This window comes from Bacillus sp. FSL L8-0099, from assembly GCF_038006385.1.
Classification (GTDB): Bacteria; Bacillota; Bacilli; order Bacillales; family Bacillaceae_G; genus Bacillus_A; species Bacillus_A toyonensis.
The window spans coordinates 32,501-82,500 of sequence record NZ_JBBOVC010000001.1 but is presented as its reverse complement, the minus strand read 5'-3'; the positions used below and the strand labels follow the sequence as shown (position 1 = coordinate 82,500).

Below are 50,000 nucleotides of genomic sequence, written 5' to 3'. Positions count from 1 at the left end.
TCTCAGTCCCAGTGTGGCCGATCACCCTCTCAGGTCGGCTACGCATCGTTGCCTTGGTGAGCCGTTACCTCACCAACTAGCTAATGCGACGCGGGTCCATCCATAAGTGACAGCCGAAGCCGCCTTTCAATTTCGAACCATGCAGTTCAAAATGTTATCCGGTATTAGCCCCGGTTTCCCGGAGTTATCCCAGTCTTATGGGCAGGTTACCCACGTGTTACTCACCCGTCCGCCGCTAACTTCTTGAGAGCAAGCTCTCAATCCATTCGCTCGACTTGCATGTATTAGGCACGCCGCCAGCGTTCATCCTGAGCCAGGATCAAACTCTCCAATAAAGTTAGTTTGTCTAGCATCTAAAAATAAAAATTGACGTTTCACGTTGTTTGTTTCGTTCAGTTTTCAAAGAACTACTTCGTCGCTCAGAAGCGACTTTATTAATATAACATTTTGTTATATTTTCGTCAACAACTTTTTTAAATAAGTTGTTTTTCGTTTGTTTCTTTTGTTACCTCTCGTGGCAACGAATATAAATATACCAGTTCGCTTATTAAAATGCAATAGTTTTTCTAATAAAATTTTTAACTTAGTAAAAAAGCATAAAAATAGCATGTTTCTTCTATATAAATATAATTTCTAAATGATCCCTATCAAAACCCACTTCCTTCAAATCACTCATAGTAAAATAAAAAAAAGCTTTGGAGAAATCTCCAAAGCTTAGTCTTGCTTATGACGCATAGCAGGGAATAATAGTACATCGCGAATAGATGGTGCATTTGTTAATAACATAACTAAACGATCAATACCGATTCCTAATCCGCCCGTAGGAGGCATACCGTACTCAAGAGCTTCGATATAATCATCATCCATCATGTGAGCTTCATCATTACCTTGCTCGCGCTCTTTTAATTGAGCTTCAAAACGTTCTTTTTGATCGATTGGATCGTTTAACTCAGTGAATGCATTCGCATGTTCACGTGCAACGATAAATAACTCGAAACGATCTGTGAATCGTGGATCTTCGTCATTCTTTTTCGCAAGTGGCGAAATTTCTACCGGATGACCATAAATAAATGTCGGTTGGATTAATTTATCTTCTACTTTTTGTTCGAAGAACTCATTAATAATATGACCAACTTCCATTGTATCCTTAATTTCTACATTATGTTCTTTTGCAAGTTCACGCGCTTCTTCTACACTCATTGGATTCCAGAAATCTGCTCCAGAGTGTTGCTTAATTGCATCTACCATATGAAGACGTGTCCATTCTGGTTCTAGATTAATTTCATAATCACCATATTGGATTGTTGTTGTACCCAATACTTTTTTCGCAATATGAGCAACCATATTTTCTGTTAGTTTCATAATATCATTATAATCAGCATATGCTTCATATAATTCAATCATCGTAAACTCAGGGTTATGACGAGTTGATACACCCTCATTACGGAATACACGGCCGATCTCATAAACTTTTTCTAATCCACCCACAATAAGACGTTTTAAATGAAGTTCAATTGCGATACGCATATATAATTCCATATCTAACGCATTATGGTGCGTTGTGAAAGGACGAGCAGATGCTCCACCTGCAATCGCGTGCATCATAGGCGTTTCTACTTCAAGATAACCGTTGTCATCTAAATATCTTCTCATCTCACGAATGATTTTACTACGAGTAACAAATGTTTCACGACTTTCCATACTTGTAATTAAGTCTAAGTAACGTTGACGGTAACGTTGTTCAACATCTTTTAATCCATGGTATTTATCCGGTAATGGACGAAGGGATTTCGTTAAAAGTGTAAATCCTGTTGCTTTTACTGAAAGTTCTCCAACGTTCGTTTTGAACACTTTACCTTCAATACCTACTAAGTCACCTAAATCTGCTGTCGTAAATAATTCGTACTCTTCATCTCCAACAGTATCTTTACGAACGTAAATTTGAACTTGTCCGTGTAAATCTTGAATGTGCGCGAATCCAGCTTTTCCTTTACCGCGTTTTGTCATAATACGACCAGCGATAGAAACAGTGATTTCTTTCTCTTCTAATTCTTCTTTAGAGAATTCTCCATATAGACTTACTAAGTCCGTTGTTGAATTTGTGCGTTCAAATCGTTTACCAAACGGATCGATTCCTTGCTCACGTAAATTATGTAGCTTTTCACGACGAACAAGCAATTGGTCGTTTAATTCTTCGTGGTTCATGTTATCCATGATATTGATATCACTCCAGCTCTATTAATTTTTACAATATATACAGTATAGCATTTTCTACTCAACTAGAAAAACTGCCAGCAACTAACTGGCAGTTCTTCTTTCTTTCACGTAATTATAGGAAGTGTGTAGAAGAATGTCAATCTTCTACATTCCCTTATTAACCAACATAAATTGTTTGTTGTTTCGCTTCTACTTCTTCTACAAATGCACCTAATACATTCGCAAGGTCTTGACGTGTGTTGCAAGTATTGATGCCATTACGCACACTCGCATTACCACGAACACCTTTTAAATACCAAGCCGCATGCTTTCTCATCTCTCTTACAGCAACATTTTCATTCTTTAAATCGATAAGACGATCTAGATGCAACATACATACATCAATTTTCTCGCGCACTGTTGGTTCCGGCATTAATTCACCCGTCTCTAAATACTTTACCGTACGATAAATCATCCACGGATCCCCAAGAGCAGCACGGCCAATCATAACACCATCTACACCAATTTCATCAAGCATACGCTTCGCATCTTGCGGTGTTTCAACATCACCATTTCCAATAACCGGGATATTCACAGCTTGCTTTACTTGTTTAATAATATCCCAATCTGCTTTTCCTTCATACATTTGCACTCGTGTACGTCCATGAACTGCCACTGCCTGTCCACCAGCACGCTCAACAGCTCTAGCATTTTCTATTGCGAAAATATGTTCTTCATCCCAACCAATACGCATTTTAACTGTAACTGGCTTTTCAACAGCATCTACAACTGCCGCTACCATTTCATATATTTTATTTGGATCTAAAAGCCATTTTGCTCCTGCATCACACTTAGTGATTTTTGGTACTGGACAACCCATATTAATATCAATAATGTCTGCTGTCGTATATTTATCTACATATTTCGCAGCATCTACAAGCGTTTCTTTCTCTCCACCAAAAATTTGTAAACTTAATGGCTTTTCTCTCTCGTCGATATATAACATATCTAACGTTCTCTTATTATTAAGTAATATCGCCTTATCACTTACCATTTCAGCACAAACTAAGCCTGCACCAAATTCTTTTACTGTTAAACGGAATGCAGAGTTACACACTCCCGCCATCGGTGCTAGTACAACCGGATTTTTCATCTCAATATTTGCAATCTTTAACACTGGATTTACTCCTTCCTTCATAATTACTTTGGCATTAGTTCATCTATCGAGACCTTTAATGCTTTAGCAACTTCTACTACAAAATCTTGGGAAGGCGATCGATTCCCTCTCTCAACTTCACCTAAAACAGATACAGATACCCCTAATTCTTTAGCAAAACCTTCCTGTGTATAGCCTTTCAGCTTTCGAAAAGCACGAATGCGTCTTCCCCATTTTTCTGCTTCCATACCGTTACTCCCTCTCGCCTTTTCATTTCTTCTACTTGTGAACGTGAAATGTCTTGTTTTATATCTTGATTAATTTCTAACAACGGAACGATAACAAAAGCTCTTTCGAACATCCGCGGATGCGGAACAATAAGATTCTCTGCTTCAATATTTTCTTGATTATAGAGTAAGATGTCAAGGTCGATGGTTCTCGGACCCCATCTAATTTCCCTTTTTCTTCCTAGGTCATTCTCTACTTTTTGCGTTACTTTCAATAATTCTTGTGGTGATAAATTGGTAGAAATTTTTATAACTAAATTTAAAAAGCAACTTTGGTCAGTATAGCCAACTGGATCAGTTTCATACACTGATGAAACATCATCAACTTGGATATACGGACTTTTATTTAAAAACTGAATCGCTTCAGTTAAATACGTATAACGCTCTCCAATATTCGAACCTAATGCAATGTACGCTATATTATTCATGAACGTTCTCTCGTAATTTCTACCGCTACAGCGCGATAATGCCCCGGTATCGGCGGATCTGGTTTAATTACCTTAATTGTACATCGTGAAATACTCTCATATTGTTTCAATATATTTGTAGCGATATTTTCAGCGATGCTCTCTACAAGCTTATACGTTCTATCTTCGACAACTTTCCTACACAATTCAAAAAGCTCTCCATAATTGACAGAATGCTCTAAGTCATCACTTTCTCCTGCACGTTTCAAATCCAATTCTACCGTTAAATCAACTTTAAACCTCTGACCTAATTTATTTTCCTCTGGGAATACACCATGATAACCGTAAAACTCCATATCATGGATATAAATTTTATCCAATTACTTTACCCCCTTACCAATCATCGCATCCATCATTTTAGCCATACGCGCCATTTCTTTCACATCATGAACACGAACAAATTCACAGCCCTTTTCAATACCGAGACAAACGGTAGCTCCAGTTCCCTCAAGACGTTCCTCTACCGGTAAATCTAGTACATGTCCAATAAAGGACTTTCTTGAAGTGCCTAAAAGAACTGGATAACCTAGTACATTTAACTGTTCTAAATTACGCATCGCTTCCAAATTTTGTTCAGGCGTCTTAGCAAAACCAATACCTGGGTCTAAAATAATATTCTCATCTCGTACACCAGCAGCTTTAGCAATTTTAATACTGTCATACAAATCAGCAATCATATCCGCCATTAAATTACGATAACTCATATTGTCACGGTTATGCATTAAGATGATAGGTACATCATAATGAGCTGCAACTTCAGCAATTTTCGGTTCCGCCTTCGCCCCCCAAATATCATTAATAATGTGAGCACCAGCTTCAATTGCTTGTTTCGCAACTTCTGCTTTATACGTATCGATAGAAATAGGCAATTCCACTTCCTTCGAAACCGTCTGGATCATCGGAACAACTCGTTTAATTTCTTCTTCCACCGAAACTTTAGCGAAACCCGGGCGAGTAGATTCACCACCAATATCAATAATATGAGCACCTTCATCTTTCATTTCTTTCGCATGGCGCACCGCAGCATCCACTTCGTTGTAACTCCCACCATCAGAAAATGAATCTGGCGTTACATTTAAAATCCCCATAATTAATGTCTTTTCATTTAAATTCAATGTATATTCGCCGCAGCGCAAATCATAATCCCACTTCAAATTACACATCTCCTCTTCGCAATTCATTTCTACTCCACAATTTCTCTCTCTGCATTTCATAAAGATGCATAAACCTTTTTGTAATCAGTCCGACTTTACCCGGGAAATCTCGTCCCTCTATATGATAAAGCGGAACAATTTCTTGAATGGAATTCGTTACAAAAGCTTCATCTGCTGAAAGCAATTCATCTTTCGTAAAGAAACCTTCCTTTATTTCCATACGAAGCTCCTCTGCAACCTTTATAATAAATGCACGAGTGATACCATTTAAAATCCCTGTTTTTAGCGAAGGCGTATACAAAACATTGTCTTTCACAAAAAAGAGATTCGAAACAATACCCTCTGCAACATAACCTGCTTCAGTAAGAAAAATACCTTCCTTATCCACAACATTTCCAATTTCGCGTTTCCCTAAAATGTTATTTAAATAATGATGGGACTTCAAGCGAAACGCACCCTCTGGTGTATTTCGCACTTGTTTTAAAACAACCCCTTCTTTTTCCACTATATCCCCTGGGGCTGGTAAAGGTTTTATAAAAACAATAACCGACGGCTCTTCATACATTTCGGTTTGCAATCCTATTTCATCTACACCCGCCGATACATTGAAACGAACATATGCATGCTCCAATTCATTCTTAACGAGGAGATTTTTCAAAATAAGCATTACATCATCTTTTGTCATTGTCCATTTGATTTGCAATGTATCTAGCGCATCTATTAAACGTTTATAATGATCATCCAACAAGAAAGAATGACCATTATAAATACGAAACGTCTCAAAAACTCCAAGTCCGTATAAATAACCATGGTCATAAGGAGAAATTTTCGCTTCATTCGCTTCTACATATTCACCATTTACGTAAATTAACATGATGCCACGCTTGGACTATATTTGCGAATGAAATTCTGTAATAATTCTTTCCCATGAGAAGTCATAATAGATTCCGGATGGAACTGCACACCTTCAATCGGTAATGTTGTATGACGAAGCGCCATAATTTCCCCTTCCTCTGTCCAAGATGTTACCTCTAAGCAATCAGGTAACGTCTCTTTCTTAACAATAAGGGAATGATAACGCGTTGCAGTAAATGGATTAGGAATGTCCGAGAAAATCGTCTTTCCATCATGATGCATAGGCGACGTTTTCCCATGCATTAATCGCTCTGCTCGAACAACTTCTCCACCAAAGACTTGCGCAATAGATTGATGCCCAAGACAAACTCCAAAAATCGGAAGCTTTCCTGCAAAGTATTTAATAGCTTCCATACTAATTCCCGCTTCATTCGGACTACATGGACCTGGTGAAATCATTAAGAAATCTGGTTTCATATTCTCAATATCTGCAATAGTCACTTCATCATTACGCTTAATAACAAGCTCTTGTCCAAGTTCTCCAAGAAATTGCACTAAATTAAATGTAAAAGAATCATAATTATCAATCATTAATATCATTTCTCTCACCTAACCGTTTCTTCGCTACTTTCTTTTGCACGCCATAAAGCAATTGCCTTTTTTAACGACTCTTTATATTCATTTTTCGGATTTGAATCAATTACAATTCCCGCTCCTGCTTGCACATGCGCTTGCCCATCTTTAGCAAGAAGCGTTCTAATTACAATATTCAATTCCGTATCTCCAGAATAACCAATCCAACCAATTGAACCTGTATAAATCCCTCGTCGAACAGGTTCTAATTCTTCAATAATTTCCATCGTACGTATTTTCGGGGCACCGGTAATTGTTCCACCAGGGAATACAGCTTTCACTAAATCGAAAGCATCCTTATCTTCTTCCACCTCACCACGCACATTAGAAACGATATGCATAACATGTGAGTACTTTTCAATTACCATAAATTCATCTACTTCTACAGTGCCATATTTACAAACGCGCCCTAAATCATTTCGTTCTAAATCTACAAGCATTACATGCTCCGCTCGTTCCTTTTCGTTCTCAATTAATTCCCTCGCTAATTCTTCATCCTCTTGTTCATTCGCACCGCGGGATCTTGTACCAGCAATTGGTCTTGTACTTACTTCTTGCCCTTGTTTTTTAATTAGCAATTCAGGCGAAGCACTAACAATTTGAAAATCCCCAAGCTCCAAGTATCCCATATATGGAGATGGATTAATTTTACGAAGACTTGTATAAATTTCTAGCGGATGCGTTTGTAAAGTTCTTTCTTGCCTTGTCGACAAGTTCACTTGAAACACATCACCATTTCCAATATATTCTTGAATACGTTCAACAGCCTTCATAAAGCCTTCTTCTGTAAAAGCAACCGCTTCATTTTTCTTTTCAGGACGTTCAAACGGCATAGTCACTTCAGGCACTTCTGCCGCCCAAAGATTCTTCCATTCATGTAATCGTTCTTCCGCCTCTGCATGCTTATCTACATAATGTGTAATAATCCACAATACTTTTTCTTCTTGATCATAGACAAACACATCGTCAAATAATAAAAAGAATATATCGGGTATATTCAGATCATCCTCTGCAAGAGAAGGGAGTTTTTCGATATAACGGATACAATCATAACTAAAGTAGCCAATCGCACCACCTTGAAACGGCGGGTACTCTGGATTGTAGTCTGTTTTCCATTTTTCCATATATTCTTGCATTAAATCTAATGGATTCCCTCGCTTTATTGTTTCCTTACCACTTTCGCTAATATGTAACGTTTCACCCTTCCCTTGGATTACCGCTACTGGGTTTAACCCCACTATGTTATAACGACCGCCACGTCCGCTTTCTAGCAAAATATGTTGCGGCTTATCCTGAGAAAGAAATTTATATTGCTTAAAGAAATCTAACTGATATGGAATAGAAAGCGCTAAAGATTTTCTTCGTTGCATATCAACACCCCGTCTTCTTTTATCCCACCCTCTTAGATTAACCACCTCAAACTACATAAGCTCTTTATATAGAAAATGATTATACTCGAAGGTTAGTGAAAATAAATTAATTATACTACCTCTTATTTTACATGAAGTTTTCTAGTCAATCACTCTTTTCCTATTTCCAATCCAAAAAGAAAAAAGCATCCTTTTTCAAGGATGCTTTTCAATCACATTCAATTATGATTCAAATTGATAAAGTGGTGTACTTAAATAACGTTCACCGTTACTTGGAATAATAACAAGTACTTTTTTCCCTTTACCTAATTTTTTCGCAACTTCTGTCGCTGCATAAATAACTGCTCCTGAAGAGATACCAACTAAAATACCTTCCTCTTTAGCCACTCTTCTCGCATATTCAAACGCTTGCTCTGTTTTTACTTGAATAATTTCATCATATACCTTTACATCCAATGTCTCTGGGATGAATCCCGCCCCAATTCCTTGGATTTTATGTGGACCCGGCTTCCCACCAGATAATACTGGTGAGTCCGCAGGTTCTACTGCATAAATTTTAATATCTTTATACGCTTCCTTCAGCACTTCACCAGCACCAGTAATTGTTCCACCTGTACCAATACCTGCAATAAACGCATCTAATTGATCACCCATTTGTTCAACAATTTCTGGACCTGTTGTTAAACGATGAATTTCTGGATTTGATTGATTTTGGAACTGTTGCGGTATAAAGTAGCCATGCTCTTTCGCTAATTCAGTCGCTTTACGAATTGCCCCACCCATTCCTTCAGGACCTGGAGTCAATACTAATTCAGCACCGTAAGCACGTAATAAATTACGACGCTCAATACTCATTGTTTCTGGCATTACTAAAATCGCCTTATATCCTTTAGCGGCCGCTACCATCGCTAAACCAATTCCTGTGTTACCACTTGTTGGCTCAATGATTGTATCGCCTTCTTTTAATAATCCTTTCTTTTCAGCATCTTCAATCATAGCTAATGCAATACGATCTTTAACGCTGCTCCCAGGATTCATAAATTCTAATTTTAAGTATACATCTGCGCTGTCTGATTCTACGATGCGGTTCAACTTAACGATCGGCGTTTTCCCGATTAATTCTGAAACTGATTGTGCCACTCGCATTCCTGTCACTCCTAACACCGAGTATTTTTATTGGTTTTATCTATATTTAGATTTTGTCAGAAAATTCCCTGTTTGTCAATCTATCCGAGCGAACAATTCTCCACCCAAACTTCCTTATTACAAGTTCACAATTATGCTTGTAATATCTTCTTTAGAGAATTTATATCGTTCATTACAGAAATGACAGTGCACTTCCGTCTCTTCTTCTTCTTCACGAATTTGCTCTAATTCTGTTTTACCTAAACTAATTAACACACTCTCAATACGTTCACGTGAGCAAGTGCAATTAAATTGAACATCCATAGTTTCTAATACTTTTACTTTATCTTCCCCAAGAACTGCATATAGTAGCTCTTCTGGAGAAAGACCTTGTTCAATCAATGTTGATACAGGAGGGATTTTTTGCAAACGATCTTCAATGAATGCAATTGTTTCTTCCTGTGCGCCCGGCATAATTTGAAGGATAAATCCACCCGCCGCTAATACGCTGTCATCTCCATTTACAAGAACACCAACACCAACAGAAGAAGGCGTCTGTTCAGAAACTGCAAAATAGTACGTGAAGTCTTCCCCTAATTCACCTGAAACAATTGGAGATTGACCAATAAACGGCTCGCGCATACCAATATCTTTAATTACAGTTACAAATCCTTCTGTTCCCACCGCTTGATATACACGTAGTTTTCCTTGTTCTGTTCCTTCAAAATCAACATGCGGATTCGTTACATAACCACGTACATCCCCATTTGCATGAGCATCCACTAAGATTGGACCAATCGGACCGTTACCCTCTACCTTAATTGTTAACTTTTGATTACCTTTTAACATCGCACCCATCATTGTACCCGCAGTTAAAGAACGGCCAAGCGCTGCTGAAGCAGTTCTCCACGTGTCGTGACGTCTTTGCGCTTCACTTACTGTATTTGTTGTACGCACACTATACGCACGTACTTCTCCATCAAATGCTAAAGCTTTTACTAAATAATCTTTCATACTTATTTATTCACCTTTCTCATACTGTAAATTTGCATTACGTTCATATAACATATACAAACCTTTTAACGTTAAAAACGGATCTACGATATCAATTACATTTGATTCTTCTGAAATTAATTTCGCTAATCCACCTGTTGCAATAACTTTTGGTTCCTGTTTAGCTTCCTCTTTCATACGCTTAACAATACCTTCCACTTGTCCAACATATCCGTAAAGAATACCAGATTGCATCGCACTTACTGTATTCTTCCCAATAACACTACTTGGTTTTGTAATTTCAATACGAGGAAGTTTTGCCGCTCTACTATATAAGGCTTCCGCTGAAATCATAATTCCCGGTGTAATAACTCCACCCATGTAATGCTTCTCTTCGTTAATATAACAATATGTGGTAGCCGTACCGAAATCGACAATAATAAGCGGATTTCCATATAAATGGATTCCCGCTACTGCATTTACAATTCGGTCTGCGCCTACTTCACGCGGATTTTCATATTTAATATTTAGCCCTGTTTTTATCCCGGGCCCCACTACAAGCGGTTTAATTTTAAAATACTTTTCACACATGCGCTCTAAAGCAAACATAATTGGTGGTACAACTGAAGACACAATAATACCTTTCACATCTTCAAATGAAAGACCCTCATGCTCAAGTAACTGCTTTACAAGCATTCCATATTCATCTTCCGTCTTGTGACGATCTGTTTCCATACGCCAATGCTGACGAAGTTCCCCATCTTGAAATACGCCTAGTACAGCATTTGTGTTCCCTACATCCAATACAAAAATCATATTCTCACCACTTATCTTATTTAATCTATATTTATGTAGTATGTATAAAACTTATAAAAACATCATATCACACATACTTATATAATCAGCTTTTCTATCCTCATCATTTTACAAAAAGATTACTCTCTATTTCAATTTTTAATACTAATTTTATTAAAAATTTTTCCGACTTAGTATTTTTCTACAAATAAAAAAGGAGTGACAATTGTCACTCCTTTATCTCTTACTTATCTTCTACGTCTTCATCGTCCTTCTTCATATTGATGTTTACTTTTACATCATCTGAAGATGTTGGGCGCTCTGGCAATCTGCCGTAATCATATAAATGATTAATTTGCTCTGCATCTAACGTTTCTACTTCAAGTAACGTTTTCGCAATAATATCTAGCTTATCACGTTTTTCAGTAAGAATTTGTTTCGCGCGGGCATAACATTCTTTTATAATCGTTTGCATTTCCACATCGATTTCATGTGCAATTGCATCACTGTAGTTTTGTTCTGAATGGAAGTCTCTTCCTAAGAACACTTGACCACCTTGCGAGCTACCGAATTGCATCGGTCCAAGCTTATCACTCATACCGAACTCCGTAACCATACGTCTTGCAATACCAGTCGCACGTTGGAAGTCGTTGTGAGCACCTGTGCTTGCTTCACCAAACACAATCTCTTCAGCTACTCGACCACCAAGTAAACCAGTGATTTTATCAAGTAACTCTGGTTTTGTCATGAAGTAACGATCTTCTTTCGGAAGCATTACTGCATATCCACCAGCTTGACCACGAGGGACAATTGTTACTTTATGAACGATATCTGCTTCATCAAGGACAACACCAATTACAGTATGGCCAGCTTCATGGAATGCAACGATATTACGTTCTTTTTCAGAGATAACACGACTTTTCTTAGCTGGACCTGCAATAACACGATCCGTCGCTTCATCAATGTCACTCATATCAATTTTCTTCTTATCTTGACGCGCAGCTACTAAAGCAGCTTCGTTTAATAAGTTTTCAAGATCGGCACCAGAGAACCCTGGTGTACGAGTTGCAATTGCTCTTAAGTTGATATGATCATCAAGCGGTTTATTACGAGCATGTACTTTAAGTACAGCTTCACGACCATTTACATCTGGACGATCTACTGTAATTTGACGGTCAAAACGACCTGGACGTAATAATGCTGGATCAAGAATATCGGGACGGTTTGTTGCAGCGATGATAATAATACCTTCGTTTGCACCGAATCCATCCATTTCAACAAGTAATTGGTTCAGCGTTTGCTCACGCTCATCATGGCCACCACCAAGACCTGCGCCACGTTGACGTCCTACTGCATCAATTTCATCAATGAAAATGATACAAGGAGCATTTTTCTTTGCATTTTCGAATAAATCACGTACACGGGATGCACCGACACCGACAAACATCTCTACGAAGTCAGAACCACTGATAGAGAAGAACGGAACGCCAGCTTCACCTGCAACAGCACGTGCTAATAAAGTTTTACCTGTACCTGGAGGTCCCACTAACAGAACACCCTTAGGAATACGGGCACCAACTTCAGCAAACTTACGAGGATCTTTCAAGAATTCAACTACCTCAACAAGCTCTTGTTTCTCTTCATCCGCTCCAGCAACATCTCTGAAACGAACTTTTTTCTTTTCGTCATTATATAACTTCGCCTTACTTTTCCCGAAGTTCATAACACGGCTACCGCCGCCTTGAGCTTGGTTTAATAAGAAGAAGAATAAAATGAAGATAATGACAAACGGAATGATAGAAGTAAAGAAGGTTACCCAAGCACTTGTTTCTTCTGCTGGTTGATACTTAACTTCAGCACCTTGCGCTTTATCATTAATTTTCTTTTGTAATTCCTCAGTATTTGGTGCATAAGTAACAAATTGTTCTCCTTGGCTAGAAGTATTAAATTGTCCTTTTACCTCAAACACACCATTTTTCGGTTGAAGTTGCACATTGCGCACTTCACCTTTTTCTAGTTTAGTAATGAATTTATCGTAGCTAACTGATGTCGTTTTTTGCGTTGAACCATTAAAATAGCTCACGATTCCAATTACTACTAGGAATATCAGTAAATAAAAGATGGTATTACGGAAGATACGATTCATTCCTAACCTCCTCTCACGGCATAAACACTATTGTAAATCGTAACATAGAAAAACTTTCCTATACAATTGTAACGCCTGTATTTAATTAATTTGAGTAAACGCTTGGTTTTAATACTCCTACATAAGGAAGATTACGGTACTGCTCTTTATAATCTAATCCATATCCTACAACAAACTCATGTGGGACAGTAAATCCAACATAATCCGCTTTCAAATCTACCTTGCGGCCTGTTGGTTTGTCTAATAACGTAACAATTTTTACAGACTTCGCTTTACGATATTTAAATAGGTCCACTAAGTAACTTAGCGTAAGACCGCTATCAATAATATCCTCAACGATTAAAATATCGCGACCTTCTACAGAAGTATCAAGATCTTTTAAAATTTTCACTTCGCCTGTTGAAACAGTAGAGTGACCGTAACTAGATACAGCCATAAAATCCATTTCAAGATATGTATCTGTTCTCTTTAATAAATCTGCCATGAATGGCATTGCGCCTTTTAATACACCAATTGCAAGAGGTACTGTGTTTTTATAATCCTCTGCAATAATTGCACCTAATTCGCGCACCTTTTCTTGTATTTGTTCTTCAGAAATTAATACTTTTTCGATATCTTGATTCATCATTTCATTATCCTCCCGGAAGACTCCTTGCTTTTGTAGTGAATAATCATATATTTATCCTTCTTTGCCAGCTCTTTCGAAACAGCAAATGCAGATCGCTTCAACAAGGGTATCCAAATAATATTCCCACTTGCATCACAAACGACCGGCCATGCTTCTCTTTTTTCTCTTGGTACTTTTGCTTCGATAAAAATAGTTTTTATCTTTTTTGTGCCATTCATACCTTGTATTGACATGCGATCTCCATTTTCCCTAGAACGAATACGAAGTGGATATGATATATCATTATACTTAGCAACAAATACTGTTTCATTCATGTTACTTGGTATATCTTCGCTCACCTCTATTACAAGTTCATCCCCGTTCGATAGCGTAATTGTCCCGGGTACTGATAAATCTTGCGAAAAAGGAGAAACAATTTCTTGTTTAAATCCAAAGCTACACTCCTCGTATGTGCGAACAATTTTTAAATCACCTGGGAAATCAAGTGAACCCGAAGGTTGTGTCCGCTTAAAAAACTCAATCACTTTGTCAATATGTATAGAGGAAAGAGAAGATGGAATCTTATATTCATAAAGATAGTTTAATATTAGTTGAATCCCTCTTCTTTGTAAAGGCATAGACATGGATTCAAAGGCAGGAATTGATAAGCTAATTTGTTTATCACTTTTTTTTGTAATTACTTTATTCATTTTCTCAAAAGCTAATTCCTGCAAATAAGCCTCATCCTCTTGCATCTGCACGCTAAATTTTTGAAATTTCTCATGCACTTGTGGATTTTCTTCTTTCAAATGAGGAAGGACATATTTACGTAATCGATTCCTTGTATATACTTCCTTTTTATTACTCGGATCTATACGGGGAATTAAATTTAGCTCATTACAGTAATTAACAATTTCTTCCTTCGTCACTCCAAGTAAAGGCCTAATTAAATATCCATTATGAAAAGGACGCTTCACTGCAATTCCTGCATACCCTTTCGGAGTACTCCCTCGTACAAGGCGCATTAAAATCGTTTCTACTTGATCATCTCCATGATGCCCAAGAGCTACATATCTCGCATCATATTTCTTCATTATTCTTTCCAAAAATGCATATCTGCATTCTCTAGCAGCAACCTGCGCATTCATTCCGTATTGCTGTTGATATTGCGACACGTTAACCCTTATCGTTTCGCAAGTAACTCCCAGTCCTTTGCAAAGATCCTGCACAAACTGTAGATCCTCATGAGATTCATCGCCTCTAAACATATGATCCACATGCGCTACTACAATTTCCAACTGTTTTTCTGCCCTTTTTTCTAACAAATAATATAGAAGAGCTAAAGAGTCAGGGCCACCCGAAACTCCTACAACAATTGTTGAACATTCCTTTAATACATCATGCTGCTTTACAAAGTCATCTACCTTTTCAACAAATGTATCTTTCAACTTCGTAATCACCTTTCATTAAACAAGAACAGCAACGTTAGTTACCTTGTCTATAATGGTACAACTTTTACAAACATTGTGCAAAAAAAAGATATACAAAAATTACATTTTTATCTTACATCCTCCGCACATATTCAAAAAAATAATAACATTACCTTTTAAAGCAAAAAAACCTAGGAATTCGCCTAGGTTTTTCAGAATAGACTATATGAATCAATAGCAGATAAAAAGCCCGATTGGTACGGGCTTTTTATCTGCGGGGATGGAGAACCCCCCACTGATTAAAGTTTTACTTTATTGCGCCTGCATTCCTACAATTGGAATCGTAGCCCACTTCGGCATATTCTTCTTTACTTTCGCCACAACAATTGTCATATCGTCATTTATATAACCATCACAAGAACGAATCACTTCTTCCATAATGATATCAGCAATTTCTTGCGGGTCCTCGGTTTGCAGTTCCTTAATTTTTCGTTTCATCCATAATTCATGGTTCTCCACATGCTGCGCTCCTTCAAAAATACCATCGCTCATCATAATAAGAATATCGCCCGTTTTTAATTGCTCACCCACTACATCAACCTCAACATCTTCAATGATCCCCATTGGCAAATTACTTGCTTCAATTTTCAAAATATTATTTGCGCGTTTAACAAAACTCGGCGTCGATCCGATCTTTAAAAATTTCGCATTCGCATCCCGTAAATCTACCATCGCCAAATCCAGTGTTGTAAACATCTCTTCTGTCGTTCTTAAAGAAAGAATTGAATTGATCGATTTAATTGCTATTTCCTCATCAATACCTGATTGAAGTATCTTTTGTAATAATTTTACCGTTTCCTTACTCTCCATATGAGCTCGTTGCCCATTTCCCATACCGTCACTAATCGCAAGTGCATATTTACCCACACTCAAATCCATCATCGCATAAGAATCCCCCGAAACAAACCCACCGCCTTTTGCAGCTGTAGCCAATCCCGTATCAAGAGAATACGTCTTTGCTGAACCAAATGATATTAAACTGTGACCATTTGGATAAGAAGACTTTTCTTCATGTTTAACGACAATATTTTCTTTTAGAATATCCGAAAGCATCGGCGCAACTAATTTTTCGCACTCACCATGCTCATTAGATGCAGCCGGAATTAACATCTCAATATCAATGCTCCCTCTATCTAAACAATAAATATCAACATGCTCCACTTCGACGCCAAAATCACGAAACGCTTGCAAAATTTGTTCTTCCTGTACTTGATGATTTTCTCGCTCTCTTTGTATTTCCTGTGCGAAATCCTCCATAACTTTTGATACGCCTAATAATTGCTCCGCTACTATTCTGCGATTTTCTTTCATTTGTTTTCGTAATTTTTGTCCCTCATAAAAGTGATCTAATTCACCGGCTACTAAATCTGTTACTTTCTTACCTCTCACACAATGCTTGTCCCATTCACGAACTAACTTCCGATTATGCTGCAGTGTTCCTTCTTCCGTTTCACTCATTATTTGTTTCATATAATCATACGTTTTGTCAAAATTAACCACCCAGCATTGATCCTTTTTAAAGCACGTTTGACATGTTTTCGCAGTAATTGTACTTAAAAATAAATCTGCCTCTGTTTCTTTATCTTCCTCCTCCACATAACCATATACAGAAAAGCTATTAGATAAAGCCGCAAACACATTTGCAAATTGATTAATTTTGTTCGCTGTAACATCGCGCATTCTTCTTAAATATTGTTGTTGATCTTGTGAATGCTCTTGTGTTCCCGGCATAAATTTAGCAATGCGATCCAGAACAAGTTTCGGTGTTAATAAAAAGAAAACAATTGCCACACCTGATTCAATTAAAGTTGTTACAATGTTCGTTTGCTTATCTACATATAATGTAATTAAGCTTGTCCCAATTAACAAACCTAAACTAACGCCTAGACGCTTCCCTTCTTTCAATAACCCTCCAAGCAATCCAGAAAAAGCAAGAAGGCTAAGCTGAGACAAACTGGACACATTCGCTAAACTTAATATTAAGCCGGTGACAACCCCAACTGTGGATCCTGTAGCAGCGCCGGCGATGAAGGCAAATACTAACACTAAATATCTAGTGAAAATATGTTGAATAGAAGCGTCATATACAAACCAATCCGTCGTACCTGTTAAAACAGATGCTAGTAATATAATTAAACAAACAATTTCTTCTGTCTCTAATGCTTGTTGTTTCCCTTTCCTTTCTACTAAGAGCGGAACACTTTGTAAAAATATCATCGTTAATACGAAACTAAGCCCCGCTTCAATCGTGCTAACGAGCAAATCGTACATGGTGATAGTTTGCTGTGCAAAATATACAACAACTAAATGTGCGGTTAATGCGGAGATAAATACTTGGAATGGTACAAGTCCAACAGTTTTACGTGTAAACCGACTAAAGAAGATATTATAAATGAAGAAAGTAAAGATAGACGCGAAAGTAAAAAATAAATTATCTATCGAAACTGAAAGTGCTCCTCCCATTAAAGCTAGGAATGCGAGCGGCATTTTATCTCGCTTCATAACATAAACGGCAGCGAAAAACGGTAATGCAAACGGTAAAATGTTTGTTAATATATATGCTCTTCCCAAAAGAAAACCAATAACAACAATAATAAATCCCCATCTAAAGAAAACTTGTTCAAACTTCATTCGCAACTTACTCGTCCACTTTATTCCTCCAAGCTGACTTTCATTCATTGCCAATGCACTTGTATTCATAGTATTCCTTCCTGCTTTAGGCATATTTTTAACACCACCTGCATAGTTTAATTACTGTCATTATAAAAGATGCTTATTGGGATTTTTGTCAAAACAACAGTTTTCACTTTTATAATCGTTCGACTTTTTATTCGAAATAACTCTACATATATACATAGTATGTAATTTATCTCTCTTTATTATATTGAAGATTCAGAAAATTTAAGGTGATTTTGTAGAAGTATTGTATGTCTTACTTTTTTATTTAATAAAAAAAGATCATGCAAGTTTGCATGATCTTTTTAGATGACCCGTACGGGATTCGAACCCGTGTTACCGCCGTGAAAGGGCGGTGTCTTAACCACTTGACCAACGGGCCGTTAAATTAAATATAGCGGCGGAGGGGATCGAACCCCCGACCTCACGGGTATGAACCGTACGCTCTAGCCAGCTGAGCTACACCGCCATGTCGTCTTATTTAACGGACAATTAGTATCTTACATCAGATATCATTTAAAGTCAACACATCTCAAGAACTTTTTTAAAAAATATATTTTCGCATATAAAAAAGCACCCTGAGCCATCACTCTGGGTACCTCTCTATATGTTAAAAACTAAACGTTCTTATTATCCGCGACGTGCGCCACGGCCACCACGTTTAGACTCTGTGTTACGCTTTAAAGAAGTTAAACGATCTTCGCTATCCTTTAAGAAGCGTGCCATCTTTTGCTCAAATGTTTCTTTTGGAGCTCGGTCGTTACCGCCACCGCGATTATCTCTGTTGAAAGAGCGATTATTACGTTGTGGACGTCCAGAACGTTGTTGATCACCACCGCGTTGGTATTCACCGCGTGGACGATCTCCTTCTGTTTTTTCACGTTCTTTCGCTTTTTTAATAGATAGACCAATTTTCCCATCTTTTTCAACATTAATAACTTTTACTTCTACTTGGTCGCCCACTTTTAAGTGATCGTTAATATCTTTCACATAATTATCAGCAACTTCACTAATATGAACAAGACCCGTTAAGCCTTCTGGCAGCTCCACAAAAGCCCCAAAATTTGTAATACCTGTTACTTTACCCTGTAACTTGCTGCCTACCTCGATTGACATAAAAAAAATGCTCCTCCTTAGTGATTAAAAAGTCAAATTTTACTTTATTATATATAATCCTAAAATATAGTGTCAATAAGACATACTTTACTTAGAAACAGGAAAAATTATCTCCCCTTTTCCGGAGAAGAAATAATCCCTTCTAGCAATCTTTAATACGTACTCTTCATCATTTAACTTTTGAACTTCGTCTTTTAGACTTTTTTCTTTATTCGTTAATGAATCTAGTTCTTTTTTCATGTCCTTAACTTTTGCTTCTTTTGCTTTAATGGAACTGTTTTGTTGATAAAAAGTTACACTAATACTCGCAATAATTGTAAAAGCAAAGACAAGAAAAACCGCTAAACGGCGATAAAGTCGCTTCCTGTTCTCATCCGTTTGTATTATATGCTCTTTAACAGGATTTGGACTCTGTTTTTCGATTGTTCTTTGTCTCAGTTCCCTCATTTCCGAGGTCCCCCTAACTTCTTTTTTATACGCTCCCATAGTTGGAAGATGTGTCCCTTCAATTTTGCTATATATTGCAGGAACCCTACATGTTTCATTATAAAAAGTTTAACACGATTAGGGAGAAGTTTCCATATGAGCAAAGCAATAAATCGAACAGGCCAGAAAAAAACTTTCCATATGAAAAGTAATATCCAAATCACCATTTTCCATAACACATGTCCAATTGAAAGCAGTATACGAAATAAGAATAATATAAATGCAATAAATAGCTGCGCTATAATAATAACAGGTTTTATCATGAGTAGCTGTATAATTCGAACAAAAAAATGTGTTGTTTGCACAAAAATATAGATGAGTAAATTTAACAACCTCATGTATAGTGCTTTCAATAAGCTTTGATATGCCGCAAAACCACATAATAATGCCAAAAATACATATATACGTAGTTCAGCTTCATTTACGAGAAGTAATACATAAAAAACGAATAATGCTTGGACAACCCAAAATAGTATATCATGTATAAATACAAGCCAACGTTTACGTTCCTGACGCTTTAAAAAACGTTGGTATGTATCTAATGATGCTCCAATCCAAGCACCCATTCCGATCATCGAAAGCATTGTATACAACTGAATTGTTAGACTCATTTAAACAACTTACTAAAGAAGCCTTTAGTTTTCTCCCCTTGATTCTCATCAATATACAACATCTCATGAATCTTGCCTTTAATCGATACAACACCTTTTTCCACATCTAAATTCTTCATTTGCAAGTTTTGTCCACGAATTGTTAAAAAACCCATCACAGTCTCGAGTAAAAATTCTTCGCTATCAAAACTCTCTACTTGTTTTACACCAGTAATATCGATCACACGCCTACCACGCATAATAATATCATGCTCTACAGAAACATTTTGTTGATTAGAAGACATAGGTGAGTAACCATTATTCACGAAAATCCCCCCATAGCTTTATACTAGCTAATAGTAATGTATGAAGGGATAGCATATTTTAGAACAAGCCCTCTTCTGCTTTTACTTTTTCTTCGCGGACTAGGCTATACATATTTGCTGCATCTTCTTTTTTTGTTGTTTCTTTCAATTCATTTACTTTCACCGTTACTATTTTTTGACCGAAACGAATTGTTAATTCATCAGCCACTTTCACATCTGAACTCGCTTTTGCGACTTGACCATTGATAGATATTCTTCCTTGATCAGATACTTCTTTTGCTAATGTTCTTCTTTTAATTAAACGTGACACTTTCAAAAATTTATCTAGACGCATATCAAATCCCCCTATTAACGCTCTGTTTGCTTTGCCTCTTCCCATAAAACATCCAACTGTTCTAATGACAGATCTTGCATTTCTTTATTCATTTCAGCTACTTTTGCTTCCATGTATAAAAAACGCCCCATAAATTTCTCATTAGTTGAACGTAATGCTTCTTCTGGATCTAATTTATAATGACGAGCTATGTTAACAAATGCAAATAGTAAATCGCCAAATTCACCTAGCATCTTTTCCTCATCCATATTTATAACTTCTTGCTGGAATTCTTGCCATTCTTCTAGGGCTTTCTCTATCATTGGCTGTACATCAACCCAATCAAATCCAACCTTTCCAGCTTTCTTCTGAATTTCATAGGCACGCATTAATTGCGGCAAACTTTTTGGAATTCCAGTTAAAACAGATTCTTTTACGAATCCCTTTTCTTGTTTTTTAATTTCTTCCCAATTCGCAATCACTTCTTCAGCATTATTTACATCTGTATTTCCAAACACATGTGGATGACGACGAACCATTTTCTCCGATAAAGTTCGAATAATATCATCGATGGAGAACCAACCTTCATCCTCTCCAATTTGGGCATGAAGCATGACTTGTAATAATATATCACCTAGCTCTTCTACTAAGTGATCATCGTCCTCTTCATCAATTGCTTCCAATACTTCATAAGCTTCCTCAATTAAATACTTCTTTAAAGATTGATGTGTTTGCTTTTTATCCCACGGACAACCATTCGGTCCACGAAGGTCTGCAATAATTTCTCTCAGTACATCAAACTGTTGATACAAGGATGCACGTTCCTGAACTGGTGGTACATACACACTCGTTAAATTATTCAATTCTGTTTCATGATCTAACATGTACAACGGTACCTTTTTGACTTGTTCAAACGAAGTTCCTGCAGCTGTTACGATATACACTTCATAATCATCTGGCAATATTTCCATTAATGTTAACTTCACATCTGAAGCAACGAACGCATCATACACTTGGCAAAAGATTAAATGTTGACGTAATTCTAATTGCCCTCTTTCAAATGATGTAGCATCAATTAATTGGAATCCTTCAATCGGATCGATTTTTAAACTTGCGAACATTGGATCAAGGAAACTTTGTCCACCTTCAATTCGCACTTCAACATTTGCTACTTCTCCTTTTTCTAAAAGTAGCTGAACTGTTCTTTCTGCTACTAGCGGATGACCTGGAACAGCATAAATAATTTCTGCACCTTCAGCTTGTTCTAGCAATGTATTCGCAATTGTTTCATATACAATTTCAAATGTATCATGCGCTTCATATATATTGTCGAAAGCCGTATATTTTATACCTTCTTTCTCCAACTCTTCTATAACCGGGTGCTCCTTCGTTCTAACAAACATATGGTCTGCTACTTTTATCTTTCGGTATACGCCCATCGTCAGCTGATCTAATTCACCAGCACCTAATCCTAAAATAGTAATGATTCCACTCACAACCTGTCACCTCTATCCACTCTTCTTCAATGAACCTTCTTTTTTCTCTTTTTTCATAACGGATCCTAATTCTTCTTTTGTAAATACACGTAATTTTAAAATTAAAAACATGTATGTCAATCCGCCAATAGCTACACCTAACAACGCTTCAAATGTCGCGATTCCTCTATGATTCCCATCAATTACTAACCCAGACATTTGTAACACACGAATAAACATTATTAATACAAATCCCATACTGATACCACTAATAACTATACCGAACATCTTCTGCTTATTAATAAGCGACCCCGATACAGATTGCATAAGTAATACACTATTTAACAAGGCAATTACAACAAGCGCAATTAAAGTTGCAATCGCAGCTCCTTTAACTCCAAAATGCGGCATTAACATATAGTTTAAAACTAACTTCAAACAACCTCCAAATACAACGAATATTGCTGGTTTTAATGTTTGTCCCAGCCCTTGTAAAATAGAAGCAGTTGTAATTGACAATGAACTAAATAAAATAGATAAAGATAAAATCGATAACACATCTGACCCATCACTATTCTCAAATAACATAATATTTGTAGGCTGAATAATGCAAGTTAATCCGATGGCTGCTGCAAATCCAATAACAAGTGTTATTTTCATCGCTAACTTTACCTTTTCTTGAATAAAAGCAAGATCTCCTCTTTCCTTTGCCGCTGTAATAATCGGAATAAGTGACAATGAGAAAGACGTTGTCACGACAGTACCTAATTGCATGAGAGGGATACTTCTGTCATAAACACCTTTTAGTACCTTTGCACTTTCAGCCTGTTCCCCTGCCCCAATGAGTAAAGTATAGAAGGAAACCGAATCTGCCATTTGTATAAAAATAAGGACTAAATTACTAACACAAATAGCTATTCCTTGCCAAAAAAGGATTTTAACAATTCTTCTTTTTCCCCCAACTCTCTTCAAGCTTTTAAAGAAAATGGCGCGAAAATCATGACGCATATAAAGTAAAAGTACGATAATCCCAATAAGCCCGCCTGCAATCGAACCTAACATAGCACCTGCACCGACTGTATATAGATCAAATCCGTGAGCAATAAGGAATAGTGATAAAAAGACAATAATAGATACACGAATCGTTTGTTCAATTACTTGTGAAACAGCCGTCGGCATCATATTATTAAATCCTTGAAAATATCCTCTCGCTACGGATAAGAATGGCATTAATATGAATGAAAATGAAATAACACGTAATAACTTATATAAGTGTACATCACCCATAGCCGATGCAATCGTTTCGGCACCAAAGAACAATGTGAAAAACCCTATAAAGCCAATTCCTAATAAAAACCAAAAAGATACACAAATTATTTCTTCTGCTTCTTTTTGTTTTCCTCTTTCTAATCTTTCTGCAACCATTTTTGAAATTATAATAGGGAATCCATAAGTAGCTAAAATTAAACAAAATCCATAAAACGGATAAATTTGTTGGTAAATATAAAAACCAACATCTCCCGCTATGTTTTGATATGGAATACGGTAAAAAGCGCTTAATACTTTTGTAATAAAACTTGCGATCGTTAATATAATAGCCCCACGCCAAAAGGCTTGATACTTCTTCGCTTCCATACAAGAAAACTCCTTTTTCTATTCTCACCTTTCGTATTATATCACAAAGAAAAAACAGGCTCCCTTACACCCACGAGTAATAAAGAGTTCTTACAAAACTAAAAATGTTCAACGAAAAAAGGTAGCAAAGCGCTACCTTCATTCAATATACCTATATCTCCAAATAATTGATTTTTCAAAAGAAATATCATAATTAGGAAAGATTGCAACTTCTAAAATTATATATCTTTACTGCTCCATTTGCTTCGCTAAGAAGCTCGCTGCTGTATTTACTGACTTATGCTCTACTTCACTTATAATAGCCTCTTTAGAGAAGATAATAACAGCTCCAATTGGATCCCCATTCGCAACAATCGGGCCAATTGTATAGGAGCTAACTTTTTCTGTTACTCCATCAATAATTGAAATTTCGCTTTCGTCCGTCATAATTACAGACTTACGCTCTTCCATTGTCTTCTCAATTAAATCGCCAACACTTTTATTTAAGTATTCTTTTTTAGATATGCCTGCTACTGCGATAATAGAATCACGATCACATACAAGCACATTATGTCCTAAGCTATCGTATAAAGCTTCCGTATATTCTTTTGCAAAATCCCCTAATTCACTAATCGGAGAATATTTCTTCAAAATTACTTCTCCATCGCGATCAACAAATATTTCTAGTGGGTCTCCTTCTCGAATACGTAAAGTTCTACGAATTTCCTTCGGGATTACTACCCTGCCTAAATCATCAATTCGACGTACGATTCCAGTTGCTTTCATTCTAATGCTGCCTCACTTTCTACTGATGATCAAAGTGGTGAATTTACCTGTTCATGTAAAAATCACCAACTGTTAGACATAGTATTTTACACATTAGTTCTTCTATGCACGTCGAATTGTATTTTTTTATCTAATATTAGGCATTTATTACTTCTTTTTTTACATCTGGTAAGCCTTTTAATAAATTTTCAGCAATTGTTAACCACTTCGATGTCTCTAATCCATTCGTTTTCATAACGATTTTCAATTGTGATCCTTCCATTCCAAGACCGATCATACGCCCAAAACTATTTCCAAGCATGAATAATTTTCCACCATCAATATTTTGGCTTGCTTGTTCTGAGAACAGAATTGTTACTTCAAATTTATTTTGCTTAATTAATTCGATTTGTTCTTTCATTGCCAATACTTTAATATTTGCAATTTGTAATAAATAACCAACTTCTTGTGGGTAATCACCAAATCTATCGATCATCTCTTCCTGTAATTCTTCAATATCCTCAATTGTAGAAACACCTCTAAATTGTTTATACATCATAATCTTTTGTTTACTATCTGAAATATAAGCATCTGGTAAATACGCATCTACTTCTAAATCAATTTCAACATTAACTGTATTTTCAACTCCATCGGTTCCTCTGCGCTGTTCAATTGCATCTTTTAACATTTGAGAATATAGATCAAATCCGACAGAATCAATAAACCCGTGTTGTTCTGCCCCTAACAAGTTACCCGCACCACGAATTGATAAATCTCTCATCGCAATTTTGAAACCAGATCCAAGCTCTGTGAACTCTTTAATTGCTTGTAGACGTCTCTCTGCAACTTCTGATAGCACTTTATCACGTTTGTATGCAAAGTATGCATATGCAACGCGATTAGAACGCCCAACACGCCCACGAAGCTGATACAACTGCGATAGTCCCATACGATCTGCATCAAATACAATTAACGTATTAACGTTCGGGATATCTACACCTGTTTCAATAATTGTTGTACTTACAAGAACATCATGCTGTCCCTCTAAAAAAGATAGCATAACAGACTCTAATTCACTTTCGTTCATTTTCCCATGTGCGTATGTTACACGAGCGTCTGGAACTAGCATCGAAATTTCATCTGCTTTTCTTTCGATATCCTCTACGCGGTTATATAAGAAGTAAATTTGCCCACCTCTTGCAAGCTCTCGCTCTATCGCTTCTCTCATTAACGCTGGATTATATTCCACCACATACGTTTGGACTGGGAAACGATTTTCTGGTGGCGTTTCAATGACAGATAAGTCACGCACACCAAGCATAGACATGTGAAGTGTACGTGGAATTGGCGTTGCCGTTAGGGTTAACACATCAACATTTGCTTTTAATTGTTTAATTTTTTCTTTATGCGTCACACCAAATCTTTGTTCTTCATCAATAATAAGAAGTCCTAAATCTTTATAAGTAACATCTTTAGATAAAATACGATGCGTTCCGATTACAATATCTACTGTGCCATCTTTTAACCCCTTAAGCGTTTCGTTTTGTTGTTTCCGCGTGCGGAATCTACTTAGTAACCCTATATTAATCGGGTAATCTTGAAAACGCTCTCGAATTGTTTCATAGTGTTGTTGTGCCAGAATTGTTGTCGGTACTAAAATCGCAACTTGTTTTTCATCCATGATTGCTTTAAATGCTGCACGAATAGCTACTTCGGTCTTTCCATATCCTACATCACCACAAAGAAGCCTATCCATCGGACGTCCGCGTTCCATATCTTTCTTAATTTCTTCAATAGAACGTAATTGGTCATCTGTCTCTTGATACGGGAAGGAAGATTCAAATTCTTGTTGTTCTGCCGTATCTGGTGTATATGCATAGCCTTTTGAAGCTTCGCGCTCAGCGTATAATTTAATTAGGTCATCTGCAATGTCTTGTACAGATTTTTCAACCTTCGTTTTGACCTTCTTCCAATCGTTCCCGCCTAATTTATAAACTTTCGGATCCTTCCCTTCAGAACCCACATATTTTTGCACTTGATCGATTTGTTCAATTGGAACATATAGCTTATCGTTACCTTGATATTTAATATTTAAATAATCTTTATGAACACCATTAATCTCTAATGTCTCAATACCTAAAAATTTACCTATACCATGATTTACATGAACTACATAATCTCCAACTTTTAATTCCGAATAACTTTTAATACGCTCAGCATTAGATAACTTTTGCTTACGTTGTGATTTTTTAACTTTCTTATGAAAAAGCTCCTTTTCAGTAATGACAACGAGCTTTTGCATCGGCATTTCAAATCCTGCATGTAAATCACCTACAGCAATCTGTAACCTTCCAGGCAATAAAATATCTGTGCCCTCTACAATATCCGCTTCAATATCATAATCACTTAAAATATGTTGTAGTTTTTTTACACGTTCATCATCTGTTCCAAGCACAACAGTCGTAAAGTGCCCTTCATTCCATCTATCAATTTCAGTTTTTAATAACTGCATCTGCCCATGGAAATCTTGCATTGTTTTACATGTCACATTCACAATGTTTTGCGGATGCGTATGTGCTATATGGCGTAAGAATAACGTTAAATATACAAAACTTCTTTTTTTATGATGAAGAAATCCCTCAAATGAGTGGGAGAAAGATAAATCCTGAATTATTGTTCCTTCACCAAGAAGTGATATATACCATTCCGCTTCTTCCGTTTCAAGATGTGATGCTGTTTCTTGAATACGAGAGATTTCATCTAAAATTACAACACCATCTTCTGGTAAATAATCTATCAGACTAGCAGGTTCTTTATAGAAAATAGATAAATATTTAAACATCTGTTCTATACTTTGGCCATTTTTCAACATTTCAATTTCATGACTTACTATCTCAAGCACTGCAGTCTTTAATTTGTCATCGGAAAGTTTTTGCATCGTCTTAGTCAAACCTTCTTCAAGATGCTTAATTCCCGATTTCAATTCTTCCTGTGAAAATAAAAACTCTGTTGCCGGACCAAACTTAACACTTTCCTTTTTATCTTGAGAACGCTGTTCATCCACATCAAATAATCGAATAGAATCGACTTCTGTATCGAAGAATTCAATACGGAATGGTAATTCTTCAGTTAATGGGTAAATATCTAATATGCCCCCGCGCAAACTGAACTCCCCCGGAGCTTCTACCATCGACTTACGTTCGTAGCCAATATGATGTAATGTATGCAAGAGCGCCTCTAAATCAATCTCTTGCCCTAGATTAATTTCAATTTGCTTTTGCTTCCATAATTCTTTTATCGGTAAAAATCTACGTAATCCTGCGACTGGCGCTACAATAACCCCATTCTCTCCTGCCGCTAAACGATTTAGCACCTCAATGCGTTGCGCTTTTAATTCTGGACTTGCAACACCGATTTCTGATGCAATTAATTCGTTTACTGGGTACAGCCATACATCTTTTTCACCAAGTAATGCCACTAAATCTTCATGTACCTTTTGTGCTTGATATAGATTGTGTGTGACAATAAGTTGCGATTTCTTTGTTTTTTTATATAAAGCTGCCATTAATAATGAACGAGAAGATGTTGCCATACCTGATATAAGTTGTTCTTTTAAACCATCTTCTAACCCATTAATAACCGATTGTATTTCTTCATTTTTATAAAATTGCTCTAATAAACCTATCATTATCAAAACTCCTCTCAACATAAAGAGCAAGTCACCATATTTTATGCAAATATTTTGGAAAAAGAAAACAGAAAAATGCTTTGGACATGCCAAAGCGACAACATTTTATTGTAGAAATTTTTCATATTCATAATACTCAGGATAAGATGCGAGCGTTTCTTGGCACAATTCACAAATCGTTTTTATATATATATTTCCATTCTCATGAAAATGAATCATCTCTACTACCTCTTGCTCTGTTAGTTGAAATAAAACGTCGCTATATACTTTTTCTGCGGTAACGGAGCCTACATTACTCCCGCAATGCCTACAATAATAATACCCTTCCATACTAGCCTCCTAAATATCCAGTTACTACTAGTATGGGTAAAAATAAAATAAAATATTCCCAATCATAACCTTAACTGTTGAAAGTATTCATGATTTGGAGAAAAGGCTTATTTAACCACTCTTCACATGCATCCGCTGCTTTTTCAATGGAATGATTGACATCAGGAATCTCTTCGGATGTAAAACGTCCTAATACGTAATCTACTACCTTCATCCCATTTTTCGGGCGATCAATTCCCATACGGATACGTTGAAACTCTTGCGTTCCTAAATGCGAAATTGTTGATTTCACGCCATTATGTCCACCGGCACTCCCTTTCATACGAAGGCGTAATTTACCTACCGGGATATCTAAATCATCATACATAACAACGAAATCATCAACATCAATTTTATAGTAATCCATAAGTGGACGAATACTTTCCCCAGATAAATTCATATATGTAAGTGGCTTTAATAAGATTACTTTTTCTCCATTAACAAATCCTGCACCAAATACTCCTTTAAACTTCTGTTCATTCAAAGAAATGTTCCAACGCTTTGCAAGTTCATCAATTGCCATAAATCCAATATTATGCCTTGTTAATTCATATTCTCTACCTGGGTTCCCAAGTCCTACTATCAATTTCATTCTTGTACCACTACTTTCTTTTTTCGATACGAAAAGACGTAACCAAGCTTGGTTACGTCTCATTCTATCCAATTAATTGAATAATACACTTACAGATTCTTCTTCGTATACACGAATGATTGCTTCTCCAATTAATGGAGCAACTGAAAGTTCATGTACTTTGTCGATTTTCTTTTCTTCTGGTAATACGATAGAGTTCGTTACAACTAACTCTTTAATATTCGAATTTTGAATACGTTCAATTGCTGGGCCAGATAATACTGGGTGTGTACAGCAAGCATATACCTCAGAAGCACCGTTCTCAACAAGAGCGTTTGCTGCTAATGTAATTGTACCAGCTGTATCAATGATGTCATCAATTAAAATTGCTGTTTTGCCTTCGATGTTACCGATAATGTTCATTACCTCTGATACATTCGGACGAGGACGACGTTTATCAATAATAGCGATTGGCGCTTTTAGGCGATCTGCCATTTTTCTAGCACGAGTTACACCACCATGGTCAGGTGATACGATTACGATGTCTTTAAGACCTTTTGTTTCAAAGTAATCTGAAAGAATCGGTACACCCATTAAGTGGTCGATTGGGATATCAAAGAATCCTTGAATTTGTGGAGCATGTAAATCTAGAGTGATTACACGAGTTGCACCTGCTGTTTCAAGCAAGTTTGCTACAAGTTTCGATGTAATTGGTTCACGAGAACGCGCTTTACGGTCTTGACGCGCATAACCATAGTAAGGAATAACAATATTAATTGTTTTTGCAGATGCACGCTTTAATGCATCGATCATAATAAGTAATTCCATGATATGTTCGTTTACTGGGAAGCTTGTAGATTGAATAATGAATACATCGCAACCACGGATACTTTCTTCAATGTTAATTTGAACTTCTCCATCACTAAAACGATCAACAGAACATTTTCCTAGTCCTACTCCAATATGCTTTGCGATTTGCTCAGCAAGTTCCTTATTAGAGTTTAAAGAGAATACTTTCAAATTAGAATTTAGATATTGAGTCGACATCTAGATTAACCCTCCACATTATGATTTTTTCTTATTCAGCAATTGATCAACATAGTCTTCTTTGTTAACTTGACGTGCACGTGCTACCGATAATGCTTTTGATGGGACATTCTCTGTAATTGTAGAGCCTGCTGCCACATAAGCACCATCTTCAACTGTTACAGGAGCAACAAGATTTGAATTACATCCAATAAATACCCCGTTACCAATCACAGTTTTAAATTTATTCTTGCCGTCATAGTTCACCGTAATTGAACCACAACCAAGATTCACGTCTTCTCCAACTTGTGCATCCCCGATATAACTTAAGTGTGAAGCTTTACTTCTATTACCAAAAACAGTTTTTTTGATTTCCACGAAGTTTCCAACGCGTACTTCGTCTCCAATAACTGAATCTGGGCGAATATGTGCAAATGGACCAACCGATACTTCTGTACCAAGCTTACTATCATGTACAGTAGATTGACGAATTGTCGTACGATCTCCAATTTCACTATCGCGAATTACTGTATGCGGTCCAATTTCACAATCAGAACCAATTACAGTGTTTCCCTCAATAATTGTTCCTGGATGAAGAACTGTATCACTACCGATAATTGCATCAGCAGAAATATACGTGTTACTTGGATCAATAATTGTAACACCATTTACCATGTTCTTTCGGTTGATACGATTTTTCATAATAATTTCCGCTTGCGATAGAGCGACTCTGTCGTTAACACCTAACGTTTCATCGAAGTGCTCTGTTTGATAAGCTGATACGATATGACCTTCATTTTTTAAAATCTCAATAACATCTGGAAGGTAATATTCACCTTGTACGTTATCATTTGAAACTTTAGAAAGTGAAGCGAATAAAGCTTTATTATCAAAACAATACGTACCTGTATTGATTTCTTTAATAGCTAATTCTTTTTCATTTGCATCCTTATGCTCAACGATCTTTTCAACATGACCATTTTCGTTACGAACGATACGACCATATCCAGCAGGCTCTTCTATGTATGCTGTTAGCACAGTTGCCATTGCTCCTGCTTCTTTGTGTTGCTGAAGTAATGCTTCCATCGTTTCAGCAGTTATTAAAGGTGTATCACCACAAATAACTAAAGTTGTTCCTTCTTCATTTGCAAGTACGCTAGCAGCTTGATCTACAGCATGCGCTGTACCAAGTTGTTCTGCTTGTAATGCAAACTCACTTACGTTTCCTAGCTGTTCTTGTACCATTTCAGCACCATGTCCAACGACCGTTACAAGTTTCTGCAATCCTAATTGAGTTACTTGATCGACTACGTGTTGTACCATAGGTTTTCCACATACAGGATGCAGCACTTTGTATAGCTTAGACTTCATACGTGTGCCTTTACCTGCAGCTAGAATCACTGCAAATCTGTTTGACATATAGACCCTCCATCGCAACCTATTTATCCATTAACGATATTATCCTAAATCATCATATATTTCAAGAAACACATTTTAACTATTAAATTTTACCATAATTCTTATAAGATGTTTTACTCTTTAGTATCTTTTTTAAGAAATAAGCTATACTATTTAAAATGATTTTGAAAAAATTAGTAGTTTCTTCTCTTCATTTTAATAAACGATGAATGTTTTAAATATAAATTATATAAAGTCAAAAAAAAAACAAACTCCTGTAAATGCTTACAGGAGTTTGCTACAAAATTATAAGACTTTCTTTCAAAAGCCTTTTCATTCGAATTTTACGAAGCACCTGCTTCTTCAAACTCAACCTCTTCTAACTCGCCTAAACGATGATACTCCGTTAAAACCGCATCTTGAATTTTAGAGCGTGTATTAGAATTAATCGGATGTGCAATGTCACGGAATTCTCCATCTGGAGTACGTTTACTTGGCATTGCTACAAATAATCCATTATTACCATCAATTACACGAATATCATGAACAACAAATTCATGGTCTAGAGTAATAGAGGCAATTGCTCTCATGCGGCCTTCTGTGTTTACGCGGCGTAATCTTACGTCAGTCACTTCCATCTTGTGTTCACCACCCTTTTCTAAATAAGCGATATATTTGTATAAATTCCACAAATTTTCTATTTTCCCTTTAATTTTTTTAAAATTTTTAAGATAAAAATTTTTATTGCAATTGAATATAAGGATTAGTAGAGGTTATCGCTTACAAAAGGTTACTTAACTAGGGCGATTACTTCGATTTCAACTGAAACATCTTTCGGTAATTTTGCTACCTGTACACAAGAACGTGCTGGTTTATGAGTAGAGAAATAAGAACCGTATACTTCATTAACAGCATTAAAATCATCCATATCTTTTAAGAATACTGTTGTTTTTATTACCGTATCAAATGAAGCACCTGCTTCTTCTAATACTGCTTGTAAATTTTCAAATACTTGTTCTGTTTGTACTGTTACATCTCCCGTTACAAGCTCTCCACTTGCTGTTAATGGAATTTGTCCTGAACTGTAAAACATATTATTTACAATAATCCCTTGTGAATAAGGTCCAATTGCTTGTGGTGCCTTGCTTGTTTGAACAACTTTCATATTTTTTCACCCTTTTATTATTTATTTTTACTCTTTAAAAATAGTGCACGAAAAGCAGTTTGTCCATCTATTTTATAATTTATAAATAGAATAAAAAAAAGATAAAGCCATTTGCTTTACCTTTTTTATTCAACCTCTACAAGTCCTTCATCAAATGGTGTAAGTGAATAATTCCCCTTCTCCACTTGAATCGATTTTTCTTTCACATCAACTTCTGAAAGGCGAATTAATGATACAAAGTTATTAATAAGTCGTTCTTCGATATCTGTGGATTCTACTAATACACCGATACCAACAACATTAGCCTTAAACTCTTCTAGCATACTCATCATACCTTGAATTGTTCCGCCAGCTTTCATGAAATCATCAATAATTAAAACGTTTGATCCCTCTGGAAGACTACGCTTTGCCAACGTCATTGTTTGTATTCGTTTAGAAGAACCTGATACATAGTTAATACTAACAGTTGGACCTTCTGTTACCTTATTATCTTTCCTCGCAATTACTACCGGTACATCTAAGTAGTTTGCCACTGCATAAGCAAGTGGAATCCCTTTTGTTGCTACCGTCATAACTGCATCGATTGGTTGCCTAGCAAAGACAGAAGCAAACAAACGACCTGCACCATTAATATGACGAGGGTTACTTAAAAGATCTGTCATGTATAAGTAACCGCCAGGCAAAATACGATCTGGATTTTCAAATAAGCTACAAAGCTCATCAATAATTAGATCTGCCTCTTCTTCACTTATATATGGTATATATTTCACTCCTCCTGCTGCTCCTGGTACCGTTTGCAATGTGCCGACCCCTTGTTGTTCAAACGTTTGCTTAATAATAACTAAATCTTCACTAATAGAGGATTTAGCCGATTGATACCTTTCAGCAAAAAAAGTGAGAGAAACTAGCTGACGAGGGTTTTGTAACAAGTAATATGTCATATCGACTAATCTTGTACTTCGTCTAATTTTCATACGCCCACCTCAAATCACGAATATTCTAAACAAATCATAACGTATTATACGTCTTTATTCAAGCGTTTCTCGCTCTCCTAATAAACGTACCGCATATACTTGTTCACAAAATCCTTTTAATCCGTTATAAATGCGATGCATTCGCGAATCATGGTGTACAAGTCCGAATACAGTTGGACCACTTCCACTCATTAATACAGCATCTGCTCCAAATCGTTTCATCTGTGCTTTAATACGAGCAACTTCGGGATGCATCTTAAATGTTACATCTTCTAAGACGTTACCAACAGTATCACAAATCCCTTTGTAATCCCCAGCATTGATGACATCAACCATTTTATCTACATTTGGATGTGTAACTCGATTTAGTTTTAAATTTCCATACACGTCAGCAGTAGATACACCAATATGTGGCTTCGCTAAAATAACCCAACAAGAAGGTGGCGTTTTTATATGCTCAATTCGCTCTCCTCTTCCAGTGGCAATTGCTGTCCCTCCATATACACAGAACGATACATCTGATCCAATTTCTGAGCCAAGCTCTGCTAATTCGTCAATTGTAAGCCCTAAATTCCATAATTTATTAAGACCACGTAATGTCGCTGCTGCATCACTACTTCCACCTGCTAATCCAGCTGCTACTGGAATCGTTTTTTCAATAGTAATAGATACACCTTTTTTCACATTAAACTTCTCTTTTAATAATTTCGCTGCTTGATAAGCTAAATTTCGTTGGTCGTCTGGGACATACCGATTATGGGATAAAATTTCAATACGGTCTTCTGCTAATTCCATTAGTTCTAAACGATCCGCTAAATCAATTGTTGTCATAATCATTTTCACTTCATGATATCCGTCTTGTCTTTTTCCCAGTACATCTAACGACAGATTAATCTTTGCTGGTGCTTTCACTAGTAGCTTCAATCTATTCACCCACTCTATGTACTCAATCTTTTATCGTTTATTTTACCATAAATTTATAGTAAGACGATGACACTTCCCTAATTATAACGAAAAGCATTCAGAATGAAACTACTTATGTAAAATGATGGCACCTTTCAGAGTACAAAAAGCCGAGGAATCTCTCCTCGGCTACCGTAGCATAGAAAGTAATCTTACAACTACTGGTTTTGTTTCATTAATTGCTGTTCTGCAATTTCTATAGCGCGTTTCACCATATTACCAGCATCTTTCGCACGAATTCCGCCCCATCCTTCTTTCTGAACAACATCATAAAAGCCCAGCTCTTTTGCTAGCTCTTCTTTAAACTGGTTTGACATGACACCTCTTCGTCTACTCAATGCAGAGTCCCCCCTTATTTTGCTACGGTATAATTAGTATGCAAAATAATATAACTTTTCATTTGTGGGAATATATGTAACGACACATGAGTTATAAAATAATTTCATTATGGGGTTCACCATAAAATGTTAACTCTACCGTCTCTGTTAAAACATCTGCATAACTATAAGATACACGTTGCAATGCATCTTCTTGTTGGTCTAACTGTACAACAAACACAGAACGATAAGTTTCTGCAAGTACACCTGATTGCTCCACTGTTTTTCTTCTTCCGCTATTCGCCTTTAACATAAGTCGCTGTCCAAGATGGTGATCTAATTCGCTTTTAATTTCATCTAAACGTTTTGACATATACCTTGCTACACCTCGCTGTAATTTAGATTGAACACTTAAAACACGATATATCTATCCCAATTATTAACCGCAATTCACAGACTATATCATTATAAAAGCATCATGCGTTCGAATAGATAGAAGAAATACTATATTGTAAAAGTATCATTGTATAGTCTTTACGCTCTTACCACTTTTTATCCAAATTCATTTCATTCTCTTACGCATAAAAAAGCAAGATACGTATGTACCTTGCTTATTCTTCATAATGTTGGAAGGGTAATCCTGTTCGTAAAATCCCTCTCGTTTCAATTCCACCCAGTCCTTTTTCACCAGTAATCGTATTACGTACAACATCCCATACATTTACTCTCTCCATAAATGAAGTGAAGCTAATTTTACCAACCACATACACAGGGTCTAGTGCATGAATGTTAATCCTAGACGGAGAACTAGCAAAGTTAGCACCCGCTCGAATTAACGCCTCGAAATGCGATTGACACGCCCCAGCAAAAATAACGAGTTGATCCAATGATGGATATTTTTTTCGTACTTCTCGGACAGCCTGTACAAAATGCCTTGAATGCCTATATGCTGCTAAATCTCCCTTTACCCCTTTGGATTTTGTATAGGCATCGTGTCCTGTAATAACTAAAATGTCTGGGCGGAAATGATCTATTAAGTCTACTACCTTTTCGTGCATCTCTGTTTCCTTACAATGAACACCTTGTACAGGAACACCAATTTTATTATATAGGTCTAAACACTTGCGCAAATACAAAGGGTCCCCATCTATATGCAATACGCGTCCTGGCATTTGAAAGTAATTCACTTCACTTGTGTATCCACCAGTTGAAGTGTGTTCATGCCTTTGTTTCATCAATACATAATCTTGTTGAAATAAACGGTACGTGCGCTCCATTGTTTCTTTTTCACGCTTCACTCTTTTTTTATGTTCTCGTTGATCTATACTAATTAAATCTTCAAGCGGCGCATCTGCCACAAGTCTAATTTCCTCCCCAAACAATATAGCTATCTCGCCTTTTATTTCTATAATACGAAAAAGGATATCCCTATTATGAGAATATCGTTCCACTAATTCTCCAACATGTAAAGCCATTCTCCTACCTCCAAACTCGTTAGGCCATCTTACCTGTTTTTAAAGTATGAATTTAGAAAAGGAAAGGTGACAAAAGGGACAGCTCAAATTGAACTGTCCCTTTCATATCCTTATGATAACTTATGAAGAACTAATGCGTTACTTAATGTTGCAAACTCTTCGATAGATAGCGTTTCGCCTCTTCGCTTTGGATCAATTCCTACTTCTGTTAAAATTCGATCCAACAGCTCTTTATCTTTCGGGAAACCATTTAAATTATTCGATAAATTATTCATTAAAGTTTTACGGCGCTGTGCGAAACTTGCTCTTACTACTTCAAAGAAGAAAGTCTCATTTGTCACTTCTACAACTGGTTTCGGACGCTTTAGAAGACGGATAATCGCAGAATCAACATTTGGTTGTGGTACAAACACTGTACGCGGTACAGTCATAACTGTTTCTACCTCTGTATAATACTGAATAGCAATTGATAAAGAACCATATTCTTTCGTTCCAGGTTTAGCAGCTAAACGATCTCCAACTTCTTTTTGCATCATAACAACAAATCCACGAACCGGTAATTTTTCTTCAAGCAATTTAAATAAAATTGGCGTTGTAATATAGTATGGTAAATTAGCTACTACCATTACATCTTGTCCTTCTTCAAATTGCTCACTAAACACTTCGTGTACATCTGCCTTTAGTACATCTTTATTTATAACTGTAACGTTACTATATGGAGCTAACGTCTCGTCTAAAATTGGTAATAATCTTTGATCAATTTCAAAAGCCACCACTTTTTTAGCACGCTTCGCTAACTGCTCTGTTAACGCACCGATACCTGGTCCAATCTCAATTGCACCACTTTCTGAACCGATTTCTGCGTGATCAACAATACGATTTAATACATTTGTATCAATTAAGAAATTTTGTCCTAAACTTTTTTTGAATGAGAATCCATACTTTTCAACAATGTCTTTCGTACGATTCGGCGTTGCGATATCTTTCATTTCTTTTCCTCCTGTATTACTTGTTTATAAGCTTCTGCAAACGTCTCTTTTGAAACTTGAAACATCTGTAAACGTTTATGTAACTGTTTTGCATTTGTATAACCAATCTTTAATAGCTTACCCATTCTTTCTCTGCGACTCTTTGCCATTTCTCCGCCCACTAAGCCTGCATCGACTAGATCACTCCAACTAATTTCACTTGTGTAAGCTTCCATTTCTTCATGTATATTCTCTAAAGCACGGCGAATCGATTCATTAGAAGCGTGTTCAATTCCAACACCTTTTTTTCTTTTAGCAAGCGCTTCTTCCTTCGGTAAGAAAGCATGCTTACATCCAGGTACCTTGTCAGAAATAATTTTTCGAATACGCTCTCCTGGATAATCCGGATCTGTAAAAATAATAACGCCTCGTTTTTGCTGCGCTAATTTAACTTGCTCAATAACATGATCACCGATTGCTGAACCGTTCGTTTCAATTGTATCCGCATCAACAGCACGCTTAATTGCAACTGTATCATCTTTACCTTCTACAACGATAATCTCTTTAATTTTCATGCTTGCCTCCACACTCATTTCGTCTCTACTTAGTAAAACAAAAAAATGACGACTTTTCCATTATTATTTTCCCCATTCTTACATTTTAAAAAATAGACTGGTACAAACTTTGTTCTCTCTCCTTATTGTAACACTTCCTAATTTCCCCTTATCTTCTCTTTCGCTTCTACTATTTCTTTTCTCAAAAAATAAAAAAGAATGGGTTCTCCCATTCCTTTTTTATTCAACACCAAATAAAGCCTTTGCATTTTTTGTTGTAACTTCTGCTACTTCCTCATAAGAAATCCCTTTTAAATTCGCAATTTCTTCTGCTACAAGCTTTACATAACTCGGTTCATTTCGCTTCCCTCGAAATGGATGTGGTGTTAAATATGGACAATCCGTCTCTATTAACAATTTCTCTAAGGGAATCTCTACTGCAACTTCTTTCGGTTTCTTAGCATTTTTAAATGTAACCGGTCCACCTAATGAAATTAAAAAGTTCATATCAACACATCGCTGTGCTACTTCGACACTACCACTAAAGCAATGCATAATACCTCCTACTTCAGCCGCATTCTCTTCCTCTAGAATATCAACAATATCTTGAGTTGCATCACGGTTATGTATAATGATTGGTAATTTCACTTTTTTAGCTAATGCAATTTGTTTACGGAATACTTCCTTCTGTATTTCTTTAGGAGACTTATCCCAGTGATAATCTAGTCCCATTTCTCCAATTGCAACGACTTTAGGATGTGAAGCTAATTCTTCTAACCAAGTTAAATGTTCTTCTTTCATGTCGATAGCATCTACAGGATGCCATCCAACTGCAGCGTAAATAAAATCATAAGCCTCAGCTAATTCAATCGCTTTTTTTATCGTTACTTCATCAAATCCAACAACAACTGTATATGTAACTCCAGCTTCTTTCATTCGTGCAATAACTTCTTGTAAATCTTCTTCAAACTGCTCTGCATTTAAATGTGAATGTGTATCAAACAACATAATAAATAACTCCTTTTATATTGAAATCAATTCTATCATAGAGAAAAACGATTTTCTTTCTAACTCAACGATAACAATACTACAATTTTAATGCAAAAAAAGGAGATTTAAAAAGAAAAAAGACGCTTCACACATGTTACACGTGAAACATCTCTTTTCTTGCCTTAATTACTTGATTTTTGTACCATTCGGAAGATTTTGGTCGATTGTTGCTAATGACAATACTCCATTCTCTTCACCCGCTAAAATCATACCTTGTGATAATTCACCGCGTAATTTTACAGGTTTTAAGTTTGTTACACAAATAACTTTTTTACCTTGTAAGTCTTCCGGAGAATAGAATTTTGCGATACCTGAAACAACCTGGCGCTTTTCTGTACCTAAATCAAGCTGGATTTTTAACAGCTTATCTGCTTTTTTTACAGGTTCAGCCGATATTACTTCAGCTACTCGTAATTCTACTTTAAAGAAATCATCAATTGTAATTTCTTCTGTCTGCGGTTCTTCTTCTTTTTTCTCTTCTACTTTAGGCGCAGAGCTCTTCATTTGTTCTTTAATATACTCTACTTCTACTTCCATTTCCAAACGAGGGAAAATTGGGTTTCCTTTTTCTACTTTTGTTCCACCTGGAATACATCCAATTGTAGATAGGCTTTCCCAAGATTTATGTGCTTCTTCAGTAAGACCAAGTTGAGCAAACATCTTGCTTGGTGCTACTGTTAAGAATGGCATAAGCATAATACCTGTTTGACGAAGTACTTCTGCTAAATGAGCCATTACAGAAGCTAACTTTTCACGATCATTTTCATCCTTCGCTAATACCCACGGTTGTGTTTCATCAATATATTTATTCGTACGGCTAACCAATTGCCAAATTGAGCTTAGCGCTACAGAGAATTCCATATTTTCCATTGCGTCTTCTACTTTTTGCAATGTATCTTTTGCAAACGTTACTAACGTTTCATCGAATTCCGTTACATTTGCTTTAAATGCAGGTATTTCTCCGTTAAAGTACTTATCAATCATAGCTACTGTACGATTTAATAAGTTACCTAAGTCATTTGCTAAATCGAAGTTGATACGTTCAACAAATCCTTCTGGTGTGAATACACCATCAGATCCGAACGGAACTTCTCGAAGTAAGTAATAACGTAATGCATCTAATCCGTAACGATCAATTAATGTAACTGGATCTACTACGTTTCCTTTTGACTTACTCATTTTTCCATCCTTCATTAAAATCCAGCCATGAGCAAAGACCTTTTTCGGAAGAGGTAAATCTACTGCCATTAAAATGATTGGCCAATAAATTGTATGGAAACGAACAATTTCTTTTCCGACTAAATGCACATCTGCCGGCCAGAATTTCTTATACATCTCTTCATTTTCTGTTCCATAACCTAATGCTGTAATGTAGTTAGATAATGCATCAACCCATACGTAAATAACATGTTTTGGGTTGCCTGGAACACGAACTCCCCAATCAAATGAAGTACGAGAAACTGCTAAATCTTCTAATCCTGGTTTAATGAAGTTATTAATCATTTCATTTTTACGAGACTCTGGCTGAATAAAATGTGGATTATCTTCATAGAACTTTAATAGTCTGTCGACATATTTACCCATTCTAAAGAAATATGATTCTTCACGAACAAGTTCTACATCATGACCACTATCTGGACTTTTTCCTCCAACTACTTTGTCACCTTCCATAATTGGATCTACTAATTGATGCGCTGTATAGAATGTTTCATCTTGTACAGAATACCAACCTTCATATTCATCAAGATAAATATCACCTTGGTCTACTAGTTGCTTGAAGATCTTTTCGACAACATCTTTGTGACGATCTTCAGTTGTGCGAATAAAATCATCATAAGAGATATCCATTTTCTCCCAAAGCTCTTTAATTCCTGCAACAATATTATCCACGTATGCTTGTGGTGTCACATTTAACTCTTCTGCTTTCTTTTGGATCTTCTGCCCATGCTCATCAGTTCCTGTTAGATAATGAACATTGTAGCCTTGCATACGCTTATATCGTGCCATTGCATCTCCTGCTACTGTCGTATAAGCATGTCCAATGTGTAACTTTCCACTTGGATAATAAATTGGGGTAGTAATATAAAAGGACTTATTTTCCTTTGTCATTGTTTTGGACCTCCCGAATAACCTCATATGTATTTATAAATAGTATATCAAAAACTCATATATAAAGTGAAACTTTAATCCGTAGGGGTGTTTATCCCCCACAAATTATTAACTCTCACTAATCAAGCTTTTACGAGCAGCCCGACTCCAACTTAACTTCTTTGCTCCAACCGCATTTTAAAGCGGGAATCTTATTGCTCGTTAACGCGGGATAAACACCAGTTAATGCTACATATCTTTATCATCTATTACTCATATTCAAACAAAATATACAACCCTACTTTTAAATAAATATATTTTTCAGAAAATAATTGCAAAAATTACTCCCATTCTATTATATATAAGAAGTAAGAAATCTATAAATCTTTTTAAAAAATATAGAATTTAAGAATTGACGGAAATGTAAATGATTGGTATCATATGTCCATAGGGTATTTTGTCGAAAAATGACGAATCAAAAAAATAGACTCGAAACTTATAAACTATTTATTTAGGAGGAAAAGAATTATGAAATCTACTGGTATTGTTCGTAAAGTTGATGAATTAGGTCGTGTTGTAATTCCAATCGAATTACGCCGTACTTTAGGTATTGCAGAAAAGGATGCACTTGAAATCTATGTTGATGACGAAAAAATCATCTTAAAAAAATATAAACCAAACATGACTTGCCAAGTAACTGGTGAAGTATCTGATGGTAACCTATCTTTAGCTGAAGGTAAAATTATCTTAAGCAAAGAAGGCGCTGAGCAAATCTTAAACGAACTTCAAGATTATATCGAAACAGCAAAATAAGCTTCTCAATTATGAGAAGCTTATTTTTTATCGACATGATAGATTTGATATACATCGCGTTTCGACAAATCCCGATCTTTAGCGACTGTTTTTATCGCCTCTTTTGAATTCATGCCTTTTTCATTTATATAATGTTCAATATGATCATATACTGAAATAGATTCCCACCATTGTTCTTCTGGAGCAGGTTCTTCCGTTGAACCAGCTACTAAAATGCAAAACTCACCACGAACTTCATTTTGCTTCGTCCATTCAATTGTTTCTTCGATTGTTCCTCGAATAAATTCCTCAAACTTTTTCGTTAACTCTCGACATAATACAATTTCTCTATTGCCTAACACTTCTTGCATCGAGATTAAAGTGTCATCTAGACGATGAGGTGCTTCATAAAACATCATTGTAGTTTGCACATAGCGAAGTTTTTCTAATTCCATTTTTCTTTCCTTTTTATTTCTTTGTAAAAATCCATAGAAATAAAACTGCTTTGTTTCAAGACCGGATGCAATTAACGCTGTAAGGGCTGCATTTGCCCCAGGAAGCGGAACCACATGATATTGCTCAGCTACGGCCTCGACAACAATATCGTAGCCTGGATCGGAAATACACGGCATACCAGCATCACTAACAAGTGCTATATTCTTCCCTTCCTCTAGCTTCTCTAATATTTTCTTTCCACTTACTTCTTTATTATGCTCATGGTAACTCATGACAGGTGTTTCAATTTCGAAATAATTACAAAGTTTTTTTGTTTGTCTTGTATCTTCCGCTGCAATAACATCTACCTCTTTTAAAATCCGAATTGCACGAAATGTCATATCTTCTAAATTTCCAATTGGAGTAGGTACTAGATATAACATCCCCTTTTCATTTTGTTGAAAGCTTTTTTGCTGCCACATAGCGTTCTCCTTTTTGCATATATTCTTCTTTTTGTTTTCTCGTTAACTGCTTAAAATGATATTCAGCCTGCATAGCTGTTCGTTTATCCTCATGATTCTCTACATACCTTAAAACAACTGGAAGTCTAGCACGTGTATATCTAGCACCTTTTCCACTATTATGAGTCTGAATCCGTTTTTCTATATGATTTGTATATCCAGCATAATAACTTCCATCAGAACATTCCACCACATAAAAACAATGCTTATTCTTCTCCATATAAAATTGAACGAATCTCCTTTGTATATTCGTTATTTTCTTCGTATACAAAAAGAGGTGGTAGGATTTTCAAATCTGCGTTCCCATCCTTAATTCCTTCAATTAACAATGTATTTGCTTCTTTACCTGCCTTAGGATAAACAAATCGCACACGCTTTGGTTCAATTTTGTATTTACGCATTAATGTAACAATGTCGAGTAAACGACCTGGGCGATGTACAAACGCTACTTTCCCACCTTGTTTTACTAGCTGACTACTTGCAGATACAACATCTTCTAACGTACACATAATTTCATGACGAGCTATTGCTAAATGTTCATTCATATTTTTCTCAGACGTTTGAGGTGTTTGAAAATAAGGAGGGTTACATGTAACAACATCATATTGATGGCGCCCAAGTTTCTCTGGCATATCTTTCAAATCTCCATGTATGAGTTGAATTCTTTCTTCTAACTTATTGTATTGAACACTTCTTATTCCCATATCATATAAACGTTCTTGAATTTCCACACCTGTAATATTCCCTTTTGTTCTCGTGCTTAATAGAAGGGGCACAACCGCATTACCTGTGCACAAATCAAGTAAATTTCCTTTTTGAATTGGCACCCAAGCAAAATCTGCAAGTAAAACGGCATCTAAAGAGAAATTAAACACCGATGGACTTTGTATAATCTTCATATCTTGCGCTAATAAATAATCTAAACGTTCATCTTCGTATAAATTCATATATTACTCCTTTTCTTACACTTAACCTACCCTATTTCATCTTCTACTAATATACAAATACATTTTGTTCTATTCTCATGTATAAAAAATTACCTTTCCAATTATAATTGGAAAGGTAATTTCACTTTTTATTTAAAAATGACAGACAGAATAAACAATCTCCCTCTTTACGTACACTTCCATAATGTAGATTGCAAATATGGAAACCTTCTTGATATAGTCTTGCTAAATTGTCATAGCCTTCACCAATATCCGTCTTCGGCTTCACTTCTTTACGTTTTTGAGCTTTTTGTTTTTCTTTATTCTGCACTTCTTCAAAACGGTGTCGCAAATTTTCATTTTCCATTTTTATATGTTGATTTTCTTCCAACAACTCTGCAAGATGTTGTTTTAATTCACCCAACTGTTTATATAAATGTCCAATTTGCTCTTCCATACTAGAAACCGATGCAAAAATATCTTTTTTCTCCACAAGCACCCACCTCATTAATCTGTGGTTTGACTCGAAACGACCCCTTTATTCACTAACTCATCTAACGTATATTCTACTATCCGTTCCTTGTCTACTAGCTCCACTTGAATTAATCTTTCTAAAATATTTAATCCGATAACACGGCCAGTACCATGTGGTGTTTGTATACGTTGATCTAAATCAGGAAGTTGTTCCTTTGCTGCCTCATATTCATCATTCTCATATTTTAAGCAACACATTAAGCGACCACATAAACCAGAAATTTTTGCAGGATTTAATGATAAATTTTGATCCTTTGCCATTTTAATGGATACAGGTTCAAAATCTCCTAAAAAAGTAGAACAACAAAGCATACGACCACATGGACCAATACCACCAAGCATCTTCGCTTCATCACGAACACCAATTTGTCTTAGTTCAATTCTCGTCCTAAAAATTGCCGCTAAGTCTTTCACTAGTTCGCGGAAATCAATCCGACCATCTGCAGTAAAGTAGAAAATAATCTTATTACGATCGAACGTATACTCTACATCTACAAGTTTCATATCTAGATTATGCTCTACTACCTTTTGTTGACAAACTTGATATGCCTCTTTCGCAGCATGTTTGTTCTCGTCAACAATGGTACGATCATTTTCATTTGCGATACGAATAACCTTTTTTAACGGTAACACAACATCGTTTTCATCAACTTGCTTTTTGGTAATAACTACTTTTCCGTATTCAATACCTCTTACCGTTTCTACAATTACAAACTCATTCTCAGAGATATCGAACTGATTCGGATCAAAGTAATATACCTTGCCGGCCTTCTTAAAGCGAACACCTACTACATCATACAAAACGGTCATCCCTCCTGCAACCGCAACACTAACTGTTCGAACACAAGCTGCGCATTTACATTAGCGTTGATTCTATTTTTTGCCTCTAATATATTAAAGAGAGCTGATACAATGCGCTTCTGAGCATAGGAAAAAGATTCAAACATCTCTTTCTGCTCATGAAAAACAAGACGATCTTCTTCTCCAAGTTGAACATATAATAAATCCTTATAAATAAGGAGCAACATATCTAAACCTTGCTGTAACTGTTCTTTCTCTCCAAAGTGTTTTCCCCATTTTTCTTGTACAAAAAAAATAGAGGCTTTATCTTTTTCGAGCGCTTCACATAATTTTATCACTAAAGTTCGTGCTTGTGCAAACCATTCATCATTACATAAAGCTAAAGCTTCATCAAAACTATTCGTAAGCTGTGCAGCTAGAGTTGATAAAGAGGATGTAATGCCTTCATCCTGTAATCTTCTACTTAAAGACTCCGTAGGTAACGGTCTAAATGTAACAACTTGACAGCGAGATAAAATCGTATTTAAAATTTGATGACTTTGTTCAGTAAGTAAAATAGCTGTTGTATCACTACTCGGTTCCTCTAGAAATTTCAATAGTGTATTTGCCGCATTTGCTGTCATACGATCTGCATGCTCGATAATATAAACTTTTTTATTTGCCTCTAATCCTGTTTTTGAAAATTCTTCCTGTAAATCATGAATTTGTTGCTTTTTAATAGATAATCCATCTGGTTTTACAATATGTAGGTTAGGGTGGTTACCTGAGTCAATTCGTTTACAATTTGTACATACATGACATGGTTCTACCTCATTCCTTTGAGAGCAGAGGAAACTCTTTGCCATTTGAATCGCTGTTGCAAACTTCCCTGTTCCTTTCCCTCCTTCTAACAAGTAAGCGTGGGATATACGCTCTTTTGCAATGCTATTCATCAACATTTTTACACCGATGGGCTGTATAGCAGAAAGCTGCTCCCACGTCTTCTTCATAATGCATACCTCACTTATTTCATTCTTTCCTTCTATTATAACAATTTATCTTCTATAATCTGAACAACTTCTTCTATAAGTTTTTCCATTGGTTGATCAGCATTTACTAATACAATACGATCAGAAAAACGTTCTACAACTTCTAAATACCCTTCACGTACACGTTTATGGAAAGAGATATCTTCCATATCTAATCGATTCACTTCGCGCCCCGCATCTTTTTCAATGCGAGCTAAACCAATCTCTGGTTCAATGTCTAAGTAAATCGTTACACTAGGCATACAGTCTTCTGTTGCGAAGCGATTTATTTCAAATACTTTATCCATTCCTAAGCCTCTTGCATATCCTTGATACGCTAAAGAGCTATCTATAAAACGATCACATAATACAAGATAGTTCTCATTAAGCGCTGGCATAACTTTTTCTACTAAATGTTGTCTACGTGCAGCAGCATAAAGAAGCGCCTCTGTACGTGCTTCCATCATCGTATATTCTTGTTTATGTAGAATTGTTCTAATATCTTCAGAAATTGCTATACCACCTGGTTCTCTCGTCGCCATTACCTTTTGTTCTTTTTGCTCAAAGTATGGTAATAATTTTTTAATTAACGTTGTTTTACCCGAACCTTCTGGCCCCTCAATTGTTACAAATAATCCCTTCATCCTAAAACCTACTTTCTATATCATACACTTTCATATCTTTCGTGCTACCTTGAAAACGAGCTCCTGTTTTCTCTAAATACATAATTTGTTCTTTATGTTCTGAAGTAATTCTCTCTCCATACATAATCAATGGAATTCCAGGCGGATATGGAATTATCATTTCCGCCGCTATCATCCCTACCGCTTCTTCTATAGGTACTACTTTTGTTTTGTATCCTTCTAATTGTTTATATGTATACGGTAAAGGAGAGGATTCTCTTTTATAAGTATAACGAATAGATTCGTTCTTGTCTTTCACCTCATAATGTTCCAACGCAACTCGAATTATCTCTATAGCCCTCATGTACTCCTCTTTTGCTTGTAGAGGTAAAATAAGTAGGACATTATATGGATCTGCCATTTCTGTATATATTCCGGCCCTTTCAAATACAGACTGTAATTCATATCCTGATAACTGACAACGAGTTTGTACAGTAATCTTTAAATCATCTTGCAACGGATATTGTAAAACAGCTATTTGCGAAATGGAACACAATCCTTTTTTAAATCTCCATAAAAACTCGACAATTTCATCATGACCTTTTTCCTTTATACTTGCTAGTGTAAAGCGCGCTATATCAAGTGAAGCCATAATTGGATATGACGGACTACTAGATTGTAGCATACTCAAATAAGCAGAAACTCTTTCTTCATTCACTAAATGACTATTTATATGTAAATAAGATCCCATTGTCATCGCAGGTAATGTTTTATGTGCAGAATGAACCACAATATCTGCACCATATGCTAATGCTGACTTTGGAAATGGTTCCCCTAAGCAAAAGTGTGCTCCATGAGCTTCGTCTACTAAAACAGGGATTTTATGTGCATGTGCATAAGCAATACTTGCTTCTAAATCTATCCCCATACCATAATAATTAGGATGCGTTAAAATGAGGGCTTTAGCATTAGGATATCTTTTAATTGCCCCTTTAATAACTTCATCACCAATTCCTACTGGTACGTTATATGCCTCATCAATCCATGGGTCTAGAAAAATTGGATTCGCACCCGCTAGTTTTAATCCATTAATGATTGATTTATGACAATTTCTTTGTACAAGGACAATATCACGCTCACCGCAGCAAGATAAAATCATTGCTAGATTTCCGACCGTTGAACCATTAATTAAAAAATAACTTTTTTCCGCACCATATACATCAGCTAATAATTTTTGTGCTTCATCTATACATTCAAACGGACTATGTAAATCGTCTAACCCTGTTAGTTCGGTTACATCAATGGATAGTATATCTTTAAACTCCCCAATGGCTTCCTGAGGGAAGTTTACACCATTCTTATGACCTGGAACATGAAAGGACAGTGGTTCTCTTTCTTTAAACTCTATTAACGCCTCATATAAAGGCATACGCTTTTGATTCATATCTATCTCTTCCTTATTATTCATTCTGTATCTATTATACAGATATTAAGGCAAAAAAAATAATAGGCAGATGCCTATTTATAAATATGATACTTCTAACTTCCGAAGCTGTTTTAAATAATGTATATATTTTGGATCATCTGTCTCAGTACTCACCATATCTTTTTCACATTCATGACATATCAAATTATTATAAACATATATACCTTCTTCTCTTTTTGTCTCACAAACAATGCAAATTTCACTTTGTAATTTCATAACCTTCCCTCCCTGTATTTAAATAAACATATTTGATACCTCTATTCCTTAACAATTTACAGAAAAATATACATCCATCTCTTATATAATATGATTTACTCTTGGGCAACGTGTTTGTATTACCATTACTTCTTTTATGCACTGTTTAACAATACAAAAAAACACAAGTCAAAAGACTTGTGTTTTAGTTGCTTGGCGACGTCCTACTCTCACAGGGACAAGGTCCCAACTACCATCGGCGCTAGAGAGCTTAACTTCCGTGTTCGGTATGGGAACGGGTGTGACCTCTCTGCCATCATCACCAAACTATGAAGGCATATTCCTTCAAAACTAGATAACATTTGCTACATATTATATGGTTAAGTCCTCGATCTATTAGTATTCGTCAGCTCCACATGTCACCATGCTTCCACCTCGAACCTATCAACCTGATCATCTTTCAGGGATCTTACTAGCTTACGCTATGGGAAATCTCATCTTGAGGGGGGCTTCATGCTTAGATGCTTTCAGCACTTATCCCTTCCGCACATAGCTACCCAGCTATGCCCTTGGCAGAACAACTGGTACACCAGCGGTGCGTCCATCCCGGTCCTCTCGTACTAAGGACAGCTCCTCTCAAATTTCCTACGCCCACGACGGATAGGGACCGAACTGTCTCACGACGTTCTGAACCCAGCTCGCGTACCGCTTTAATGGGCGAACAGCCCAACCCTTGGGACCGACTACAGCCCCAGGATGCGATGAGCCGACATCGAGGTGCCAAACCTCCCCGTCGATGTGGACTCTTGGGGGAGATAAGCCTGTTATCCCCGGGGTAGCTTTTATCCGTTGAGCGATGGCCCTTCCATGCGGAACCACCGGATCACTAAGCCCGACTTTCGTCCCTGCTCGACTTGTAGGTCTCGCAGTCAAGCTCCCTTATGCCTTTGCACTCTACGAATGATTTCCAACCATTCTGAGGGAACCTTTGGGCGCCTCCGTTACACTTTAGGAGGCGACCGCCCCAGTCAAACTGCCCACCTGACACTGTCTCCCGGGTCGATAAGACCCGTAGGTTAGAATTTCAATACAGTCAGGGCGGTATCCCACCAGCGCCTCCACCGAAGCTAGCGCTCCGGTTTCAATGGCTCCCGCCTATCCTGTACAAACTGTACCAAAATTCAATATCAGGCTACAGTAAAGCTCCACGGGGTCTTTCCGTCCTGTCGCGGGTAACCTGCATCTTCACAGGTACTATAATTTCACCGAGTCTCTGGTTGAGACAGTGCCCAAATCGTTACACCTTTCGTGCGGGTCGGAACTTACCCGACAAGGAATTTCGCTACCTTAGGACCGTTATAGTTACGGCCGCCGTTTACTGGGGCTTCAGTTCAGAGCTTCGCTTACGCTAACCCCTCTCCTTAACCTTCCAGCACCGG

Annotated in this window: 50 protein-coding genes, 2 tRNA genes and 3 rRNA genes (2 of these 55 running past the window's edge); 1 reads left to right on the top strand and 54 read right to left on the bottom strand. The window is 36.5% G+C overall.

Annotated features, from left to right (window positions below; translation table 11 throughout):
* The 43 genes from MHH42_RS00435 to metG form a co-directional block, all read right to left on the bottom strand.
* Positions 1-335 (bottom strand): 16S ribosomal RNA (locus tag MHH42_RS00435) (it extends 1,217 nt beyond the left edge of the window).
* 379 nt (positions 336-714) lie between these two features.
* The gene (gene lysS, locus MHH42_RS00430; protein ID WP_000369685.1) at positions 715-2,214 is read right to left on the bottom strand and encodes a lysine--tRNA ligase; all 1,500 of its coding nucleotides are present in this window, start codon (positions 2,212-2,214) and stop codon (positions 715-717) included.
* A gap of 160 nt (positions 2,215-2,374) precedes the next feature.
* Positions 2,375-3,373 carry a tRNA dihydrouridine synthase DusB gene (dusB, locus tag MHH42_RS00425; RefSeq protein ID WP_000912241.1) on the bottom strand — a complete coding sequence of 333 codons (999 nt, stop codon included), beginning with the start codon at positions 3,371-3,373 and terminating at the stop codon, positions 2,375-2,377.
* A gap of 23 nt (positions 3,374-3,396) precedes the next feature.
* A complete protein-coding gene (locus MHH42_RS00420) occupies positions 3,397-3,600 on the bottom strand; it encodes a helix-turn-helix domain-containing protein (protein ID WP_000387027.1) in 204 nt (67 codons plus the stop codon).
* Entirely contained in the window at positions 3,552-4,067 is a 516-nt protein-coding gene (folK, locus tag MHH42_RS00415; protein WP_001059455.1) for a 2-amino-4-hydroxy-6-hydroxymethyldihydropteridine diphosphokinase, read from the bottom strand. The genes MHH42_RS00420 and folK overlap by 49 nt, the downstream gene beginning before the upstream one ends.
* Positions 4,064-4,426 (bottom strand): dihydroneopterin aldolase, encoded by a 363-nt coding sequence (gene folB, locus MHH42_RS00410; RefSeq protein WP_000358065.1) that lies wholly within the window; start codon positions 4,424-4,426, stop codon positions 4,064-4,066. The genes folK and folB overlap by 4 nt, the downstream gene beginning before the upstream one ends.
* Positions 4,427-5,287 (bottom strand): dihydropteroate synthase, encoded by an 861-nt coding sequence (gene folP / locus MHH42_RS00405; protein ID WP_002104269.1) that lies wholly within the window; start codon positions 5,285-5,287, stop codon positions 4,427-4,429.
* A complete protein-coding gene (pabC, locus tag MHH42_RS00400) occupies positions 5,262-6,134 on the bottom strand; it encodes an aminodeoxychorismate lyase (protein WP_340892684.1) in 873 nt (290 codons plus the stop codon). Before pabC ends, folP begins: the two co-directional genes overlap by 26 nt.
* Positions 6,128-6,715: an aminodeoxychorismate/anthranilate synthase component II gene (gene pabA / locus MHH42_RS00395; protein ID WP_000602280.1), complete on the bottom strand. Its 588-nt coding sequence runs from the start codon at positions 6,713-6,715 to the stop codon at positions 6,128-6,130. The genes pabC and pabA overlap by 7 nt, the downstream gene beginning before the upstream one ends.
* Positions 6,716-6,720: 5 nt before the next feature.
* Positions 6,721-8,118, bottom strand: coding sequence for an aminodeoxychorismate synthase component I (gene pabB / locus MHH42_RS00390; RefSeq protein ID WP_001189707.1), 1,398 nt, complete (start codon positions 8,116-8,118; stop codon positions 6,721-6,723).
* 222 nt (positions 8,119-8,340) lie between these two features.
* Positions 8,341-9,264 (bottom strand): cysteine synthase A, encoded by a 924-nt coding sequence (gene cysK, locus MHH42_RS00385; protein ID WP_001261721.1) that lies wholly within the window; start codon positions 9,262-9,264, stop codon positions 8,341-8,343.
* Between the two features lie 117 nt (positions 9,265-9,381).
* Positions 9,382-10,257 carry a redox-regulated molecular chaperone HslO gene (gene hslO, locus MHH42_RS00380; RefSeq protein WP_000656374.1) on the bottom strand — a complete coding sequence of 292 codons (876 nt, stop codon included), beginning with the start codon at positions 10,255-10,257 and terminating at the stop codon, positions 9,382-9,384.
* A 6-nt stretch (positions 10,258-10,263) separates the two neighbouring features.
* Positions 10,264-11,052 carry a type III pantothenate kinase gene (locus MHH42_RS00375; RefSeq protein WP_340892679.1) on the bottom strand — a complete coding sequence of 263 codons (789 nt, stop codon included), beginning with the start codon at positions 11,050-11,052 and terminating at the stop codon, positions 10,264-10,266.
* A gap of 223 nt (positions 11,053-11,275) precedes the next feature.
* Complete coding sequence (ftsH, locus tag MHH42_RS00370; protein WP_001079666.1) at positions 11,276-13,177, bottom strand: ATP-dependent zinc metalloprotease FtsH; 1,902 nt, start codon at positions 13,175-13,177, stop codon at positions 11,276-11,278.
* A gap of 85 nt (positions 13,178-13,262) precedes the next feature.
* Positions 13,263-13,805: a hypoxanthine phosphoribosyltransferase gene (gene hpt, locus MHH42_RS00365; protein ID WP_000981842.1), complete on the bottom strand. Its 543-nt coding sequence runs from the start codon at positions 13,803-13,805 to the stop codon at positions 13,263-13,265.
* On the bottom strand, positions 13,802-15,232 hold the full coding sequence (tilS, locus tag MHH42_RS00360) for a tRNA lysidine(34) synthetase TilS (RefSeq protein ID WP_340892676.1): 1,431 nt from the start codon (positions 15,230-15,232) through the stop codon (positions 13,802-13,804). Before tilS ends, hpt begins: the two co-directional genes overlap by 4 nt.
* Positions 15,233-15,526: 294 nt before the next feature.
* On the bottom strand, positions 15,527-17,998 hold the full coding sequence (spoIIE, locus tag MHH42_RS00355; protein ID WP_001123547.1) for a stage II sporulation protein E: 2,472 nt from the start codon (positions 17,996-17,998) through the stop codon (positions 15,527-15,529).
* Positions 17,999-18,260: 262 nt separating this feature from the next.
* A tRNA-Glu gene (locus MHH42_RS00350) sits at positions 18,261-18,332 on the bottom strand.
* 13 nt (positions 18,333-18,345) lie between these two features.
* Positions 18,346-18,419 (bottom strand) — tRNA-Met (locus MHH42_RS00345).
* A gap of 161 nt (positions 18,420-18,580) precedes the next feature.
* Positions 18,581-19,066, bottom strand: a complete 486-nt coding sequence (locus tag MHH42_RS00340) for a S1 domain-containing RNA-binding protein (protein WP_000021451.1) — start codon at positions 19,064-19,066, stop codon at positions 18,581-18,583.
* 87 nt (positions 19,067-19,153) lie between these two features.
* Positions 19,154-19,513 (bottom strand): cell division protein DivIC, encoded by a 360-nt coding sequence (divIC, locus tag MHH42_RS00335; RefSeq protein ID WP_001208736.1) that lies wholly within the window; start codon positions 19,511-19,513, stop codon positions 19,154-19,156.
* Positions 19,510-20,163, bottom strand: coding sequence for a spore cortex biosynthesis protein YabQ (yabQ, locus tag MHH42_RS00330; protein ID WP_340892673.1), 654 nt, complete (start codon positions 20,161-20,163; stop codon positions 19,510-19,512). The genes divIC and yabQ overlap by 4 nt, the downstream gene beginning before the upstream one ends.
* Positions 20,160-20,468 (bottom strand): sporulation protein YabP, encoded by a 309-nt coding sequence (gene yabP / locus MHH42_RS00325; RefSeq protein WP_001059100.1) that lies wholly within the window; start codon positions 20,466-20,468, stop codon positions 20,160-20,162. Before yabP ends, yabQ begins: the two co-directional genes overlap by 4 nt.
* Before the next feature lie 58 nt (positions 20,469-20,526).
* Positions 20,527-20,802: an RNA-binding S4 domain-containing protein gene (locus MHH42_RS00320; RefSeq protein WP_001234879.1), complete on the bottom strand. Its 276-nt coding sequence runs from the start codon at positions 20,800-20,802 to the stop codon at positions 20,527-20,529.
* 14 nt (positions 20,803-20,816) lie between these two features.
* A complete protein-coding gene (gene mazG, locus MHH42_RS00315) occupies positions 20,817-22,277 on the bottom strand; it encodes a nucleoside triphosphate pyrophosphohydrolase (RefSeq protein WP_000014272.1) in 1,461 nt (486 codons plus the stop codon).
* 12 nt (positions 22,278-22,289) lie between these two features.
* Positions 22,290-23,891, bottom strand: a complete 1,602-nt coding sequence (locus tag MHH42_RS00310) for a putative polysaccharide biosynthesis protein (protein ID WP_000387567.1) — start codon at positions 23,889-23,891, stop codon at positions 22,290-22,292.
* A 228-nt stretch (positions 23,892-24,119) separates the two neighbouring features.
* Positions 24,120-24,656, bottom strand: a complete 537-nt coding sequence (spoVT, locus tag MHH42_RS00305; RefSeq protein WP_000648310.1) for a stage V sporulation protein T — start codon at positions 24,654-24,656, stop codon at positions 24,120-24,122.
* A 136-nt stretch (positions 24,657-24,792) separates the two neighbouring features.
* On the bottom strand, positions 24,793-28,323 hold the full coding sequence (gene mfd / locus MHH42_RS00300; protein ID WP_340892670.1) for a transcription-repair coupling factor: 3,531 nt from the start codon (positions 28,321-28,323) through the stop codon (positions 24,793-24,795).
* A gap of 105 nt (positions 28,324-28,428) precedes the next feature.
* Positions 28,429-28,653, bottom strand: coding sequence for an anti-sigma-F factor Fin (locus MHH42_RS00295; protein ID WP_000399440.1), 225 nt, complete (start codon positions 28,651-28,653; stop codon positions 28,429-28,431).
* Positions 28,654-28,723: 70 nt separating this feature from the next.
* Positions 28,724-29,284, bottom strand: a complete 561-nt coding sequence (gene pth, locus MHH42_RS00290; protein WP_079520253.1) for an aminoacyl-tRNA hydrolase — start codon at positions 29,282-29,284, stop codon at positions 28,724-28,726.
* A 72-nt stretch (positions 29,285-29,356) separates the two neighbouring features.
* A complete protein-coding gene (locus MHH42_RS00285) occupies positions 29,357-30,310 on the bottom strand; it encodes a ribose-phosphate diphosphokinase (protein ID WP_000107420.1) in 954 nt (317 codons plus the stop codon).
* A gap of 18 nt (positions 30,311-30,328) precedes the next feature.
* Positions 30,329-31,708: a bifunctional UDP-N-acetylglucosamine diphosphorylase/glucosamine-1-phosphate N-acetyltransferase GlmU gene (glmU, locus tag MHH42_RS00280; protein WP_000071045.1), complete on the bottom strand. Its 1,380-nt coding sequence runs from the start codon at positions 31,706-31,708 to the stop codon at positions 30,329-30,331.
* 323 nt (positions 31,709-32,031) lie between these two features.
* On the bottom strand, positions 32,032-32,325 hold the full coding sequence (gene spoVG, locus MHH42_RS00275; RefSeq protein WP_000454042.1) for a septation regulator SpoVG: 294 nt from the start codon (positions 32,323-32,325) through the stop codon (positions 32,032-32,034).
* Positions 32,326-32,477: 152 nt separating this feature from the next.
* Entirely contained in the window at positions 32,478-32,852 is a 375-nt protein-coding gene (locus MHH42_RS00270) for a RidA family protein (RefSeq protein ID WP_000869820.1), read from the bottom strand.
* Positions 32,853-32,977: 125 nt separating this feature from the next.
* Positions 32,978-33,826, bottom strand: a complete 849-nt coding sequence (purR, locus tag MHH42_RS00265; RefSeq protein ID WP_000702479.1) for a pur operon repressor — start codon at positions 33,824-33,826, stop codon at positions 32,978-32,980.
* Between the two features lie 54 nt (positions 33,827-33,880).
* Positions 33,881-34,750, bottom strand: coding sequence for a 4-(cytidine 5'-diphospho)-2-C-methyl-D-erythritol kinase (gene ispE, locus MHH42_RS00260; protein WP_000772089.1), 870 nt, complete (start codon positions 34,748-34,750; stop codon positions 33,881-33,883).
* Between the two features lie 197 nt (positions 34,751-34,947).
* Complete coding sequence (sspF, locus tag MHH42_RS00255) at positions 34,948-35,127, bottom strand: acid-soluble spore protein SspF (protein WP_001985066.1); 180 nt, start codon at positions 35,125-35,127, stop codon at positions 34,948-34,950.
* A gap of 91 nt (positions 35,128-35,218) precedes the next feature.
* Entirely contained in the window at positions 35,219-35,479 is a 261-nt protein-coding gene (gene veg / locus MHH42_RS00250) for a biofilm formation stimulator Veg (protein WP_000044348.1), read from the bottom strand.
* 238 nt (positions 35,480-35,717) lie between these two features.
* Positions 35,718-36,581, bottom strand: a complete 864-nt coding sequence (gene yabG / locus MHH42_RS00245) for a sporulation peptidase YabG (RefSeq protein ID WP_001173740.1) — start codon at positions 36,579-36,581, stop codon at positions 35,718-35,720.
* Positions 36,582-36,691: 110 nt separating this feature from the next.
* Positions 36,692-37,570, bottom strand: coding sequence for a 16S rRNA (adenine(1518)-N(6)/adenine(1519)-N(6))-dimethyltransferase RsmA (gene rsmA / locus MHH42_RS00240; RefSeq protein WP_000651557.1), 879 nt, complete (start codon positions 37,568-37,570; stop codon positions 36,692-36,694).
* The gene (rnmV, locus tag MHH42_RS00235) at positions 37,567-38,124 is read right to left on the bottom strand and encodes a ribonuclease M5 (RefSeq protein ID WP_000692838.1); all 558 of its coding nucleotides are present in this window, start codon (positions 38,122-38,124) and stop codon (positions 37,567-37,569) included. Before rnmV ends, rsmA begins: the two co-directional genes overlap by 4 nt.
* 219 nt (positions 38,125-38,343) lie before the next feature.
* Positions 38,344-39,111 (bottom strand): TatD family hydrolase, encoded by a 768-nt coding sequence (locus MHH42_RS00230; RefSeq protein WP_340892662.1) that lies wholly within the window; start codon positions 39,109-39,111, stop codon positions 38,344-38,346.
* A 168-nt stretch (positions 39,112-39,279) separates the two neighbouring features.
* Positions 39,280-41,262, bottom strand: a complete 1,983-nt coding sequence (metG, locus tag MHH42_RS00225; RefSeq protein WP_445286049.1) for a methionine--tRNA ligase — start codon at positions 41,260-41,262, stop codon at positions 39,280-39,282.
* Positions 41,263-41,769: 507 nt separating this feature from the next.
* Between metG and MHH42_RS00220 the strand changes: the two genes are divergently transcribed.
* Complete coding sequence (locus MHH42_RS00220) at positions 41,770-42,054, top strand: AbrB/MazE/SpoVT family DNA-binding domain-containing protein (protein WP_000843036.1); 285 nt, start codon at positions 41,770-41,772, stop codon at positions 42,052-42,054.
* Positions 42,055-42,074: 20 nt separating this feature from the next.
* Here the strand turns inward: MHH42_RS00220 and rsmI are convergent, their stop codons facing one another.
* From rsmI to MHH42_RS00165, 11 genes are all read right to left on the bottom strand, one after another.
* Entirely contained in the window at positions 42,075-42,950 is an 876-nt protein-coding gene (gene rsmI / locus MHH42_RS00215) for a 16S rRNA (cytidine(1402)-2'-O)-methyltransferase (protein ID WP_000267799.1), read from the bottom strand.
* Positions 42,919-43,209, bottom strand: a complete 291-nt coding sequence (locus MHH42_RS00210) for a GIY-YIG nuclease family protein (protein WP_000414346.1) — start codon at positions 43,207-43,209, stop codon at positions 42,919-42,921. Before MHH42_RS00210 ends, rsmI begins: the two co-directional genes overlap by 32 nt.
* The gene (locus MHH42_RS00205; RefSeq protein WP_001055365.1) at positions 43,196-43,936 is read right to left on the bottom strand and encodes a tRNA1(Val) (adenine(37)-N6)-methyltransferase; all 741 of its coding nucleotides are present in this window, start codon (positions 43,934-43,936) and stop codon (positions 43,196-43,198) included. The genes MHH42_RS00210 and MHH42_RS00205 overlap by 14 nt, the downstream gene beginning before the upstream one ends.
* A 121-nt stretch (positions 43,937-44,057) precedes the next feature.
* Positions 44,058-44,408 carry a DNA replication initiation control protein YabA gene (gene yabA / locus MHH42_RS00200; RefSeq protein WP_000412058.1) on the bottom strand — a complete coding sequence of 117 codons (351 nt, stop codon included), beginning with the start codon at positions 44,406-44,408 and terminating at the stop codon, positions 44,058-44,060.
* A gap of 14 nt (positions 44,409-44,422) precedes the next feature.
* Positions 44,423-45,250: a PSP1 domain-containing protein gene (locus tag MHH42_RS00195; protein ID WP_000272428.1), complete on the bottom strand. Its 828-nt coding sequence runs from the start codon at positions 45,248-45,250 to the stop codon at positions 44,423-44,425.
* A 5-nt stretch (positions 45,251-45,255) separates the two neighbouring features.
* Positions 45,256-46,239 (bottom strand): DNA polymerase III subunit delta', encoded by a 984-nt coding sequence (gene holB / locus MHH42_RS00190; protein ID WP_000754512.1) that lies wholly within the window; start codon positions 46,237-46,239, stop codon positions 45,256-45,258.
* Between the two features lie 35 nt (positions 46,240-46,274).
* Complete coding sequence (tmk, locus tag MHH42_RS00185; protein WP_000677211.1) at positions 46,275-46,901, bottom strand: dTMP kinase; 627 nt, start codon at positions 46,899-46,901, stop codon at positions 46,275-46,277.
* 1 nt (position 46,902) lies between these two features.
* Positions 46,903-48,324 carry an aminotransferase class I/II-fold pyridoxal phosphate-dependent enzyme gene (locus MHH42_RS00180; protein WP_001072284.1) on the bottom strand — a complete coding sequence of 474 codons (1,422 nt, stop codon included), beginning with the start codon at positions 48,322-48,324 and terminating at the stop codon, positions 46,903-46,905.
* A gap of 78 nt (positions 48,325-48,402) precedes the next feature.
* Positions 48,403-48,582 (bottom strand): sigma factor G inhibitor Gin, encoded by a 180-nt coding sequence (locus MHH42_RS00175; protein WP_000776275.1) that lies wholly within the window; start codon positions 48,580-48,582, stop codon positions 48,403-48,405.
* A 190-nt stretch (positions 48,583-48,772) separates the two neighbouring features.
* A 5S ribosomal RNA gene (gene rrf, locus MHH42_RS00170) occupies positions 48,773-48,888 on the bottom strand.
* Between the two features lie 49 nt (positions 48,889-48,937).
* Positions 48,938-50,000 (bottom strand): 23S ribosomal RNA (locus MHH42_RS00165); it runs 1,859 nt beyond the window's last position.

Coding starts and splice junctions, on each gene's coding strand:
- MHH42_RS00270 (WP_000869820.1), bottom strand. CDS start 32,852: ATGAAAGTTGTTCAAACAAGCAAGGCACCACAAGCAATTGGACCTTAT.
- MHH42_RS00310 (WP_000387567.1), bottom strand. CDS start 23,891: ATGGAAGCGAAGAAGTATCAAGCCTTTTGGCGTGGGGCTATTATATTA.
- rnmV (WP_000692838.1), bottom strand. CDS start 38,124: ATGAAAATTAAAGAGATTATCGTTGTAGAAGGTAAAGATGATACAGTT.
- MHH42_RS00320 (WP_001234879.1), bottom strand. CDS start 20,802: ATGCGTCTAGATAAATTTTTGAAAGTGTCACGTTTAATTAAAAGAAGA.
- hslO (WP_000656374.1), bottom strand. CDS start 10,257: ATGAAAGATTATTTAGTAAAAGCTTTAGCATTTGATGGAGAAGTACGT.
- pth (WP_079520253.1), bottom strand. CDS start 29,284: ATGAAATTGATAGTAGGACTTGGGAACCCAGGTAGAGAATATGAATTA.
- veg (WP_000044348.1), bottom strand. CDS start 35,479: ATGTCAAAACGTTTAGATGAAATTAAAAGCGAATTAGATCACCATCTT.
- rsmI (WP_000267799.1), bottom strand. CDS start 42,950: ATGTGGCAGCAAAAAAGCTTTCAACAAAATGAAAAGGGGATGTTATAT.
- glmU (WP_000071045.1), bottom strand. CDS start 31,708: ATGTCAAACAGATTTGCAGTGATTCTAGCTGCAGGTAAAGGCACACGT.
- pabA (WP_000602280.1), bottom strand. CDS start 6,715: ATGATATTAATGATTGATAATTATGATTCTTTTACATTTAATTTAGTG.
- MHH42_RS00340 (WP_000021451.1), bottom strand. CDS start 19,066: ATGTCAATCGAGGTAGGCAGCAAGTTACAGGGTAAAGTAACAGGTATT.
- MHH42_RS00375 (WP_340892679.1), bottom strand. CDS start 11,052: ATGATTTTTGTATTGGATGTAGGGAACACAAATGCTGTACTAGGCGTA.
- yabG (WP_001173740.1), bottom strand. CDS start 36,581: ATGGCTTTACATGTTGGAGAATTAGTGGAACGATATTCTCATAATAGG.
- lysS (WP_000369685.1), bottom strand. CDS start 2,214: ATGGATAACATGAACCACGAAGAATTAAACGACCAATTGCTTGTTCGT.
- cysK (WP_001261721.1), bottom strand. CDS start 9,264: ATGCGAGTGGCACAATCAGTTTCAGAATTAATCGGGAAAACGCCGATC.
- MHH42_RS00220 (WP_000843036.1), top strand. CDS start 41,770: ATGAAATCTACTGGTATTGTTCGTAAAGTTGATGAATTAGGTCGTGTT.
- MHH42_RS00210 (WP_000414346.1), bottom strand. CDS start 43,209: ATGGAGAAGAATAAGCATTGTTTTTATGTGGTGGAATGTTCTGATGGA.
- metG (WP_445286049.1), bottom strand. CDS start 41,262: ATGACAAAGGAAAATAAGTCCTTTTATATTACTACCCCAATTTATTAT.
- MHH42_RS00175 (WP_000776275.1), bottom strand. CDS start 48,582: ATGAAATTACAAAGTGAAATTTGCATTGTTTGTGAGACAAAAAGAGAA.
- folK (WP_001059455.1), bottom strand. CDS start 4,067: ATGAATAATATAGCGTACATTGCATTAGGTTCGAATATTGGAGAGCGT.
- MHH42_RS00180 (WP_001072284.1), bottom strand. CDS start 48,324: ATGAATCAAAAGCGTATGCCTTTATATGAGGCGTTAATAGAGTTTAAA.
- spoIIE (WP_001123547.1), bottom strand. CDS start 17,998: ATGCCTAAAGCAGGAAGGAATACTATGAATACAAGTGCATTGGCAATG.
- pabC (WP_340892684.1), bottom strand. CDS start 6,134: ATGTTAATTTACGTAAATGGTGAATATGTAGAAGCGAATGAAGCGAAA.
- pabB (WP_001189707.1), bottom strand. CDS start 8,118: ATGCAACGAAGAAAATCTTTAGCGCTTTCTATTCCATATCAGTTAGAT.
- tmk (WP_000677211.1), bottom strand. CDS start 46,901: ATGAAGGGATTATTTGTAACAATTGAGGGGCCAGAAGGTTCGGGTAAA.
- spoVG (WP_000454042.1), bottom strand. CDS start 32,325: ATGGAAGTGACTGACGTAAGATTACGCCGCGTAAACACAGAAGGCCGC.
- mfd (WP_340892670.1), bottom strand. CDS start 28,323: ATGATAGGTTTATTAGAGCAATTTTATAAAAATGAAGAAATACAATCG.
- holB (WP_000754512.1), bottom strand. CDS start 46,239: ATGAAGAAGACGTGGGAGCAGCTTTCTGCTATACAGCCCATCGGTGTA.
- MHH42_RS00205 (WP_001055365.1), bottom strand. CDS start 43,936: ATGAATTTATACGAAGATGAACGTTTAGATTATTTATTAGCGCAAGAT.
- ftsH (WP_001079666.1), bottom strand. CDS start 13,177: ATGAATCGTATCTTCCGTAATACCATCTTTTATTTACTGATATTCCTA.
- MHH42_RS00285 (WP_000107420.1), bottom strand. CDS start 30,310: ATGTCGACTCAATATCTAAATTCTAATTTGAAAGTATTCTCTTTAAAC.
- yabQ (WP_340892673.1), bottom strand. CDS start 20,163: ATGAGTCTAACAATTCAGTTGTATACAATGCTTTCGATGATCGGAATG.
- spoVT (WP_000648310.1), bottom strand. CDS start 24,656: ATGAAAGCAACTGGAATCGTACGTCGAATTGATGATTTAGGCAGGGTA.
- hpt (WP_000981842.1), bottom strand. CDS start 13,805: ATGATGAATCAAGATATCGAAAAAGTATTAATTTCTGAAGAACAAATA.
- purR (WP_000702479.1), bottom strand. CDS start 33,826: ATGAAAATTAGACGAAGTACAAGATTAGTCGATATGACATATTACTTG.
- MHH42_RS00295 (WP_000399440.1), bottom strand. CDS start 28,653: ATGGAAGGGTATTATTATTGTAGGCATTGCGGGAGTAATGTAGGCTCC.
- rsmA (WP_000651557.1), bottom strand. CDS start 37,570: ATGAAAGATATCGCAACGCCGAATCGTACGAAAGACATTGTTGAAAAG.
- MHH42_RS00420 (WP_000387027.1), bottom strand. CDS start 3,600: ATGGAAGCAGAAAAATGGGGAAGACGCATTCGTGCTTTTCGAAAGCTG.
- folP (WP_002104269.1), bottom strand. CDS start 5,287: ATGAATTGCGAAGAGGAGATGTGTAATTTGAAGTGGGATTATGATTTG.
- divIC (WP_001208736.1), bottom strand. CDS start 19,513: ATGAGGGAACTGAGACAAAGAACAATCGAAAAACAGAGTCCAAATCCT.
- MHH42_RS00230 (WP_340892662.1), bottom strand. CDS start 39,111: ATGTTGTTTGATACACATTCACATTTAAATGCAGAGCAGTTTGAAGAA.